The sequence below is a fragment of the Eudoraea sp. genome (assembly GCF_049669105.1).
GTDB lineage: Bacteria > Bacteroidota > Bacteroidia > Flavobacteriales > Flavobacteriaceae > Eudoraea.
In genome coordinates this window covers 57,672-105,915 of sequence record NZ_JBATKE010000089.1, presented here as the reverse complement: position 1 = coordinate 105,915, position 48,244 = coordinate 57,672, and the positions used below count along the sequence as shown (strand labels likewise).

The 48,244-nt window shown below is 38.9% G+C and carries 44 protein-coding genes and 2 pseudogenes (1 of these 46 running past the window's edge); 24 read left to right on the top strand and 22 right to left on the bottom strand.

Features of this window, described 5'->3' with window-relative positions; genetic code table 11:
- Positions 1-328: exonuclease domain-containing protein (locus WBM60_RS07755; RefSeq protein ID WP_424282937.1), on the bottom strand; the 328-nt coding region annotated here is incomplete at its 3' end.
- Between the two features lie 160 nt (positions 329-488).
- Between WBM60_RS07755 and WBM60_RS07750 the strand changes: the two genes are divergently transcribed.
- The 4 genes and pseudogenes from WBM60_RS07750 to WBM60_RS07735 all read left to right on the top strand — a co-directional run bounded on the left by WBM60_RS07750 (position 489) and on the right by WBM60_RS07735 (position 6,368).
- Entirely contained in the window at positions 489-1,913 is a 1,425-nt protein-coding gene (locus WBM60_RS07750; protein ID WP_424277359.1) for a sulfatase family protein, read from the top strand.
- Positions 1,914-2,034: 121 nt separating this feature from the next.
- A pseudogene (locus WBM60_RS07745) lies at positions 2,035-2,571 on the top strand (30S ribosomal protein S16); the annotation flags it as partial.
- Between the two features lie 226 nt (positions 2,572-2,797).
- Positions 2,798-3,325 (top strand): ribosome maturation factor RimM, encoded by a 528-nt coding sequence (gene rimM / locus WBM60_RS07740; protein WP_424277848.1) that lies wholly within the window; start codon positions 2,798-2,800, stop codon positions 3,323-3,325.
- A gap of 82 nt (positions 3,326-3,407) precedes the next feature.
- Positions 3,408-6,368 (top strand): PVC-type heme-binding CxxCH protein, encoded by a 2,961-nt coding sequence (locus WBM60_RS07735; RefSeq protein ID WP_424282936.1) that lies wholly within the window; start codon positions 3,408-3,410, stop codon positions 6,366-6,368.
- A gap of 124 nt (positions 6,369-6,492) precedes the next feature.
- Here the strand turns inward: WBM60_RS07735 and WBM60_RS07730 are convergent, their stop codons facing one another.
- On the bottom strand, positions 6,493-7,539 hold the full coding sequence (locus WBM60_RS07730; protein WP_424277118.1) for a sugar phosphate isomerase/epimerase family protein: 1,047 nt from the start codon (positions 7,537-7,539) through the stop codon (positions 6,493-6,495).
- A gap of 23 nt (positions 7,540-7,562) precedes the next feature.
- Positions 7,563-10,367 (bottom strand): DUF7133 domain-containing protein, encoded by a 2,805-nt coding sequence (locus tag WBM60_RS07725; RefSeq protein WP_424280248.1) that lies wholly within the window; start codon positions 10,365-10,367, stop codon positions 7,563-7,565.
- A 98-nt stretch (positions 10,368-10,465) separates the two neighbouring features.
- On the opposite strand from WBM60_RS07725, the gene WBM60_RS07720 reads away from it, so the two are divergent.
- The 3 genes from WBM60_RS07720 (at position 10,466) to WBM60_RS07710 (ending at position 12,982) form a co-directional block, all read left to right on the top strand.
- A complete protein-coding gene (locus tag WBM60_RS07720; protein ID WP_424259168.1) occupies positions 10,466-10,759 on the top strand; it encodes a Dabb family protein in 294 nt (97 codons plus the stop codon).
- Between the two features lie 79 nt (positions 10,760-10,838).
- Positions 10,839-12,272, top strand: a complete 1,434-nt coding sequence (locus WBM60_RS07715) for a sulfatase family protein (RefSeq protein ID WP_424259169.1) — start codon at positions 10,839-10,841, stop codon at positions 12,270-12,272.
- Complete coding sequence (locus WBM60_RS07710; protein ID WP_424282935.1) at positions 12,269-12,982, top strand: tRNA1(Val) (adenine(37)-N6)-methyltransferase; 714 nt, start codon at positions 12,269-12,271, stop codon at positions 12,980-12,982. The genes WBM60_RS07715 and WBM60_RS07710 overlap by 4 nt, the downstream gene beginning before the upstream one ends.
- A 3-nt stretch (positions 12,983-12,985) precedes the next feature.
- Here WBM60_RS07710 and WBM60_RS07705 read toward each other — a convergent pair whose 3' ends face one another.
- Both WBM60_RS07705 and WBM60_RS07700 read right to left on the bottom strand, forming a co-directional pair.
- On the bottom strand, positions 12,986-13,864 hold the full coding sequence (locus WBM60_RS07705) for a dimethylarginine dimethylaminohydrolase family protein (RefSeq protein ID WP_424259171.1): 879 nt from the start codon (positions 13,862-13,864) through the stop codon (positions 12,986-12,988).
- Positions 13,865-13,880: 16 nt separating this feature from the next.
- Positions 13,881-15,197, bottom strand: a complete 1,317-nt coding sequence (locus WBM60_RS07700) for an amino acid permease (RefSeq protein ID WP_424277122.1) — start codon at positions 15,195-15,197, stop codon at positions 13,881-13,883.
- Positions 15,198-15,256: 59 nt separating this feature from the next.
- On the opposite strand from WBM60_RS07700, the gene WBM60_RS07695 reads away from it, so the two are divergent.
- Positions 15,257-16,345 carry an SRPBCC family protein gene (locus WBM60_RS07695; RefSeq protein WP_424279776.1) on the top strand — a complete coding sequence of 363 codons (1,089 nt, stop codon included), beginning with the start codon at positions 15,257-15,259 and terminating at the stop codon, positions 16,343-16,345.
- Between the two features lie 94 nt (positions 16,346-16,439).
- A complete protein-coding gene (locus WBM60_RS07690; protein ID WP_424277124.1) occupies positions 16,440-17,618 on the top strand; it encodes an acyl-CoA dehydrogenase family protein in 1,179 nt (392 codons plus the stop codon).
- A 10-nt stretch (positions 17,619-17,628) separates the two neighbouring features.
- Here the strand turns inward: WBM60_RS07690 and WBM60_RS07685 are convergent, their stop codons facing one another.
- Positions 17,629-18,681: a phosphotransferase enzyme family protein gene (locus tag WBM60_RS07685; RefSeq protein WP_424261237.1), complete on the bottom strand. Its 1,053-nt coding sequence runs from the start codon at positions 18,679-18,681 to the stop codon at positions 17,629-17,631.
- 11 nt (positions 18,682-18,692) lie between these two features.
- Positions 18,693-19,589, bottom strand: a complete 897-nt coding sequence (locus tag WBM60_RS07680; protein WP_424261239.1) for a nucleotidyltransferase family protein — start codon at positions 19,587-19,589, stop codon at positions 18,693-18,695.
- 142 nt (positions 19,590-19,731) lie between these two features.
- Between WBM60_RS07680 and hemN the strand changes: the two genes are divergently transcribed.
- From hemN to WBM60_RS07660, 4 genes are all read left to right on the top strand, one after another.
- Entirely contained in the window at positions 19,732-21,093 is a 1,362-nt protein-coding gene (gene hemN / locus WBM60_RS07675; RefSeq protein ID WP_424282934.1) for an oxygen-independent coproporphyrinogen III oxidase, read from the top strand.
- A 31-nt stretch (positions 21,094-21,124) separates the two neighbouring features.
- Positions 21,125-21,949 carry a universal stress protein gene (locus WBM60_RS07670; RefSeq protein WP_424261243.1) on the top strand — a complete coding sequence of 275 codons (825 nt, stop codon included), beginning with the start codon at positions 21,125-21,127 and terminating at the stop codon, positions 21,947-21,949.
- A gap of 295 nt (positions 21,950-22,244) precedes the next feature.
- Positions 22,245-23,171, top strand: coding sequence for an RraA family protein (locus tag WBM60_RS07665; protein ID WP_424261245.1), 927 nt, complete (start codon positions 22,245-22,247; stop codon positions 23,169-23,171).
- 45 nt (positions 23,172-23,216) lie between these two features.
- Positions 23,217-24,647: a mandelate racemase/muconate lactonizing enzyme family protein gene (locus WBM60_RS07660; RefSeq protein WP_424261247.1), complete on the top strand. Its 1,431-nt coding sequence runs from the start codon at positions 23,217-23,219 to the stop codon at positions 24,645-24,647.
- An 8-nt stretch (positions 24,648-24,655) separates the two neighbouring features.
- Here the strand turns inward: WBM60_RS07660 and WBM60_RS07655 are convergent, their stop codons facing one another.
- The 3 genes from WBM60_RS07655 to WBM60_RS07645 form a co-directional block, all read right to left on the bottom strand.
- Positions 24,656-25,528 carry a PIG-L deacetylase family protein gene (locus WBM60_RS07655; protein WP_424261249.1) on the bottom strand — a complete coding sequence of 291 codons (873 nt, stop codon included), beginning with the start codon at positions 25,526-25,528 and terminating at the stop codon, positions 24,656-24,658.
- A 10-nt stretch (positions 25,529-25,538) separates the two neighbouring features.
- The gene (locus WBM60_RS07650; protein WP_424261251.1) at positions 25,539-26,930 is read right to left on the bottom strand and encodes a Gfo/Idh/MocA family protein; all 1,392 of its coding nucleotides are present in this window, start codon (positions 26,928-26,930) and stop codon (positions 25,539-25,541) included.
- Between the two features lie 78 nt (positions 26,931-27,008).
- Complete coding sequence (locus tag WBM60_RS07645) at positions 27,009-27,443, bottom strand: RrF2 family transcriptional regulator (protein WP_424261253.1); 435 nt, start codon at positions 27,441-27,443, stop codon at positions 27,009-27,011.
- A gap of 119 nt (positions 27,444-27,562) precedes the next feature.
- Between WBM60_RS07645 and WBM60_RS07640 the strand changes: the two genes are divergently transcribed.
- The 9 genes from WBM60_RS07640 to WBM60_RS07600 all read left to right on the top strand — a co-directional run bounded on the left by WBM60_RS07640 (position 27,563) and on the right by WBM60_RS07600 (position 34,887).
- Positions 27,563-28,069: a c-type cytochrome gene (locus tag WBM60_RS07640; protein WP_424261256.1), complete on the top strand. Its 507-nt coding sequence runs from the start codon at positions 27,563-27,565 to the stop codon at positions 28,067-28,069.
- An 11-nt stretch (positions 28,070-28,080) separates the two neighbouring features.
- Positions 28,081-28,662 (top strand): fasciclin domain-containing protein, encoded by a 582-nt coding sequence (locus WBM60_RS07635; RefSeq protein WP_424261258.1) that lies wholly within the window; start codon positions 28,081-28,083, stop codon positions 28,660-28,662.
- A gap of 33 nt (positions 28,663-28,695) precedes the next feature.
- Positions 28,696-30,651 (top strand): Sec-dependent nitrous-oxide reductase, encoded by a 1,956-nt coding sequence (gene nosZ, locus WBM60_RS07630; protein ID WP_424261260.1) that lies wholly within the window; start codon positions 28,696-28,698, stop codon positions 30,649-30,651.
- Positions 30,652-30,782: 131 nt separating this feature from the next.
- Entirely contained in the window at positions 30,783-31,442 is a 660-nt protein-coding gene (locus tag WBM60_RS07625) for a hypothetical protein (RefSeq protein WP_424261301.1), read from the top strand.
- A complete protein-coding gene (locus tag WBM60_RS07620) occupies positions 31,432-31,866 on the top strand; it encodes a nitrous oxide reductase accessory protein NosL (protein WP_424261261.1) in 435 nt (144 codons plus the stop codon). Before WBM60_RS07625 ends, WBM60_RS07620 begins: the two co-directional genes overlap by 11 nt.
- A 1-nt stretch (position 31,867) precedes the next feature.
- Complete coding sequence (locus WBM60_RS07615; protein ID WP_424277461.1) at positions 31,868-32,164, top strand: cupin domain-containing protein; 297 nt, start codon at positions 31,868-31,870, stop codon at positions 32,162-32,164.
- A gap of 8 nt (positions 32,165-32,172) precedes the next feature.
- Positions 32,173-33,405: a nitrous oxide reductase family maturation protein NosD gene (locus tag WBM60_RS07610; RefSeq protein WP_424282933.1), complete on the top strand. Its 1,233-nt coding sequence runs from the start codon at positions 32,173-32,175 to the stop codon at positions 33,403-33,405.
- The gene (locus tag WBM60_RS07605; protein WP_424261267.1) at positions 33,402-34,112 is read left to right on the top strand and encodes an ABC transporter ATP-binding protein; all 711 of its coding nucleotides are present in this window, start codon (positions 33,402-33,404) and stop codon (positions 34,110-34,112) included. Before WBM60_RS07610 ends, WBM60_RS07605 begins: the two co-directional genes overlap by 4 nt.
- On the top strand, positions 34,105-34,887 hold the full coding sequence (locus WBM60_RS07600) for an ABC transporter permease (RefSeq protein WP_424261270.1): 783 nt from the start codon (positions 34,105-34,107) through the stop codon (positions 34,885-34,887). Before WBM60_RS07605 ends, WBM60_RS07600 begins: the two co-directional genes overlap by 8 nt.
- Here the strand turns inward: WBM60_RS07600 and WBM60_RS07595 are convergent.
- The 12 genes and pseudogenes from WBM60_RS07595 to WBM60_RS07540 all read right to left on the bottom strand — a co-directional run bounded on the left by WBM60_RS07595 (position 34,884) and on the right by WBM60_RS07540 (position 46,738).
- A complete protein-coding gene (locus tag WBM60_RS07595; protein ID WP_424261272.1) occupies positions 34,884-35,387 on the bottom strand; it encodes a DUF1643 domain-containing protein in 504 nt (167 codons plus the stop codon). The genes WBM60_RS07600 and WBM60_RS07595 overlap by 4 nt on opposite strands.
- A gap of 18 nt (positions 35,388-35,405) precedes the next feature.
- Positions 35,406-36,110 carry a purine-nucleoside phosphorylase gene (gene deoD / locus WBM60_RS07590; RefSeq protein WP_424261274.1) on the bottom strand — a complete coding sequence of 235 codons (705 nt, stop codon included), beginning with the start codon at positions 36,108-36,110 and terminating at the stop codon, positions 35,406-35,408.
- 3 nt (positions 36,111-36,113) lie between these two features.
- A complete protein-coding gene (gene deoC, locus WBM60_RS07585; protein ID WP_424278962.1) occupies positions 36,114-36,764 on the bottom strand; it encodes a deoxyribose-phosphate aldolase in 651 nt (216 codons plus the stop codon).
- A gap of 9 nt (positions 36,765-36,773) precedes the next feature.
- Positions 36,774-38,045: an acetyl-CoA hydrolase/transferase family protein gene (locus WBM60_RS07580; RefSeq protein ID WP_424261278.1), complete on the bottom strand. Its 1,272-nt coding sequence runs from the start codon at positions 38,043-38,045 to the stop codon at positions 36,774-36,776.
- A 49-nt stretch (positions 38,046-38,094) separates the two neighbouring features.
- The gene (locus WBM60_RS07575) at positions 38,095-38,796 is read right to left on the bottom strand and encodes a sulfite exporter TauE/SafE family protein (protein ID WP_424261280.1); all 702 of its coding nucleotides are present in this window, start codon (positions 38,794-38,796) and stop codon (positions 38,095-38,097) included.
- An 8-nt stretch (positions 38,797-38,804) separates the two neighbouring features.
- The gene (locus WBM60_RS07570) at positions 38,805-39,251 is read right to left on the bottom strand and encodes a FixH family protein (protein ID WP_424261282.1); all 447 of its coding nucleotides are present in this window, start codon (positions 39,249-39,251) and stop codon (positions 38,805-38,807) included.
- Between the two features lie 28 nt (positions 39,252-39,279).
- Positions 39,280-40,689, bottom strand: a pseudogene (gene ccoG, locus WBM60_RS07565) (cytochrome c oxidase accessory protein CcoG).
- Between the two features lie 39 nt (positions 40,690-40,728).
- Positions 40,729-41,685, bottom strand: a complete 957-nt coding sequence (locus WBM60_RS07560; RefSeq protein ID WP_424261286.1) for a cbb3-type cytochrome c oxidase N-terminal domain-containing protein — start codon at positions 41,683-41,685, stop codon at positions 40,729-40,731.
- Between the two features lie 5 nt (positions 41,686-41,690).
- Positions 41,691-41,873 carry a CcoQ/FixQ family Cbb3-type cytochrome c oxidase assembly chaperone gene (locus WBM60_RS07555; RefSeq protein WP_348137596.1) on the bottom strand — a complete coding sequence of 61 codons (183 nt, stop codon included), beginning with the start codon at positions 41,871-41,873 and terminating at the stop codon, positions 41,691-41,693.
- Between the two features lie 3 nt (positions 41,874-41,876).
- Positions 41,877-44,078 (bottom strand): cytochrome-c oxidase, cbb3-type subunit I, encoded by a 2,202-nt coding sequence (gene ccoN, locus WBM60_RS07550; RefSeq protein WP_424261288.1) that lies wholly within the window; start codon positions 44,076-44,078, stop codon positions 41,877-41,879.
- Between the two features lie 2 nt (positions 44,079-44,080).
- Positions 44,081-44,296 carry a cbb3-type cytochrome oxidase assembly protein CcoS gene (gene ccoS / locus WBM60_RS07545; protein ID WP_424261290.1) on the bottom strand — a complete coding sequence of 72 codons (216 nt, stop codon included), beginning with the start codon at positions 44,294-44,296 and terminating at the stop codon, positions 44,081-44,083.
- Between the two features lie 72 nt (positions 44,297-44,368).
- The gene (locus tag WBM60_RS07540; RefSeq protein WP_424282932.1) at positions 44,369-46,738 is read right to left on the bottom strand and encodes a heavy metal translocating P-type ATPase; all 2,370 of its coding nucleotides are present in this window, start codon (positions 46,736-46,738) and stop codon (positions 44,369-44,371) included.
- Positions 46,739-46,913: 175 nt separating this feature from the next.
- On the opposite strand from WBM60_RS07540, the gene WBM60_RS07535 reads away from it, so the two are divergent.
- Together WBM60_RS07535 and WBM60_RS07530 are read left to right on the top strand one after the other, a co-directional pair.
- A complete protein-coding gene (locus WBM60_RS07535) occupies positions 46,914-47,549 on the top strand; it encodes a Crp/Fnr family transcriptional regulator (protein ID WP_424276675.1) in 636 nt (211 codons plus the stop codon).
- 157 nt (positions 47,550-47,706) lie between these two features.
- Positions 47,707-48,244 carry the 5' portion of a universal stress protein gene (locus WBM60_RS07530; protein ID WP_299164394.1) on the top strand. The gene runs 305 nt beyond the window's last position, so the window shows 538 of its 843 coding nt (coding positions 1-538); its start codon is at positions 47,707-47,709; its stop codon lies off the right edge, out of view.

Sequence of the window (48,244 nt, the reverse complement as noted above, 5' to 3'; positions counted from 1 at the left end):
CCATAATATTAAGGTCAAAACCAACATTCTGACCGACTACAAATTTGGTTTTAGTAAGGGCGACATTAAATTTTTCCAATACTTCGGCCAAAGGAATTCCATTCTCCTGGGCGAGTTCGGTGGAAATACCGTGAATTTTTTCAGCGTCATACGGAATATTGAAGCCTTCTGGCTGAATGAGGTAGTCCTGCCGGTCCAATAAATTTCCCAATGCATCGTGCAATTGCCAGGCAATTTGAATGCAACGGGGCCAATTATCCGTATCACTTACCGGAGCATCCCATCTTTTTGGCAGGCCAGTAGTTTCAGTATCAAAAATGAGGTACATATTAGTTTGGTTTCAGCTTAAAAAAAAGTAGCTAAAAATAATTAAAAACAAAATTGATAAATAGCAGAGTTGTCACGAGTTATCAACGCCAGTTCAAATATTAATTTTTAAGTTCTTTCCGGATATACATATCTTTAAAACTGCTAAAAGCCATATAAAAATGAATATTAAGATCAACGTATTAAGTTTAACAGTAATTTTTAGCGTATTGGTTTGCTTAACAGCGATACAAAAAACCCTGGGGCAAGATAAGAATAATAGGCCACCGAACTTTATCATAATTTTTGCCGACGATCTTGGTTATGGAGATCTTGGAGTTTACGGTCATCCCTCTATTCAAACCCCTAACCTGGACCAGATGGCATATGAGGGACAAAAATGGACCAATTTTTATGCGGCGGCCAGTGTTTGTACGCCCAGCAGGGCGGCATTACTTACAGGCAGATTAACCGTAAGAAGTGGCATGTCAAGTAATAAAAGAAGAGTGCTTTATCCGAATTCCAGCAAGGGGTTGCCTGCAACTGAAATCACCCTGGCTGAACAACTCAAAGAGGTGGGTTATAAAACGGCTTGCATAGGAAAATGGCATTTGGGTCATAAAGAGCAATACCTCCCTACCAACAATGGTTTTGATTATTATTATGGAATTCCATATTCCAATGACATGGATAAGGTTGTTGATATTCCCTATTGGGAGTATTGGAAGCAACCAGATGATGCGATTAAAACAAGTCATTTTAATGTTCCATTAATGCGGAATACAGAGATCATAGAACGTCCGGCAAATCAGAATACCATTACCGGCAGATATACCAATGAAACTATTTCATTTATAAAGAAAAACAAGGAAAGCCCATTCTTTATCTATTTGGCACACAACTTACCCCACATACCCTTATTTGTATCGAAAGAATTCAAAGGCAAAAGTAAGCGCGGATTATACGGAGATGTATTAGAAGAAATTGACCATGGGGTTGGTAAAATAATTGCCACCTTAAAGGAAGAAGGCCTCGAAAACAACACAATTGTTGTCTTTACTTCTGATAATGGTCCCTGGCTCAGCTTTAAGCTTAATGGGGGCAGTGCAGGTATTTTAAGAGCTGGAAAAGGAACAACATGGGAAGGCGGCATGAGGGAACCCGGAATTTTCTGGGGTCCTGGTTTAATTGAGCCCGGATTGGTAAACGGCCTTGGTTCTACGATGGATCTTTTTACTACTTTTAGTATTTTGGCAGGCGCTAAAATTCCCGAAGACAGAATAATTGATGGATACGATTTAAGTGAGACTTTGTTACATGGTGATCCAAGTCCCCGAAATAAACTTTTTTATTACAGGGGGATCGATCTTTATGCCGTACGTTTGGGAGATTATAAAGCACATTTTATTACCCAGGGAGAATATGGCGAATTTGGCAAAAAAGAGGTGCACAACCCTCCCATATTATATAATTTAAGCACTGATCCGGAAGAGCGATTTGATATAGCCCATGAAAATTCCAAGATCATAAAAGAGATAAATTTGCTTATTTCTGAGCACAAATCGAAATTGGTAATAGGCCAGGATCAGTTGGTAGAAATAGAATAAAAGGAAATAGTTTAAAAGTATTGTTGGTTTATAGAAAACACTTATATTTGCACCCCATTTTAAAGGGAAAAAATAAAGAATTAATAATCGAGGGTCGGGCACCCTACAAAATTAATGTGATATGCCAGTTAGAATTAGATTACAAAGACACGGAAAAAAAGGGAAACCATATTATTGGGTAGTTGCAGCAGATGCACGCTCAAAAAGAGATGGCAAGTTCCTTGAAAAGTTAGGGAGCTACGACCCAAATACCAATCCTGCTACCATTGAATTAAACATTGATAATTCTGTTCAATGGCTTGTAAACGGAGCTCAACCTTCGGATACTGCCAGAAGAATTTTATCTTATAAAGGTGTTTTATACAAGCATCACTTATTAGGGGGTGTTCGAAAAGGTGCTTTAACTGAAGAACAAGCAGAAGCAAAATTCAATGCCTGGGTTGAGGAAAAAGCAAAAGCTATTGCTAATAAAGAGGCCGGATTAGATAAAGAAAAGGCTGAAGCAAGAGCAAAAGCTTTGGAAGCTGAAAAAGAAGTAAACGAAAAACGAGCTTTAGCTGCTGCAGAAGCATTAAATGAAGATGCAGAAGCAGAAATAACTGAAGAAGCTATCGTTGTAACTGAAGAGGCCGCAGTTGAAGCGGAAGTAACTGAAGAAGCGAGTGCTGTTGCGAAAGAACCAGTAGCGGAAGAAGCTGTTGCCGAAGAAGTAGTAGAAGAAGCTGCTCCTGTTGTTAAGGAAGCAGTAGAAGAAGCTGCTCCTGTTGCTGAAGAAGAAGTTGCCAAAGAGGCTACTCCTGCTAAAGCAGAAGATACTGCTGCAGAAGGGGACACGGAAGAAAAGCCCGCTGCTTCCGATAAGAAAGAATAATTTTTAGAACGAGATGCAAAAGGAAGATTGTTTCTACCTGGGCAAAATCGTTTCAAAACATAGTTTTAAGGGTGAGGTACTTGTAAAACTCGATACCGATGAGCCCGGGATATACGAAAACATGGAATCAGTTTTTGTTTCAATAGGAAACAACCTGGTTCCATTTTTTATTGAAAAGTGTTACTTGCATAAATCCAATCTGCTCCGAATTCGATTGGAAGACATTTCCAGTGAGGCCGATGCAGATCGTATCATTGGATCTCATTTGTACCTCCCCTTAGAATTTCTACCCAAACTTTCCGGAAACAAATTCTATTATCACGAAATTATAGGGTTTGATGTCATCGATAGCCAACACGGAAATATTGGAGTTATTAAGGGAGTAAATGATTCTGTTTCCCAGGCTCTTTTTGAGGTAGAAAAGGATGATAAGCAATTGCTGATTCCGGTTGCCGATAATATAATTGACAAAGTAGACAGAGAAAGTAAAACGCTTTATGTAACTACCCCTGAAGGATTGGTAGACCTATATCTTTCCTGATTTTTGTGATCTAGTAAAAGGCTTATGCCTTTTCATTTTTTACTATCTTTCAATGAAACTTTGATTTAAAATAGAAATGCAAATGAAAATTGCTGCGTATCTTGGCATAGCTCTTTTGCTTGTCAGCTGTACCAAAAAGATGGAGATTAGTCCAGAAAGTTTTAAAATACATCCGGATTTTAAAATAGAGCTGGTGGCATCCGAACCTTTGGTCTTTGATCCTGTTGATTTTCAGTTTTCTCCTTCCGGAAGTGCGTATGTTTTAGAAATGCCAGGTTATCCATTAAGTGATGCTGAAAGCAGGATTGTTCTTTTAAAGGATAATAATGAGGATGGAATATTTGATGAGCGGAAGGTTTATGCGGAAAACCTTGGAGTAGCCTCTTCGTTTATGTTTTATAAAGGAGGCCTGCTGGTAGCTTCGCCACCTAATCTTATTTGGATTAATGATAAAGACCAAAATGATGAAGCCGAAGAACGTATTGTTCTTATGGATGGATTTAGTAATGAGAATTTGCAACATAATTTTAACGGTTTAACCTATGGGTTGGATAACTGGATTTATGCAGCAAATGGAGGCAACTCAGGAAGTCCTTACTTTTTATCAAAGCCTCAAACGGTTCTCAACTTAAGAGGGGGAGACCTTCGTCTGGACATGGATAATGAAATCGCTCAAAGAGTAGGTGAATCTTCAGGAGGCTTTAAACTTACCTTTGATTCTTGGGGGAGATTATATGAAACACACAACCTGGAACATGTGTCCCAATTGGTTTTTGAGGATCGATATTTTCAAGACATTCCTATTTATCCCTCTCACACTCTTACGAATATTTCTGATCATGACGAGAATGGACTGTCCAGAATATATCCAATTGGAGAACAGGACACACGCGTAAATCATCCTGAACAATCTGGATATTTTTCCGGGGCCTGTGGAATAACTTATTATGGTGGAGGAATTTTTCCGGAAAATCTGGAATCTACACTTTTAGTAGCCGATTGTGTACTTAACCTCGTACATATGGACTTACTCACCCAGAACGAATCTGTTTCTAAAGCAGTTAGGAATAGGGAGAAAGTTGAGTTTTTAGCTTCTTCAGATAGGGCTTTCAGACCGGTAAACATGTCTGTAGGTCCCGATGGGGCTCTATATGTTGTAGATATGCACAGGGTGGTTATAGAACACCCCGAATGGATCCCTGATGAGATGGAGGCAGCATTGGATATTGATGCCGGAAAAGACCAAGGTAGGATCTACCGGGTTGTTCCAATCTCCTATCATTATAATAAATCAAAGAATCTGGAAGAGGCAACAGAACAGGAACTGGTAATAGCTTTAGGAAGTAAAAATCAATGGACAAGAAAAACGGCACAGCAAATTTTGGTTACCAATAATATCATAAATGCAGTTCCTATGCTCATAGAACAATTGAAAGCTTCTGAAAATTCATTGGCCAAATTACATAGTTTGTGGACTTTGGAAGGATTGAATAGTTTGGATAATGATCATTTAAAAGATGTATTAAATGACCCTGATGATCCGGTTGTTGAGAATGCCATTAAAATCGCCGAGACAAGACTCCAGGAATCTCCGAAATTTATTGCGCAAATCCTGGACTTGACCGGCAAAGGAAATTCCAGGATTAGGATGCAGGCTGCCCTTACTTTAAGTACCATATCCGATGCTTTGTATATTTCTCATAAAGATGAAATTGCATCAGTAATTAGAACGAGTTTGCAAGAAATTAAATCAGACCAATGGAGCAAAATAGCTATGGTATTTGCTCTGAGCAGACAAGCATATGCCTTTGCAATAGAAGAATTGTTAGGTGGCAGAGTTACCTCAAAAGATCAGAAAGAGGTTATAACGGATTTAGTTAGGGTGATTGGAAAAGAAAGGGATTACCAACATATTGCCGTTTTACTTTCTACACTGCAAAAAAACGACACACCCAGGGCTTTAAAAGCTTCGTTAATTACTTCTCTTTCTGAAGGGTATGCTCAAGGACAAGGTAAGACTCTGGATAATGCACGAAAAAAAATTATCCTAAAAGAACTCATTGCCCTCGAGAATACTGATCTCGTCGAGATCATAAGAGCAACGGGCGAGTTGCGTTTGGTGATGGAAATAGAAACCTCAAAAAAAATTAATGATTTTATAGCTCAGGCACAAATAGATATCTTAAACAACCATGGTAGTATTGAAGATCAATTAGTACAACTTCAATTGATAGGTCTATCTGATTATAAACAAAGAGCCTCTTTGCTTTACAAACTATTAGATAGTAAAAGACCACTGGTTTTGCAAAGGGAATCTCTTAAACAGTTATGGGATTCCAATGAAAAGGAAGTGGCCCCCAGACTTATAGCTATGTGGCCTTCTTTAGGTCCGGAGGCCAGAAAACATGCAACAGATATTCTGTTGTACAAGTCCTTCAATCATGATGCACTTCTCACTGCCATGGAGGATGGTACGGTAAACCTCGGTGAATTTAATCTGGATCTGGAACGTAGAAGGGTAATGTTGTTTTCAGATGATGAAGACATACGAAATCGTGCCGAAGCATTATTTTCTGATAGCGGAGTTTTTCAAAGGAAGCAGGTCATAGAAGAGATGAAACCTGCTTTGGCTTTGAACGGCGATTCGTTAAAGGGCAGTAGTGTATTTGAGAATTTATGCTCAAGTTGTCATATTTATGGAAATTCGGGGAATGAAGTTGGTCCTGTTTTAACTGAAATAAGTAGAAAAAGCAAGGAGGTCTTAATCCATGAAATACTAGATCCGAATGCCACGGTAGATACAAGATATTTGAACTACAAAGTAGTCACGACTGATGGAAGTATCTATTTCGGACTTATCAGCAATGAAACAGATACAGAACTGGCTATAAAAATAGCCGGTGGGGAAGAAATTATTATTCCAAAAAATACAATTGAAGTCTTTTTGTCTACTGGTAAATCTTTAATGCCTGAAGGGCTGGAAGCTGGAATTAATAAACAACAAATGGCCGATTTGCTGGCGTTTCTTCAACAAGTGCAATAAGAACTTCAATGGACTAAAACTTAAAGTTTCGTAGTTTCCTATATAGAGTTTGTCAAATTGTTTAAATAGGATTAGATATAGAGGATTTTTAAGTAGACTTATCTCTTCTAAATCAAATGACTTTCTAAGCCAGAGACTTTTTACAATACTTCAGACACTTTCTGACTTCCTCTATAGCATTTGAACCTTCAGGGATCTCGTATTCCAACTCTATGGTAACGGGAAATTTATAATTGTTATCCCGCATTAGTTGAAGTGCCTGGGTAATTGGAGTATCGCCAGTACCCCATGGAACATTCCCTTTTCCATGCCCGGGTGTTTGACGGTCTTTAGTATGCATACTCATTATGCGGTCGTGTTTACTTTTTATAATTTCAAGCGGATCCGTATTTCCAGCTGCTACATAATGTCCTAAATCAAGATTCAATGCGTTGTACTTCGATTGTTTCAATGCCGTATCCCAAAAAGTGGGTGTTTGCTGTTCGTGACCATGGTAGGCTACAAAAATACCGTGTTTTTTAGCCATATCTCCCAGTTTTTGGGTATGGGCATCATCTCCCGGGTGTTCCAGCGTAACATGACTAGCCCCCAAGGTTTTAGCTGCCCGCATGCCCCAATCTATTTCAGCATCAGTATTGTCCTTGCCAAAGGCCCTGGGTTTAAAAGCATATATGGTAACCCCTGCATCATTGTACATCTTTCTTAGTTCGGCAAATTTATCCATGGATACTGTTGAACGCCATTGGGCAACTGTTTTGTTATATGCCGCCATTTTTTGCTGCATTTCTGTCATTTCTTTTTGTTGCTCATCACTCAAAACGTCCCCATTCCTTTTAGAACTCATAAGTGTATAATAACGACGCCGGTCTACAGTATTTTCCGGTTTCCCTGCATAAGATTCGGCCGGATCTCCCATAAGTTCAATGGCACTTATTCCGCAATCCAAAATATATTTTAAAGTGGCCTCGGCACTTTGATCGGGCATACTCCTAAAAGAATAAGTGATTACACCAATCTGTACGCCGTTTATTATTGAATTTGGCTTGTTGTTGTTTTTTAGTATTGAAGGAGCCGCAAAAAGTGAAGGACCCGCAATGGCCGTTGCGGCGGCAAAACTTGCCGAAGTACCAATAAACCTTCTCCTGCTAAAATTACTTTTGTTATTTTCCATAATGTTGTTTGTTAGGTGTTCCTTTAGTTTAGCAACTTCTCATTTTGAAGCAAACCGAATATTTTCATTTGTCGCATAGACCACGGAATTTCTCCTTCTTCCTCAATATCATCAGTTAAGATAATACGTAAGAATTTGGTTTTATTTGGTTCAAAAGATAGTATTGTATCCGCACTATCGGATTTTCCTGTTTTGATGGTATTCCAATTGGACCCATCCGAGGAAACTTGTAATTCATAGGATCTGGGATAGCTCTGGAACGGAGGTATACGGTCACGATAATTTCCCCGACGTTTAGGAGGCGAATTAAAATGGATTTCCGTGATAGTCTGGGCTTCCGGAAATTCGATTTGAAACCACATTCCCTTTTTCTGTGTTTCCCCTGTGGTCCATCCTTCAAAATTAAACCCACTGGAAGGGGAGTCTGTTCCGCCTATTCTTGTTGGGGCTGTGTGACTTGCAGTTACTTTCCAGCGGTCAGATGGGACAATATTTTGGGGTACGGATGACAATAGTTCGTGATATTGGTAAGGCCCTATTTTTGCTTTGCTTTTTAAGCGCACCTCAGAAACCTGTTCGGGTGAGATTATTGAAGCTTCATTGGTCAAATTCAAGCGAATGTAGCTTGCAATATCAGCGATCCAGCCATCGGACTGATCGCCCATTCCCACCATGATACTTCCGGGATAAGTCTGACCATCTAAAGGTCCTTCCAATCCATGCAGGAGTGTTTTTATAACATATTCAGGATGCGACTGAACTCTCGGAGACCCGGTCAGAGGCGGTGCCATAACTGTTCCGTTCCCTAAAGGGGTGCCCGTGCCATCGAGACCATGGCACTGCACGCATAGTTCATTAAAAATGATGGAACCCCTTTCCATAGCCTCCTGTTGAGAGGCTGTTAATTCCGGACCCTTATCAATCATCCAACCCCTAATTTCTGCTGGATTCAGGATTTGTTCTCCTAATACCTGTATCCCTTTGGCACTGTTCGATGCCATCAATTTGGTAACGTCATCGCGTAAAGATGGTATTTTTAGCAGGTTAGCAGTGAGCATGGCCTGCATGGCAACATCTGTATTTGTGTCTTTCATCAACAGGCTATAGTTTTTTGCCAATTGCTTGTCACCGTCTTTATATAATGATTCACTTACGCGAATTGCCTGTATTCTCATGCGAGGATTTTGGTCTTTTAGCAATTGACCGACCAACACTTTATCCAGTGCACCTAAACCTTCCAAACTCCACAGTGCATGAAAACGTGCTAAAAGGTTTTTGCTTTCTCTTACCATTTTTTCAAGCTCAGGCACCACACTTCTATCTTTGGACAAAACAATCAATTGCTGGGCCTTATCTCTCCACCAACCATTAGGGTGTTCCAGATGCCTGACCAAATCTGCCGGACTTTCATCAAACATTCGGGGCTGTGTTTTGTCGCGTTCATTTCCCTCATGGGTAATGCGCCAAATCCGCCCTAAACCTACTACTTTATCTAATTGGTACTGTTCTATTTTAGTTCTGAGATAGGTGCCTTTTTGTGCCCATTGACCTTCCTGAATGATACCATGGTACATGTCCGCAACATATAGGGTTCCATCTGGGGCGGTTACCATATCCACAGGTCTAAAAAGAGGATCTGTGCTGCGCAGGAATTCTGACTTATCTTGCTGATAAACATTATGCAGTGTTGTTAGTCCCTCGCTAACTACCGGTTTAATCTGTCGGACTATCCGGGCCACAGGCTCCCCATAAAACAGTTGACCGTATAACTCCCTGGGCAAACGGTCTCCTCGGTAAATGTCATTACCTGCAGACCCGGTCACCCTGTTCAAAGAGCCATCGGGTTGGCGAACCTCATCCATACCACCCTGCATATCGGCAATTTTTACCGGGGCACCCCAAGGTACCTCGAAGCCTTCTGCAAATTGATTTTCCACATTGAAAGTTCCATAGTGAATAGGGAATTGAAAATAGGAAGGTACACCGCTGGCGCCCCCTTGAAACCATAGCTTACCATCGTCATCATGGGTAATGCCCCATTGGGCACGGTTGTACCCCGTTTTCTCACGAATTACCCCACCTGGAGTTTCTTTTACCCTGAATGCATTCACCGTGCTGTAAAGCCAATTGTCCATACCCCAATACATAAAAGCCTGCTGATGTTCCACATTTCCGGAGCGGCCATATTTATTGGTAAAAAATTCCTTTTTGTCTGCTACACCATCCCCATCGGTATCGGAATATTTATAAACATTATCAGCATCAGACTCCATTGTTAAGATACAATCTTTCCCATAGGGCAACACAAATCTTGGGAAGATAAGGCTGTCCAGAAAAGTGGTTCCGGTTTCATAGACTCCATCGTTATTTTTATCTTCCCAGCGCGATATTCTGCTAACTGGCTCCAGGGTTCCGTCAGAATCAGCGGTCAGCATATAGGTTCGCAATTCCAATACGTACATCCGTCCGTTTCCATCGAAGGAAATGGCTCCTGGCTGTTCTATCTGAGGTTCTGTGAGTACATAGTCGATATGATACCCTTCCGGTAACAGAAACTGTTTAGCCTCCTCAGCCGGGTATGAAGGTTTTACAGGCGACTTGGGATCCAAATCTACCCCTTTCCAATCCGGTGCTTCGGGATCAGCATCTTCCGGCAAAGAAATTATAGGCAGACTATCTGTCATAGACCCTATTACTTTCGCAACATTATCGGGCCCCTCTTCTTTTGGGGCACATCCGGAGATAAAGCAAATATTTAAGGTAAGAAAGAATAGCAATACACCAAAGAAGTTGGCATTTACATTAAAATCCAAACGGTGATGAGGCATATTTTCAGATTTAAAGATTGAAAATATGAAAAATTAATTAAATTGACTCTCAGGAACTTTTTATTCATTAAAGACGAATATACAACGCAGGAAGCATTATGATCCAACATTCCGTTATTTTTAAATTGAAACACGCCAAGGGTTCCAAAGCAGAAAAACGCTTTATGGAAGCGGTCATGCGCTTGGCCTCAATTCCAGGGGTATTAAACTTTAAACGATTTCGACAAACCAGTAAAAAAAACACTTTTGACTATGGTCTGGTCATGGAGTTTGAATCGACTATGGAATATGAGGCCTATAACCAACATTCGGAGCACCAGGGATTCATTAGGGATTATTGGATGGATGGCGTTGACGATTTTCTTGAAATTGATTATGAGCCATTATCTTGATTATCTAAATGGTCTTTACCATCGGTTCAACATAAACCTATTGATACCCACATTATAATTGTTAATTTTATGGCAAGTTATGTTCAGAAATAGGCTAACCCTACTTTGTATTGTCTGCGTGCTTTCTTGTAAGAATAATAACGTAGAACCCACTTCAAAGAGGGCCGCCCCACCTAATATTGTGCTTATTTTCACGGACGATCAGGGGTATCAGGATGTTGGCGCTTTCGGAGCTGATGACATTTTAACACCCAACCTGGATCATATGGCAGGTGAAGGCATTATGTTAAGTAGTTTTTATGCTGCCCAGGCAGTTTGCTCGGCCTCAAGGGCGGGGCTGTTAACCGGTTGTTATCCAAATCGCATAGGAATCCATAATGCCTTTATGCCCGATAGCAAAATCGGGCTTAATGCTTCTGAAACCACCATAGCAGAAATGCTTAAAGCAAAGGGATATTCCACCGGTATTTTTGGGAAATGGCATTTAGGGGATCATCCGGATTTTTTACCAACCAAGCACGGTTTTGATGAGTATTTTGGTATTCCCTATTCCAACGATATGTGGCCTCTGCATCCCCAACAGGGTCCGGTTTTTAATTTTGGACCTTTACCATTATATGAGAACGAAACTATAATAGACACCTTAACTAATCAGTCTCAATTAACCACACAAATCACGGAGAGAAGCGTAAATTTTATAAACAGGAATAAAGATCATCCCTTCTTCCTGTATGTGCCCCATCCGCAACCCCACGTGCCCTTGTTTGTCTCCGAAAAGTTTAAAGGCAAGTCGGGAAGAGGATTATATGGCGATGTTATAATGGAGATTGATTGGTCTGTAGGACAGATTTTAAATGCTTTAAAAGTGAATGATCTGGATGAGAATACGGTAGTTATCTTCACTTCAGATAATGGTCCCTGGTTATCATACGGGAATCATGCGGGAAGTGCTTTGCCATTTCGAGAAGGAAAAGGTACGGCCTGGGAAGGGGGTCATAGAGAACCATTTATAATAAGATACCCCAATGGGTTAAAAGGAGGCCGGAATATTGATACCCCAGTTATGGCTATAGATATTTTACCTACGCTGGCCGAAATAACAGGTTCTGCATTACCTGATGGTATTATCGACGGTAAAAGTGTCTGGAAATTGCTTAATGGGGATAGTAAAGAAAGCCCCCAGGAGGCTTATTATTTTTATTACAGAGTGAATGAACTTCACGGGGTCAGGTATGATAAATGGAAACTTTATTTCCCTCATAATTATAGAACAATGGAAGGTCAACAGCCAGGCAAGGATGGTCTGCCCGGTGATTATGTGTATTTAGATTTAAAAGAAATTGAACTCTATGATCTTTCGGTTGACTTAGGTGAAACCACAAACGTAGCAGGCAAATATCCTGAAGTAGTCGAAAAAATTAAACAACTGGCAGATACGATGCGAAATAAATTAGGAGATTCGTTGAGCGAAATGGAAGGAACGGAAAATAGACTGGCGGGCACAATTGAATGAATAAACCTTTTAAATTTAAGCAATTCACTGTAAATCAGGATCTCTGTGCCATGAAGATTGGTACAGATGGTGTTTTGTTAGGTGCCTGGGCCAATATTTCTAATTTCCCGGAATCAATTTTGGATATTGGTGCAGGTACGGGCGTCATCGCGTTAATGCTGGCTCAAAGAAGCAAAGCAGATATAATAGACGCCATTGAAATAGATGCGGATGCTTTTGAACAATGCGTTGAGAATTTCGAGGCTTCTCCCTGGGCAGATAGGCTGTTTTGTTACCACGCCTCTCTGGGCGAATTTCTTGATGAGGTTGATGATAAATATGATCTGATTATTTCTAACCCCCCTTTTTATTCTGAAGATGTATCCAGTGGTGATGGTGCCCGCGATTTGGCAAGGCAGAATAGCTCTCTTCCTTTTAATTTTCTCCTCAAAGGAGTAGTAAAATTACTATCAAAAAATGGCATATTCACGATAATTATCCCTTTTAAGGAGGAAAAGGAAATATTGAAAGAAGCGGCAAATATTGGGCTTTATCCGGGACGTTTGTTACGAGTAAAAGGCCATCTTGAATCTGAGGTTAAAAGAAGTCTATTGGAATTCCATTTGAAAAAAACCCCGGTATTGAAAAGTGAGCTTACCCTCGAAAAAGCACGACATCAGTATACTGAAGAGTATATAAATCTAACAAAAGATTTCTACCTGAAGATGTAAAAATTAGTCTCTACGGTAGATTGGCCTGGTTAGGCAGGTAGGTCCACCCCCGCCTTTATAACTGATTTCTTCTCCCTTATAAGTATAAACGGTACATCCTGCCTTTTTTAAGGCATTTTCAGTAAGCGGATTTCCGGCTACCATTATGCATTCCCGTGCGTCGGTAGCCAGCACATTGCATCCCATGGATTCGAATTCTTGTTCCGGCACCTCTACAAGGGTAAAGCCACGATGAAGTAGTTCATTTCTGAATGAAATGGGCATTAAGGGGGAATAAACAACTGCGAGATCTTTATCAACCGGACTTAAAATAGACATTAAATGAAATACATCGGTAGCGCCTTTGTAATGAGGAAGTTCCGCCACCAATACTTCAATTTTATGAGGAGCCAGTAGTTCTTTTAGCTGTGCAATGCCTGATGAATTAGTGCGATATGTATGCCCAACGGCCAAAGTGTTTTTATCTAACCAGGCCACGTCACCTCCCTCAAGAGTACCGGGAGCTTTTATGGTTCCCAGAATTGGAATATTATTAGCTTCAAAGTATTTCATTTGTGCTGCAGGTTCCATAGCCCTTGCCTGCTTGCCCATATTGCAAATAATCATTCCGTAATCTGTGGCTATGCTGGCATCCCGGCAATAGATGGAATCTATAGTAGCAGAATCAGATTTGGGGAAGCAACTTATATGGGGTGCTTTTTCGGTAAGTAAATTTTTGAAGGCCTTATATTCCTCTTTTGCCCTGGTCAGATCCGGTTTGGAAAGGTAATTAAGGGCAGTCCATTCATTTTTTAGCTTCTCCTCATTAATAAATGCTTCCTCCACGGTTTTGATGACAACGAATTCCAATTTTTTGTACTCAGATTGACAGGTATATTGCATCGAATTATTACTATTATTATGTGGAATCTTTATTTCTCCATTTCACGAATACATAAAAGGGTATTCCGACCATCAACAAAATAAATCCCCAAAACACCGCCTTTTCACCTGCCCCGAAAATGGCCCAAAGAGAGTAAGAAAAAGCCAAACTACCCATACCATATATTCCCAACCATGGTTGTGAGGGTAGCTTTTTCTCTAAAAGGATACTTACATAGGCCGCGGCGGTAAAGAGATAAGGAACCAAAGCAGTCAAGGTGCCCAGTAAAATTAGAAACCTGAATTGCTCTACCAGGCCTTCGGTATAATTCATTAGCATTACCCCAGAGGCCAAGGCACTGCCGATCAGCATTCCATAAACAGGGACACCCCGTTTGTTTTCCTTTTTAAAAATTCCTGGAAAGAGTTTATCCTTTGCGGTCGCCCTTGGTAATTGACCAACAATTAAGATCCATCCGTTAAGGGCTCCAAAGGCAGCAATTGCTGCTCCACCAGCAACCAGTTCACGTCCTAATTTCCCGGTCATAATCCCCATGGCATCGGCGAATGGTGCTGGCGACACCGCAAGTTCCTTAAGTGGAACCATCCCCATGACCGACATTGTTCCCAATATATAAACCAAAGTGGTTATAATTGTTCCCAACATGGTAGCCCTTGGAATGGTTTTTCCGGGGTCTTTTACGTTATCTGCAGGAATAGTTGCACTCTCAAATCCCAGAAAAGCATAGAGGGTCATAGTTGAAGTTATAGCTATGGCTTCAAAACTTGATGAATCACTTACATTGAAAGGTATAAAGTTGTCAATATTAAAAAAGAAAAAGCCCCCAACAATAATCATTAGTAAAGGGGTTAGTTTAAGTAAGGTCGTTACAACCTGTATTTTTCCGGATTCCCTGACTCCTCTCGAGTTTACCCAGGTTAGCAACCAAATAGCACCTAGGCCGGTCAAGACCGAAGCGATCGAATTTTCCTCTAACATCGGTAACAACACTGTTAAAGCACTTACAAAGGCAATGGCCATTACTGCCATACCAACCCAAATGGAAATCCAATATCCCCAGGCCACCAAAAATCCGGCAAAGTCCCCGAACCCGGCTCTTGTATAAGCATAGGGTCCCCCACTTTTATTGAGGAACAATTTACTGAGCTTACTGAAAACCAACGCCAATACAAGAGTACCTGCTGAAGAAGCCAGCCATCCAACAATACTGATTCCTCCATAGGCTGCAAGAGCGGCAGGCATTAGAAAAACACCTGCACCAATCATATTTCCAATTACCAGGGACGTACTCATCCATAGCCCAAGTTTTTTTTTATTCTTGCTTTGGTTCATTGGTTTTGGCTGGTTCTGAAAAGAATTATATATTTTTAAATGTACAAATTAAATTAATCGTGAAGGAAAAATTTAAAATAGACCCTGATATAACTAAGGCAGAAACTTTACCCGCTTCTTTTTATCGCAATCCTGAATTTTTTGCAGCTGTGAAGGAACGTATTTTTTACAGGTCCTGGCAATGGATTGGCCATGAGGGTTTAGTGGATAGTGTGGAAAACGTATATCCATTTATTTTACTTGATGACTTCTTAACAGAACCCATGCTTTTAACCCGGGATAAGGAAGACAGGATTTCCTGTCTTACAAATGTGTGCACACATCGCGGGAATTTGGTTGTTGAAAGTGCCAAGACTGCTAAAAAACTGATTTGTGGTTACCATGGACGGAGCTTTAATCTACATGGTAAAATGGAGCATATGCCGGAATTTGAAGATGTTGCGAATTTTCCCAGGCCATGTGACAACCTCCATGAATTTCAAATACGCAATTGGGGTCCATTTTTATTTGTAGGACTCAAACCTGCTTTTGAGCTACAAAAAGTATTGGACGACATGAATGAAAGGGTAGGATTTATGCCTTTGCAGGAGTTCATTCTGGATGAAAAGCGCGGAAAGGACTATTTTATTGATGCAAATTGGGCGCTTTACTGCGATAATTATTTAGAGGGTTTTCATATTCCTTTTGTACATGAGGACCTGAATGCAGTTTTAGATTACGGAAATTATGATACTGTTCTATATGACCATATGAATTTACAGATAGGCTATGCTGAAGGTACGGAGGAAGTCTTTGATCTTCCGGAAGGCCATCCAGACTTTGGGAAGAAGATAGCGGCTTATTATTATTGGGTATTTCCGAATATGATGTTCAATTTTTATCCCTGGGGTGTTTCAGTGAATTTGGTCCAACCCCTTGAAATGAACAAAACCAAAGTGTCTTTTTACAGTTACGTCTACGACCCGTCCAAACTCGAAAAAGGAGCAGGTTCGCAATTAGACAAGGTAGAAATGGAAGATGAAGCCGTGGTTGAAGGAGTACAAAAAGGCATACGTTCGCATTTTTACAAAGCCGGCAGATTTTCGCCAACACGCGAAAAAGGAGTACATCATTTTCATCGCCTTTTAGCAGAATTTATCAATTCATAAATCTTCATTTCGGAGCTATTTATTGTTATAAAATGTCCTATCAGGGCATTGGTTTGTTATATTCCTTTAACTACCTTTGACAAAAATTTTACGCATGAGGCCAGACTTATTTGAAGCACCGGACTACTATAACCTTGATGAGCTTTTAAGTGAAGAACACAAGCTAGTGCGGGATGCCGCCCGTCAGTGGGTAAAACGTGATATCACTCCTATAATTGAGGAATTTGCACAAAAAGCGGAATTCCCTAAGCAAATTATAGGCGGACTTGCAGAAATTGGAGCCTTTGGGCCCTACATTCCTGTAGAGTATGGTGGAGCCGGGCTGGATCAGATAAGTTACGGACTTATTATGCAGGAAATTGAACGCGGAGACAGCGGGGTTCGTTCTACTGCTTCAGTTCAATCTTCTTTGGTAATGTACCCCATATTTGCGTATGGGACAGAAGAACAAAGGAAAAAATACTTACCTAAACTGGCTACCGGAGAATATATGGGTTGCTTTGGTTTGACCGAACCCGACCACGGATCTAACCCTAGTGGAATGGTTACCAATTTTAAAGATAAAGGAGACCATTTTTTATTGAATGGAGCCAAGCTTTGGATCTCAAATTCCCCATTTGCAGATATTGCGGTTGTTTGGGCTAAAAATGAAGAGGGAAGAATTCACGGATTAATTGTGGAAAGGGGAATGGAAGGTTTTTCAACTCCGGAAACCCATAATAAATGGTCACTGAGGGCTTCTGCAACCGGCGAATTAATATTTGATAATGTTAGAGTTCCTAAAGAAAACCTGTTACCCGGCAAAAATGGGTTGGGAGCTCCTTTAGGTTGTTTGGACTCCGCCCGATACGGCATTGCCTGGGGTGCTATTGGAGCCGCAATGGATTGTTATGATACTGCGCTTCGTTATGCCAAGGAAAGAATCCAATTTGGAAAACCCATCGCGGCAACTCAATTGCAGCAAAAGAAATTAGCGGAGATGATAACCGAAATAACCAAGGCTCAGCTTCTGGCATTCCGTCTGGGGCAATTAAAAAATGAAGGGAGAGCCACCACAGCACAAATTTCTATGGCTAAGCGCAACAATGTTGAAATGGCTATTAAAATAGCCCGAGAAGCGAGGCAGGTTCTGGGGGGTATGGGAATAACAGGAGAATATAGTATCATGCGCCATATGATGAACCTGGAAAGTGTAATCACCTATGAAGGGACGCACGATATTCACTTGCTAATTACAGGTGCGGATATTACAGGCCATAATGCCTTTAAATAAACCCCGGGCTTTAAAATTTCTTAGTTATTACTTCCTGCATGTAATCCATATGCTCTGTGGCTTTTTTAGTAAAGGCAAACAGGCTAAGGCACCGATCCAGATTCTGGGTTTCATAAGTCACTTTATAGTAGATATTTCCTAGTAAATAATCCGTTAACGCCCTGATTCCATGTATAAAAGGCATTAATTTAACACCAAAAGACAAATACTGAATTTCTGCTTTAGTCAGGAAATCAGAATTCTGGCTCAGGCCATCAATAAAAGCTTCGAAGAGCCCTTTGTTAAATGTTATTTTACTGAGATCTTTTTCGTCTTCGTCCACAGTATTGACTATAGTACGCACAGCATCACCAAAATCGAAAAGAAAATATCCTTTCATTAAAGTATCAAGATCTATAAGGCATAAAGCTCTTTTATCCTTTTTATCAAAAAGAATATTATTTAGTTTGGTATCATTATGACAAATTCTAAGAGGTAAGTTCCCGGGATCATAAAAAGCGAGTTCATCAAGGGTCATTTTTGCAAAAAGAATCGCTTTCTCTGCATCCTTTAATTTGTCAGGTGTTGCAGTTTCCGCGGCTTCTTCAAACTGTTGCGCACGAAATGAAAGATCATGAAAACCGGGGATGGTGTCCTGGAAGATATCGAGAGGAGCCTCCTGCAGAAGGGAATGGAATTTACCAATAATTTTGCCTGCTTCTAAGGCGATGCCCTCATCTTGTGTAGTATCAAAAGCAATACTACCGGGAACCATTGTAAACATTCGCCAGCAGTCACTTTTATTTATTTTCAAATAAGGCTTGTCATCAATGGTCCTTATCAGGGATATTTGGTGGTAGTTTTTATCCTTTAAATAAGGCAGTGCATGATGGATGTTCTGCATTAATAAGTCAATATTGCTAAAGACCTGTGCGTTAAGCCGTTGTAAAATATAAAAAGGTTCACCATCCTGGAGGAGAGCGAAAGTGTCATTGATATACCCTTGACTTATGGGCTGTATTTTATAGTCTTTTCTCTCAATGGAAAAATAAGGCAAAACAGCGTTGGGGCCATTGCTATCCATTGATATATGGTCTATGCAGGTTCAACAGGCCATAGTGGCGTTCTGTATTCTCCATTATCTGTCATGTCCTGTAATTCTTTCATAGCTTTTTCCTTATCATCGGCATAGGTTATTCCAAACCATTTGCTGTCTGAAGGTATTACTGCAACGCTTACTTCGTTTTGTTCTAGCATTTTCTGAATAACAAAAGGAATATATACTTCACCTCCGACAATGTTTTCATCATTCTCCAGAAATATTCGCAGATCATGTTCGATATGGTCGAAAATAGTAGGATTACAAACCCAAAAATTCATGCTCACCAATTCATCCCCACTAAAGTGAAGTCCGGAATCCATATCTGTGAGCCCGCCGTTCATTTTTTGAATTTTAGTGCGTTCCACTACCGAATGCAATTTGTTACCATCTCTTTTGCAAACTCCTCTGGAAACGGAACCATATTCGGAAAGGGTATCCTCAAGGGTATAAGCTACCAAGGCATATGCATCTTTGTTCTCTCTTGTTTTGATGAAATTGGATGCATTTTTATATGCTCCCTTTCCATAGTAGTCGTCTGCATTTATAATTGCAAAGGGATTTTTAATGACATGTCTGGCAGTCCAAACAGCATGCGCAGTTCCCCAGGGTTTACCTCTTTCTCCATTAAAACCAGTTCCGTCAGGCAGGTCTGTAAGTTCCTGTGATAGGACATCGAGTTTTATATGTTTGGGTAATTTTGGAGACAAGTAATTCTTTAAAAAATCAACATTGTCCTTTTGAGTAATTACAACTATATGATTAAATCCATTATCTAAAGCATCGTATATACTGAATTCCATAAGAAACTCATCTTTGGGCCCCAAGCCGTCAAACTGCTTAAGTTTTCCATATCGGCTGCCTCTTCCGGCTGCCATAAGTAAAAGTGTCATAATTCTATTGTTATGGCGGCAAAAATAAGTTTTTATAACGGGAATCGTAAACTGGATTAAGATTTTACCTAAAATTAAAACTGATTTATGTCATATTATATTGAACTTAAAACAAATAGATTTGTTGAAAACACTTTTTCTGATGGGCAACTTAGTACGCAAATACAATATCCCGGGTCCTCGTTATACCAGTTATCCTACAGTTCCCTATTGGAATATGGATACATTTTCGGGAAAAGCCTGGAAAGCTACGATAAAGAGAAGTTTTGATGAAAGCAATGCCACCGAGGGTATCAGTCTTTATATTCATTTGCCATTTTGTGAACAAATGTGCACGTTTTGCGGGTGTCATAAGCGTATTACTAAAAGACATGAGGTTGAAAAACCTTATATAAGCACCTTATTAAAGGAGTGGAGTTTATATTGCGAACTTTTTGATACAAAGCCCAAAATTAAGGAATTACATTTGGGAGGAGGTACCCCGACTTTTTTTTCTCCCGATCACCTTAAAGTATTAATTAACGGAATATTTAGGTTTGCGGAAAAAGCAGAAAATTATGAATTTAGTTTTGAAGGGCACCCCAATAATACGACCAAGACTCATTTACAAATGTTATTTGATCTGGGGTTTAGAAGGGTGAGTTTTGGTGTGCAAGATTATAACGATACCGTGCAAAAAGCAATTCACCGTATTCAGTCTTTTGAAAAGGTAAGAGATGTTACGGAATGGTCTCGTGAAATTGGATTTACCTCTGTGGGCCACGATTTAATTTTTGGACTCCCACATCAAACGCTGGAACATGTTAAGGATACTATTTTAAAAACCAAATTGTTAATGCCTGATCGTTTGGCATTTTATAGTTATGCCCATGTGCCCTGGCTTAAAGGGAACGGTCAAAGAGGATACAATGATAAAGATCTGCCTACCGCAGAAGAAAAGCGTAATCAGTATGAGAGTGGAAAAGCTTTATTAGCTGAGGTGGGTTACCACGAAATAGGAATGGATCATTTTGCTCTGGAAAGTGATTCCCTGTACATTGCTATGGTCTCTGGAAAACTTCATAGAAATTTTATGGGTTATACTGCCTCCAAAACGCAACTGATGATTGGCCTTGGAGTTTCTAGTATTGGCGACAGCTGGTATAGCTTTGCACAGAATGTTAAAAGCCTGGAGGAATATGAACACCTGGTAGGAAATAATATCATCCCTATTTACAGAGGCCATATTTTGACAGATGAAGATCAATTTATAAGAAGGCATATATTGAATTTAATGTGTAGATTTGAGTCAAGTTGGGATCAGGAAAGTGAAAATTCCGAACTTTTAGAGCAGATCTTGACAAGGCTAAGGGAAATGGAAAAAGACGAATTAGTTGAAATTAGCGTTAATAAAGTTAGAGTTACTGAAAAGGGAAGACCCTTTATAAGAAACATATGTATGGCATTTGATGTGTTATTACATAGGAAAGCCCCTGAAACCAGGCTGTTTTCCATGACTATTTAATAGTGTTTAATTTACCTTAAAATCTAAGACAATGAAAACAATCATAGTACCTGTTGACTTCTCCGAGCAGTCGGAAAACGCTTTAAAAGTTGCGGCCTCCCTATCTAAAAAACACGGGGCTGAAATTATTGCACTTCATATGCTGGAATTAAATGAAGCAATGATTTCATCTTCGGAAGGATTTCATCCTGAACAAACCGTGTTTCTCATTAAAATGGCTGAAAAACGAATTAAAGAGTTTTTAGACAAACCTTACCTGAAGGATGTAAAAAAAGTAACTCCTATTATAAAGCATTTCAAAGTATTTAGTGAAGTAAATGATATTGCCGAAAAACATGGGGCCGATATGATTATCATGGGATCTCATGGCAGTGATGGGCTTAAAGAAATATTTGTAGGTTCCAATGCCGAAAAAGTAGTGAGAAATTCTGAAATTCCGGTTCTGGTGATTAAAGATGAATTGGAAGATTTCAAGGCTGAAAACTTTGTATTTGCCTGTGCATTTAAAGACGAAAGTCTTCTTGCATTTCGAAAAGCCAAGGATTTTGCAGATAAATTATCAGCAAAACTGCATTTGGTCTATATAAATACTCCGGGAGACAATTTTTTAAGTACTCAGGATGCTTATGAAAAAGTAAACAAGTATTTGCAAAAGGCTGGTGCTGGTAAGGAAGTGAATATATATAATGATTATAGCGTAGAGAAGGGTGTTTTAAATTTTAGCGAAAGTATCCATGCCGATGTAATTGGAATCCCTACTCATGGCAGAAAAGGGCTATCACATTTCTTTATGGGTAGTATTGGAGAGGATATTACCAATCATTCCAAAATTCCTGTAATCACATTCAAAATATAGTTTTAGGTTGATTAATTAATTGATATGATAAAGGGGAATCCAAAAAGATTCCCCTTTATTTATTTATAAATACATCAAACCAACGAGACTTCTTAGTGCACCCTAAAATTGTCTGAGAAGCAGAACTAATGGATCAAATTCTTTCATAGTTTTCCGGAAATCGTAAACTTGTCTGTCCCTATCCATGGATAAATAGTTATTCTTTAAAAGGCCGTCATGGTCTTTGTTTACTAATTTTTTTTGGTTATCTTAATTTCCTTAAATTTCCATATAACCTTTTAAGTACTAACCAATTATGAAAGCCTGTTTTTTATATTTCTCGCTGGTGTTTTATTTATTTATAAACTCAACTTTGATTGCCCAGACCATGACCAGGGAACAAATGATTGAATATACTTCTGACTGGACGGGGGGTCGATTTGAGGATGGTAGGCCAAAAATACCGGATAGTTACCTGGAACGCGCAAAGAATATCTCCATTGAAGAAGCCTGGGGCGCAATGAGAGGTCAGGGCTATTACAATCAATTTGAAGGTGATTGGATAATGATACATGAAGATATGCCAATGACCGGCCGAGCATTAACAGCTCAATACATGCCGACCAGGCCGGATATCAATGACATAATAACAAAAAAAGGTGCAGCAGAAGGGAGAATAGGGGCATCCAATTCCTGGCCAATTGATGCATTACAGCAGGGAGATATTTACGTTGCTGATGGATTCGGAAAGATAATTGATGGCACCCTTATTGGCGATAATCTCGGTAATGCCATTTATGCAAATTCTGGGAATGGGGTGGTCTTTGACGGTTCTTTAAGGGATCTGGAAGGCTTAGAACGCATTGAAGGGTTTAATGCATTTGTAAGGGGCTGGGATCCATCTTATATAAAGGATATGATGCTTACAGGTTTAAATACTCCAATAAGAATAGGCAGGGCTACGGTAATGCCGGGCGATTTGGTTCTGGCTAAACGGGAGGGTGTTATTTTTATTCCTGCCCACTTGGTGGAGCAGGTCATTACACAAGCAGAATTTGTTGCATTAAAAGATGAATTTGGTCATCTGAGACTCAAACAAGCAAAGTATACACCAGGTGAAATTGATACAAAATGGACAGAAGCGATCAAAACTGATTTTCTGAACTGGATTGAAGAAAATCAGGATAAACTACCAATGAGTAAAGAAGAGCTTGCTAATTACTTAAAAACCAGGACATGGTAAGTCTTTTAAATTTTTATTTTAATAACCTTTCAAACCCCTCTAAATATGTACACCAATAAAAAAGAAAACCCCGGGGATAAGGAAATGCAAAATGATACTAAAGGCAGGCGTTCTTTTATAAAGAAAGTAGGTTTGGGCGGATTAAGTCTGGCAGGATTAACGGCAGCTTCAGCCAATGAGCAGCTTTCCTATGTATCCCAAAATGTAAATAGGAACTCAAGTCCGTCTACCCTGAAAATTACAGATATGCGTATTGCCGAAATTGGAGGAGATGTTGCATTCAGGACTCCAATAGTAAGGATTTATACAAACCAGGGTATTGTGGGGCATGGAGATGTTCGAGATGGCGCAGCAAAAGAATATGCTTTGTTTTTAAAAAGTAGGATTTTAGGGGAAAACCCTTGCAATGTGGAACGCTTGTTTGGAATTATAAAACAATTTGGGTTTCACGGGCGTCAGGGAGGTGGAGTATCAGCTGTGGAAATGGCGCTTTGGGATCTTGCCGGGAAAGCCTATAATGTCCCGGTTTACCAAATGCTGGGAGGGAAGTACAGGGATAAAGTTAGGCTATATTGTGATACAACAGTTTCCAAAGATGCCAATGAATATGCCAATAGAATGCAGGCCAGAATTGATCAGGGGTATACGGCACTTAAGATGGATATTGGCGTTAACCTAATTAAAGACATCCCCGGAGCAATTATCAATTCTCCGGATGCGGACTATAATCCTTATCGCTATGAATACCGGTCCTATAATTTAACCAAACATCCATTCACCCGGGTTCAGATCACTGATAAGGGTATAGATTTATTAATGGAGTACCTTGATGTAATGCGTTCTAAAATAGGTTATGACATTCCAATGGGCACGGATCATTGGGGTCATTTTGGGGTGAACGAGGCTATCAAAATTGCCAGGGCAACAGAACCTTATAATTTGGCTTATATAGAAGATATTATCCCATGGCAATACACAGAACAATGGAAAGAAATTACGCAATCTTCCACCACGCCTACCCAAACCGGGGAAGATATTTACCGCCTCGAGGGAGGCTTTGAAGAACTTATCAAAACCAGATCTGTAGATATTGTCCATCCCGACCCAAATACTGCAGGGGGCATATTAGAAACCAAAAAAATAGGTGATTTTGCTTCAAGACATGGAATTGGTTTTATGCATCATCATGCAGCGGGCCCCGTATCTTTTATTGGATGTGTACACAGTGCTGCAGCCACGGAAAATTTTATGTGGCTGGAACACCATGCAGTGGATAAAAACGACTGGGAGAACTTGGTTACTGGATTCGAAGGACCCATTGTAAAGGATGGTTATGTGACAGTTCCTGAAAAACCGGGTATAGGTGTGGAATTGAACGAAGAAGTAGTTAAAAAACACCTGATCAAAGGGGAAAAATTATTTGCACCTACCCCTGAATGGGACAAGATCCGGGCGTGGGACAGACTATGGAGTTAATTGCTTTGCTAATTATTTTTGAGCATAGGAAACAACTTTCTTAATTCCTCATCTGTAGGTTGTTTTCCGTATTCACAAATTTCAAAACTCTCTATATGCTTTACATTGGAAGCATTATCGCCATACCATTTTTTAAGAGCCGCCATCTCCGTTTTATTGGGTGTAGAGGAGCGCCAGTCAGCCAGCATTTCCAAACGTTCTTTTTCTTCTTTCGGAACCTTATCTAAATTGCCGGAAGTCCAGGGAAGCCATTCGAAGAATTGTGATTCATGCGCGGCCATGGCATAAATTTTCTGATCAAAAACACTGTCAATATTTATGACTACGTCAGGATTAAAAGGATTAGGTCGCTGAAAGCCATCTTCAGAATATAAAAAAACAGGATTCTTTTTTAGAGGAGCAGTATCTGCAGCAACATTGGGCACGATAACCATATAGGCTGCATCCTGAACCAAAATTCCTGTATACCGGTGATCGGGGTGGTAATCATTTGGCCTGGGAGCTATTACCACATCTGCATTCCATTTTCTGATCTCACGGATAACTTTCAATCTGTTTTCCAGCGTAGGCATTAGTTCTCCGTCGTGATTATCCAAAACTGTATATTCAACCCCAAATCGCTTCCCTGCTTCTTTTGCTTCGGCAATCCTGATTTTGGCCAAAGCGCCTCCCCCCTTGGCATAATGACCAGCATCGCCATTGGTAAGAGAAACAAATTTTACCCTATGACCCAGCCTGGCTAATAGTATAGCCGTACCTCCTGTATCTATATCGCAATCATCGGGGTGTGCGCCAAAAACAATTACATTTACAGGGTCAGTTTGGGCATTACTAAAATGCACACTGAAAACAATAAAAAAGCAGAGTATCAGATTTTTCATAATTCGCTAATTAGGTTAATTTCATACTGATAGGATCCCAGTTGACCGGTTTATTCTTATAATAACTTTCATTTGCCAGTAGGGCCGCTCCTGCTGCCCTAAGGCCAAAATTAGGATCTTGAATTATTGTGTTCTTGCCACGGATTGCCTGGAAGAAATTATAAAAATGGTCATAGTGACCTCCTTTGTAGTCGTCTGGCGCTTCCCAAAGTGTTTCCCCAATATTCAATTCAGATTCTCTATTTTCCAGGTTTTTAGAGGCATATTCTGCTCTGATTTTCTTTTGAGTTTCTTCCGTATAAGCAATCATGGAATAATTACCAGGGGTCCTTCCCAATTTGGTGCGTACGAGTTTTACAGAATTTGAACCTACCTCCATAACGCCCTCTGTTCCGACCAGCTTGAAACCTCCTCCGCCACCAGATCCTGCAATAAAATTCACCCTGAATGAGGCGTTAAAAGCGGCATGCGTTTCAGTTTTAGGATAATCGTAAAAGGTTAATGTAACATCAGGAACATCGCGCCCGTCATTCCAGTAGCGCAAGCCACCTGTAGAAAGTGCCCGGGATGGGCCTTTTGAACTGATGATATAATTTAATGTTGAAAATGCATGAACAAACAGATCTCCGGCCACCCCGGTTCCATAATCCCGGTAATTCCGCCATCTAAAAAAACGTGTAGTATCAAATGGGACTTGTGGAGCTGTTCCCAGGAAGGTATCAAAATCTACTGTATTTGGATCGGCATCAGGAGGAATAGGATATTGCCAGGCCCCTTCAGCAGAATATCTGTCGTTATACATATCCAGAAGCACGAGGTCACCAATTGCACCATCTTCATAAAGAAGCCTTGCTTTTTCGTTTCCTAAAGAGGACATCCCCTGGCTTCCTATCTGGCAAAGCGCACCGGTATCTTTTTGAACTTTTATAATTTCATGGCCATCTACGAAATTTTGTACCATTGGTTTTTCACAGTAGACGGCTTTTCCTGCTTTCATGGCCTCAATTGTGATTTTTTTATGCCAGTGATCAGGGACCGCTACAATAACGGCATCAACATCACTTCGGTTAAGGATCTCTCTGTAATCTCTGGTAACAGCTATATCCTCTCCCCAAAGTTCTTTGGCCCTGTCTAATCTGCCTAAATAAAGATCACAAGCGGCTACAAGTTTAACACCTTGAACTTTTAATGCGGCAGTGGTGTCGTATATTCCTTGGATACCGGATCCTATTAGCGCCAGATTTATCTGATCATTTATAGCAAAGGTATTTTCTTCATAGGTTCTGTTGAGTACTAGTTTTTGGTGATAAGAGGAAGCTAAAATTTGTGGTGCTGTGGAAATTGCAGCTGCGCCAAAACCGGCTCGTCTTAAGAATGACCTTCTTGATTGATTCTTTTTCATGTTGGTGTACTAAAGTTGATACTTTCTTTTTAAAGAAGTTGAAATTACACTTTTTTAAGAAGTACTCCAAGAAGTTAATCAGACAGGTAAAAAAGCTTTGTTTAATTCTAAATCCGTGGCCAGGTCATTTATTGTTTTACTTTCCAGTAGCGCAATCATTTTTGATCTTGAAGGACTTATTAATCTATGGATCGGACATGGTTTTTCCTCATTGCAGTCTTCTAAACCCAGCAAGCAGGATTCCATTTTTTTCTTACCATCAATAACCTCAATAATTTGTATTATGGTTTCATTTCTATTGGATGGATTAAGATAAAAACCGCCTTTAGGACCTTTGGTGGAGGAGATGATTTTACGTTTGGAAAGTTCTTGTAATAATTTGGCTATATAAGCTTTTGGTACGTTTATTCTTTCACTAATATCTTTTACCATCATTTTATTGTACTCATCCGTATGAAGCGCGAGATACAATACGGCTTTTAGGGCATATTTCGAAGAATTTGAAAGCATCATACGTATTAAAAATTCAGTTACAAGGATAAAAAGATATTTTTATCTTAAATATGATTAATATCATGTTTTTTCTTTCTTTCTCCTTTTATTTTTGAAAATTAATTGACAACTATCATAGAATGAAAAAACTTAATAAAATTACCGTATTCCTTTTTGCACTTTTAATGATAAGCTGTGGGGGAAAAGAAGAAAAGAAAAAAGAGGGTTTTAGTGTTACCAGGCAAAAAACAGACACTGAACAGCCCGTCACACCTCCCGAAGCTTCTGCTACAAAAGCATCAGAGCGTATAGATCTAACTAACAAAGGTTTAGGGCCTGTGACTTCAGTCACCTTAAATCCGGAAATTGATCAGGCAATGGCTGCAACAGGGAAAGAAGTGTATGACCAAATGTGCCTGGCGTGCCATAGAATAGGTAAAAAATTTATTGGCCCGGCCCCTAACGGCATCCTTGAGAGACGTACACCGGAATGGGTTATGAACATGATTCTTAATCCGGAACAGATGGTGAAAGAAGACCCACTTGCCAAAGATTTGTTGGTAGAGTTCAATGGTTCCCCAATGGCGAATCAAGGTCTTACTGAAGAACAAGCAAGGGCTGTGCTGGAGTATTTTAGAACTTTATAACAAACAATCATATGAAAACAATAACTAAATTAAGACTACTTGTTGGTTCATTTTTTATGCTGATTTTATTTGTCGGTTGTAAAAATGAAGCTAAAACAGAAGGAACAACTTCTTCAACAACACCAACAACTGAAGAAGATAAAGAACGTGGCCAGGCCTTTATTGAAGATGACGGATCAACGCCCAATGTACTACAGATTGCTATTGGTTCTCCGGATCATACAACGCTGGTTGCGGCAGTACAAGCTGCTGACCTTGAAAATGTTTTGGTAAATGCTGGTCCGTTAATGGTATTTGCACCAACTAATGAAGCCTTTGCTGCACTACCTGAAGGAACGGTTGACAACTTGTTAAAGCCGGAAAATAAAGATGCGTTGGCCAATATCTTAAAATATCATGTTACGCCGGGAAATTATTCTAAAGATTTTCTAAAGAAGTTTAAAAAATTAGGTCAGGCCAATGATCAAAATGTAATGATTGTTGTTGAAGGGGATGATGTTTTTGTTGGAGGCGCTAAAATTATAGGCAGTGTTAAGGCAGGTAACGGAATTATTCATGTGGTAGACAAGGTAATGTTACCTCCGGAAGAATAAAAACATTAATCAATTAAAACTAAAAATAAAACAATGAAAAATTTAAACTATTTAATTTGTATCCTCTTTGGGTTAGGAATTACCTTAAGCAGCTGCAACAATCAATCTCAGAAATCAAATGGGGCTTTGTCTTCAAGCGCTGCTGAAAAAGTGTATGTAGCTCCTGGTGAACAAGACGACTTCTACGCTTTCCTTTCCGGAGGTTATAGCGGTAACCTTACGGTATATGGACTTCCTTCAGGGCGATTGTTCAAGGAAATCCCGGTATTCTCACAATTCCCGACCTCCGGATATGGTTATTCGGAAGAAACCAAACCAATGTTGAATACTTCCTTTGGATTTATTCCCTGGGATGATTTACACCACCCTGATATTTCACAAACTAATGGTGAATTGGATGGTCGATGGATTTTTGTAAACGGTAACAATACTCCCCGTATAGCAAGGGTAAGTTTGAGTACTTTTGAGACTGAAGAGATTATTGAGGTTCCGAACAGTGCCGGTAACCACAGTTCGTCATTCATTACGGAAAACACTGAGTATGTGGTCGCTGGAACACGCTTCTCAGTACCTGTGCCACAGCGCGATATGCCTATTAATGAATACAAAGGAAATTTTAAAGGCGCTCTGTCTTTTATTAGTGTAGCACCTGATAACGGGCGAATGAATCTGGAATTTCAGGTGTTGATGCCAGGGTTCAATTATGATCTTTCACATCCGGGTCGTGGAAAATCTCATGGGTGGTTCTTCTTTACAACGTATAATACCGAAGAGGCCAGTTCTTTATTGGAAGTCAATGCCTCTCAAAATGACAAGGATTTTATCGCCGCTGTAAACTGGAAGAAAATTGAAGAGTATGTTAAAAATGGAGGAGGAACTAAGATGCCCGCGGATTATGCCCACAATGTATATGACGAGGAAACTCATACCGGAACCTCTACCATGAAAAAAGAGGTAATTACAGTAGATCCAACTCAAGTACCGGGATCTTTGTACTTTTTACCTACTCCTAAATCACCACACGGTTGTGACGTAGATCCAACAGGAGAATATATTATCGGTAATGGAAAACTATCCGCAGACCTTACTGTACATTCGTTTGATAAAATGTTGGCCGCGATCGAAGGCGAAAAATTCGATGGTGATGCTTATGGCATTCCTATTTTGAAATTTGAAGATGTCTTGGCCGGTACTGTTAAAAGTGGAGGATTGGGCCCACTTCATACCGAATTCGATGACAAGGGCAATGCGTATACTACCTTCTTTATTTCTTCGGAAGTGGTAAAATGGAAAGTTGGCACATGGGAGGTTATCGATAGAAAACCAACCTATTATTCCGTAGGACATTTAATGATTCCGGGTGGAAATTCAAGGAAGCCTTTCGGGAAATATGTGGTAGCTATGAACAAGATTACCAAAGACCGGTATCTTCCTACAGGTCCTGAAATGGAGCACTCTGCTCAGCTTTACGATATTTCGGGAGAAAAAATGGAATTGTTATTAGATTTCCCAACCCACGGGGAACCACATTATGCCGCTGGCTGTCCTGCCGAATTGTTAGCATCAAATTCGAAAAAGATCTATCGATTGGATGAAAATAAGCATAAATATGCCACTATTGGTGTTGATGATGCACGTGTTGAACGCAATGGGAATGAAGTCCATGTTTATATGTCTACCATCCGAAGTCATTTCACACCTGACAATATTGAGGGTGTCAAAGTAGGGGATAAGGTTTATTTCCATATCACCAACCATGAGCAAGATTTTGATGTGCCACATGGTTTCTCCATTATTGGTCAGGGGACTTCCGAAATTTTAGTAATGCCAGGGCAAACCAAGACCTCGTTATGGGAACCTAAAAAGGTTGGGGTATGGCCATTCTACTGTACCGATTTTTGTTCTGCCCTTCACCAGGAAATGCAGGGTTATGTTAGAGTATCTCCTGCTAATTCAAATATTGACCTTTCATGGTCTTTAGGCGAATGAAAGTACTCTGTTAAATAATTTTATTTCACCTATAAAAGCGGGCTGTGTCTAAGACCTGCCCGCTTTTTTCACAAATTAAAGTATCCTACCAAAGCCACGTTTGATTTGTAAACAATCAAAAAGCAGAAATGATGAAAAAAGCAAGTATCCTGATGATCATTGGTCCTTTGTTTCTTTTGGGATTGTACGTTTTCCCGCTCTGGAACATAATGCTGGGAGCGCCTCAATATCCGGAACCTTTGGGAATGAATATTTATATTGATGGTATTAAGGGAGTTGATGAATTTGATATTCAGAACATTGACGGTCTTAATCACTACATTGGCATGCGTACACTACCAAAACCTGAGGATATGTGGGAGTTTAGTACCTTTCCATGGGTCATTGGAGGAATGGTGGCCTTAGGTGTATTGATAGGCCTGCTGGGATTTTTTGAAAAAATTAGCTATAAATGGTTTATGGGATGGTTCGTACTGATGAGTATCTTAGGAGTACTGGGCATGTATGATTTTAATGCGTGGATGGTAGATTACGGTACCAACCTGGATCCTAATGCTATAATGAAACTCACCAACGCAGATGGCACTCCTGTTAGTTACAAACCTCCACTTTTTGGCCATGTAAAAATGCTAAATTTTGACGTAACCTCCTTGCCTTCGACCGGTGCATGGTTGATGTTTTTTGGTATGACGCTGACTGTAATGGCATTTTTTGTGGGCAAAAAAGCATGGAAACCCGAAAGAAGTGCCAATTCGGTAAGACCGATTAAAGTAAAAACAAATGATAAATAAATTCATTTTTTTAAGTTTAGTCCTATTCATATTCGCTTCATGTGAGGTAAGTCCAAAACCAATTAATTATGGTTCTGATGGATGTCATTTTTGTTCAATGACCATTGTAGATAAGCAACATGCAGCTCAAATAGTAACTAAAAAAGGGAAGGCATTTAAATTTGACGCGGTGGAATGTATGCTTAATCATATGAAGGACATAGATACCGTTGAAGTTGCACTTTATTTCTGTAATTACTATGAGCAACCAGGAGAACTGATAGCCGCACAGGAGGCAACTTATCTGATAAGTGAAAATATACCGAGTCCCATGGGGGAATTCTTAACCGCATTTGACAATATGGAAGCTGCAACCGTGGCAAAAGAAGAAAATGGAGGAGAGCTCTATTCCTGGAATGAACTTTTGAAACACATGAATAATTAAAATGATGTATACGGTTAATAATGGAATTAATTCACAGGAGTATAATAAGCTTCAGATTCATAAGCTGGTAAATACTGAAAACTTAAAAATATTAAGTATTAGCCTTGAAAAAAACGCTATCTTTCCTGAACATGTGTCACCAAAAAATGTACAATTAATTGTATTGGAGGGCGCTATTATTTTATATATCAATCAGAAAGAGTACCATCTTTCCAAACATCAATATTTTTCCTTTCCTAAAGATGAAAAACATTGGGTAAAAGCACTCGAGAATTCAAAATTCCTTATAATAAGGTAATGCTGAGTATGGGTAGATTTTTTCTATTAGGAATATTGTTTCTAAGTATCTTTAGTTTAAAAGCAAAGACCTTGGTAGTATGCTCAGACTGTGAGTATAGGTCTATTAAAGATGCTGTTTCAAAGTCTTCAAAATTTGATACTGTTCTTATCAAAAAAGGCACCTACAAAGAGTTCAATATCCTTGTAGACAAACCATTAACCTTGAAGGGTGAAAACTACCCCGTAGTAGACGGCGAAGACCGTGGCGAAATCATACGCATTGTTTCCGATAATGTGACTATTGATGGACTATACATTATCAACGTCGGAACCAGTTACACTTCAGATTACGCCGCCATCCGGGTAGTTAAAAGTGAAAACTTCCTGATACAGAACGTAGTATTGGAAAAGCTCTTTTTCGGTATATATCTTGAAAAATCGAATAACGGTAAAGTGTATAACAACAAGATTAATGGCGATGCAGTGGATGAGTATAATTCTGGTAATGGTATTCAATTATGGTATTGTCACAATGTTCAGGTAGACCAAAATATTGTACAAGGTGTACGCGATGGTATATACCTGGAGTTTTCTGATAATGTTACCATCAATAACAACCTGAGCACAAATAATCTGAGGTATGGCCTTCATTTTATGTTTTCAAACGATGATGTGTACACAAATAATACCTTCGAGAACAATGGCGCTGGTGTGGCCGTAATGTTTTCAAAGAAAATTACAATGCGCAACAATACTTTTTCAAAAAACTGGGGTACAGCTTCTTTTGGTTTGTTATTAAAAGAGATCAATGATGCAGAAATTACAGGCAATATTTTCACCAATAATACTATCGGTATCAATGTAGAAGGATCCAATAGAATAAATTATTACAACAATGAATTTATTAGTAATGGATGGGCTTTGAAAGTAAAAGGGGCATGTTATGCGAATTCATTTGTAAATAACAACTTTCTAAATAATTCCTTTGATCTATCTTATAACAGTAAAATTAACGACAATGTCTTCAAGGAGAATTATTGGAGCAATTACTCTGGTTATGATTTAAATAAGGATGGGGTAGGAGACGTACCTTACAGACCTGTTAAACTATTTTCATATATCGTGAACAGAACCCCTGAAACTATTGTACTACTTCGCAGTTTATTTATGGATATCATAGATTTTTCAGAAAAAGTATCGCCCATTTTTACACCAGATAATCTAATGGATAATAGCCCCCTCATGAAAAGAATAAAATGATAAGAATTGAAGACCTCCACAAAAAATTTGGCAGGAATCACGTGCTAAGCGGAACAAACCTTTCTATTAAAAGCCCGGGCATTTATGCTGTGCTTGGCCCTAACGGTTCAGGGAAAACCACTCTAATAAAATGTATTTTAGGAATGGTAATTCCTACTTCAGGTGAAATTGAAGTAGAAGGTAAGGCTGTCAAAAAAAACTGGAAATACAGACAGGAAATCAACTACCTGCCCCAGATAGCCAATTTTCCGGGGAATTTAAGGGTATTTGAACTAATAGCAATGATCAAGGATTTAAGGCAAAAGCCAAGTCAGGATGATGTTCTTATTTCAAGCTTTGGATTAGCTCCATATTTAAATAGTAAACTGGCTTCCTTGTCTGGCGGCACCAGGCAAAAAGTAAACATACTTTTGGCTTTTATGTTTAACAGTCCGCTAATTATTTTGGATGAACCTACCACTGGTTTGGATCCGGCTGCCTTAATTAGTTTAAAAAAGCTTATTCAAAAGGAAAAGAACCAGGGCAAAACTATTTTGATTACTACTCATATCATGCAGTTTGTTGAAGAAATGGCGGATACAATAGTGTATCTGCTGGAAGGTAAAATCTATTTTAAGGGAACCATCAAAGAGCTCAAAGAAAGGACAGGCGAAAATAATTTTGACCATGCTATAGCTACAATAGCAACAAATTTTGAGAATGTTTAAAATACTGAAATACAGCTTTTACGACCTAATGCGAAGCAGATGGAGCTATGTGTATTTTCTGTTTTATCTTGCCCTTGGTTTTGTTCTTTTATTTCTAAACAATGATGTTTCCAAAGCAGTTATTACGCTTATGAATGTGATCATTGTCCTGGTTCCATTAATAGGCACAATTTTTGGCGTAATGTACTTCTATAATTCCAAAGAATTCACTGAACTTTTATTGGCGCTGCCCATTAAGCGTTCTTCTATTTTTACAGGGCAGTATTTAGGCGTAGCGGGTTCTTTGACCTTAAGTTTGGTAATGGGACTTGGGATTCCCTTTATTGTATACGGACTTTTTAGGAGTAATGCCATTTGGGATTTTACACTATTACTGGTGGTGGGAGCATTTCTGACTTTAATTTTCACCGCTTTGTCATTTAACATTGCATTGTCCAATGAAAATAAGATTAAAGGATTTGGTTATGCCGTATTATTATGGCTGTTTTTCGCGGTAATTTATGATGGGTTGTTTCTATTATCGCTTATAATATTTGAGGACTATCCTTTAGACAAATATTCTTTGGTGGCCACAATGCTTAACCCTGTAGATCTTTCCAGAACACTAATACTTTTGAAATTAGATATATCTGCCCTTATGGGTTATACGGGCGCTGTTTTCAAATCTTTTTTCGGAACGAGATCAGGGTTCTTTATTTCAATCTTTATGTTGATTTTATGGACACTTATTCCATTGTATAATCTCATTAGAAAGGCAAACAAAAAGGATTTTTAGAAAGAATAAGGTTCGATAAAATCTTTATAAGTTCCTCTTGATGGATGTACCCTGGTTTTAAGTAGTCTTTTTTTGGGATAATTCTTTAATATGGCATGTATTACATTCCGGCGTTCCGAATAAGAATTGGTTTTTCCCCAAGCGATGAGGACCATATCGGAAATTTTTATGGCGTGCCTAATAAGACTATCATTCTCTTTCCCGATTTTATCAGGAGAACCGAGAAAACTATTAGTTTGAATATAGGCAAACAGATTAACTACTAGAATAGTTTTTACGTTTCTAAATGGCTCAACTTCTTTTTCAAAAATGAGTTTTTCCAGAAATTGAACAGATTTGTCCGCAAATTTTGCATTGGCAACGCTGGGATTTTGCATGATAACACAAAGGGTGTTGCCGCTTGTTTTTACTGTATTTTCAATAGTAAGCTGATATCGAAATTTTTTACAATCAGAAAATTTGGCTTTTACCAGTACGTCAGGGATGTGTTTATAAATCATCGTTCAACAAATGCTTATTCAGTCTTGGCAAATGTTAAGTGCAATTTTAACCATTTCTTCAAAAGTTCGTTCCCGTTCTTCGAAACTGCATTTTTCCCCGGTCACTAAAGAATCGGAAATTGTAAGAATAGCCAGTGCCTCAATATTATATTTTGCAGCTATAGTATAAAGCCCAGCGGCTTCCATTTCAACACATAACACTCCATATTTAGCCCATTTTTTGAAGTCCAATGGATCTTCATCGTAGTACTGATCTGAAGAAAGTACGTTACCGGCTTTGATAGGAATGTTGTTTTCCTGTGCGTATAAAGCAGCCTTCATGATTAAATTGAAGTTGGCGGTAGGGGCGTAACTGGCATCATTGAAAATACCATTATTAAGCCCCGAATTTGTAGAAGCGGATAGGGCCAAAATGATATCCCTGATCTTAATATCCTCCTGATAAGACCCTGCGGTGCCTACCCGGATTATTCGTTTCACATTGTATTCTTTAATAAGTTCATGATAGTAAATCATGGCCGAAGGGATGCCCATGCCACTGCCCTGTATGGAAATGCGTTGCCCTTTAAATTCCCCGGTATAACCCAGCATACCACGAATATTTGAGTAACAAACCGCTTTGTCCAAAAATGTCTCTGCCATCCATTTGGCACGTAGAGGATCACCCGGCATTAAAACTGTATCGGCAATCTCATTCTTTTTTGCATCAATGTGAGCACTCATAGATTATGGATTAGTCTCTTTAACTATTTCAATTCCTGAGGAAGTGCCGAGACGAGAAACACCCATATCTATGTAGCGTATAGCGATTTTTTTGTCTTTAATCCCTCCTGAGGCTTTGATTTGTATTTTGTTTTGAATTATGCCCTGGATTAATTCAATATCTTCAAATGTAGCTCCTCCTGAGCCAAATCCGGTTGAAGTCTTCACAAAATCAGCTTTACCCTCAACAACCAGCATGCTGGCTATTTTTTTTTCTTCAGCAGTTAAGTAACAGGTTTCAATAATTACTTTCAAATTCCTGGAGCCAATGACCTGTTTTATTTTAGCTATTTCATCTTTTACCAGACCGTATTCTTCGAATTTTAACCAACCAAGATTTATAACCATATCTATTTCATCTGCCCCATGTTCAATGCAGTATTTAGCTTCACACAGTTTGGCGTCGGTAGACATGGCACCTAACGGAAAACCAACTACAGCGGCTATTTTGATACCGGAATCCTTTAATTCTTCCTTTGCCAGCGAAACATAACAACTGTTAACACAAACAGCGTAAAAATTAAATTCCCGGGCTTCAGTGCATAACTGTTTTATGGCCCTGGGCGTTGCCGTAGGCTTTAATAAGGTATGGTCAATATATCGCTCTATTTGCATTAATGCGTTTTAAGATCGTTCAAATCGTTCATATGCGGCTTTTATCAACATTTCACGATGGTCCGGATGTGAAATAGATATCAGGGCTTTTGCCCTTTCATACAAATTTTTACCAAAAAGATTTACCACACCAAACTCAGTAACCACGTAGTGAACGTGAGCTCGGGTGGTCGTAACTCCCGCACCCTCTTTAAGGGTAGGGGTAATCTTGCTTACTCCTTTTGCCGTTGTAGAGGAAATGGCAAAAATTGGTTTCCCTCCTTTAGAAATAGTGGCACCTCTTATAAAATCCATTTGACCGCCTACACCGGAAAAGTGTCGTTGTCCAATACTGTCGGCACATACCTGCCCGGTCAGATCTATTTCAATTGCGCTGTTTATCGCTGTTACTTTAGGATTTCTTGCAATTATACTGGTATCATTGGTATATCCCGCTTCTTTGAAATGCACCAGTGGATTATCATCTACAAAATCGTACAAATTTTTGGTTCCTGTGGCGAAACAAGTAACAATTTTACCGGTTTTAATCTCCTTTTCCTCCCCTGTAATAATGCCTTTCTCAACCAAAGGTAAGAGACCATCGGAAAACATTTCTGTATGTACTCCTAATCTTTTATGGTTGTGTAAATTGCTTAAAACGGCATTGGGAATATTTCCGATGCCCAATTGCAAAGTGGCGCCATCTTCAATAAGTTCGGCAACATTTTTTCCAATTGCGTGTTCTAAATCTGTTATTTGTGTAATTGGTGCAACATGGATAGGCTGATCAACCTCTATAGCCATATCAATACTGTTTTTATGAATAATACCATCTCCGTGAGTCCTTGGTACCTGAGGATTAATCTGAGCGATTACTTTTTTTGCTGTTTGTATTGCCGGCAACGCAATATCTACAGAAACTCCTAAAGAACAATACCCATGCCGGTCCGGGGGAGATACCTGAACTACTGCCACATCAAGGGGTAATATATTTCGTCTGAAAAGAAAGTGTATTTCGCTAAGAAAGATGGGTATATAATCACCTTTATTTGTATTCACGGCTTTTCTAACATTGCCTCCAACAAAACAACTGTTTATATTAAATGCCTGATTATAGGGAGGTATGGTATATTTCACCTCCCCTTCAGTATGAATTGAAATAATCTCTACTTGTTCTAGTTCCTCATATCTTTCACAAATACTATTAATTAAAGTATTGGGAGTCATAGCAGCTCCTTGCAGAAATATTCGATCTCCGGATTTTACAATGGCGGCAGCTTCTGCTGCGGTAACAATTTTCATGTTAGTATTATATTGGATTTATAAAGCGCCTCATTTAAATAATTTAAGGCTAATGACATTCTAATTCTGTAGAAACCATTTCAACCATTGGTTTTGGTGATACATATGGTATTCCTAAACCCATTCCTCTTAGAATAAAAAGTAATCCTATGATAACTACAAAAACGGGTATTAATTTACGTATTCGCCGCTTAGAAGAATCCTTTAATATTCCACTCAGATAAACGGCTGTTGTCATTAATGGAACAGTACCTAAACCAAACAAAATCATATATAAGGAACCTTCTACAGCTGTACCCATGGCAATTGCTCCCAACAGGGCCATATAAACCAGGCCGCAAGGCAGGAACCCATTTAGAAAGCCAATAGTGAGAAAAGTATCTGCCGTTTTCTTCTTCAACGCTTTACCTAAACTACTTTTAATTTTTCCAATAACCTGATATACAGGTCTTGAAAAGCTAAGCCTGCTCATATAGTTAAAGGGTATGATTACAATTAATATCATGAGTACGCCAATAAGAATCGATAGCTTTTGCTGTATACCAAAGATGTATAGTCCCTTTCCCAATAGTCCAAATAATAAACCAATAATGCCATATGCCATTAGTCTTCCAAAATGGTACATGAAAACCTGACCTGCTTTTTTATACTTATTATTCCGACTTACAGGCAGCATAAAGGCAATGGGTCCACACATGCCTATACAGTGTAAACTTCCCAAAAGGCCTAAGACTAAAGCAGACAATAACATATTACTAATTAATAAGTGATACTTTCTTTTACCAAGTACTTTTTGCCTTGATAATTCCAGTAAATTTTTATGTCCCAGCGACCATCCAACAAACGTTTGTCAGGTATGAGCAAATGTTTATTGGATAAACTTAAAGGAAAGTCAAAATCCAAGTGCTTATTGGATGGTCTATATAGGGACACTTTACCTTCTATTTCTTTATAATTCATTTTTGGTGGGAAAGTAATGGCTATTCCATTTTCCTGGTTAACAAAACTGAATTGGGAAGCATAATCTTTGGCATTATTAAGTGCGTCAATCTCCTTCTGATAAGCCAGTTCTTCTTTGTAATACTCCTCTGTGACTAAATCATGATTGGCACGGTTATCTGTACTTGCAAGAATTACAAAATACATTATAAATGCAATAAATGCGATAAATGCCAAAACTATTCCTGTTCCCCAGTTAAACTTCATATTTTTTATTTCATATTAATGAATACTCCTAATTATAGCTTCTAGGTGCCAGGAACCTGGCCGTTGTTGTTTCAATTAATTGATCTCCACTATATACCCCAATCTTCAGTTTGTCTTTATCACCATTCAATGCAGCATTATTAATTTCTATAAATAAGGTGCCTTCTGCCAACTGCTGTGCGGGGACCTTAAAACTGCGATGTGATACCAAATCAATTTTTCCTTTATGAGAGAGAAGTTTAAAACTAACATCACTAAAATCTTTGGATGTTTTATTTATCAGCTTTTAGGTGTACACATTACTGATTATGTTACCTTCTTTATGTTCATATAGTTGTCCGGGTAATCTTAAAATATTGGCTTCCAAATCATTTCTTAAGAAAAGCATACCAATGAGCACTCCAATTAATATGACAAGTACCGCAGAGTATCCTTTTAATCTGGGATTAAAAGTAAATTTCGCCTTTTTTTCAATATTGTCTTCACTGGCATAACGAATAAGACCTTTCGGAAGGTCTATTTTTTCCATAATCGTGTCACATTCATCTATACAAGCCGTACAATTCACACATTCTAATTGAGTTCCATTTCGGATATCAATACCAGTTGGGCATACATTAACACATTGAAAGCAGTCTATACAATCTCCATAACCCAGTGCTTTCCTGTCTTCATTTTTTCGAAATTTCTTCCGACCATTTTCAGCTTCACCGCGTTTATGGTCATAGGCAACTACAATGGATTTATTGTCTAATAATACCCCTTGCATTCTCCCATAGGGACAGGCAATAATGCAGACCTGTTCTCTGAACCATGCAAAAACAAAATAGAATACTGCCGTAAAAACAAGAAGAGACACCAATGTGTTTATATGGGTGAGGGGACCATCTGTGATGTATTGCATTAATTTGTCGCTCCCAATAAGATAGGCCAGGAAGACATTTGCAATTAAAAAGGATATTACAAAGAAGACAAACCATTTTAGTAATCGTTTCCGTATTTTATCTGCATTCCATGATTGCTTTGCCAATCGCATCTGAGCACCTCTGTCTCCATCTATCCAATACTCAATTCGCCTGAAGACCATTTCCATAAATATAGTTTGAGGACACATCCATCCACAAAAAATACGTCCAAATGCCACGGTAAAAAGAGCAATAAAAATTACCCCTATGATCATAGAAATAACAAAAAGGTGGAAATCCTGAGGCCAAAACGGAAATCCAAAAATATTAAACCGACGCTCCAAAACATTAAACATCAGGAACTGGTTGCCATTAATTTTAATAAATGGTGAAGCAAAGAGGAAGATCAGCAAACCATAACTAACCCATTTTCGATACTTGTAATACCTGCCACTAGGTTTTTTAGGGAATATCCAGGCCCGCTTTCCTTCTTCGTCAATGGTCCCAATGGTATCCCTAAAATTCTCTTCCATAGCTCTATCTTCTATCCCCTACTCATACCTAGGTATGAATTATTCATTAATAACCACCGAGGTAGAGTCCGTCTCCTGATCCGGAGTAGCCTCATTAGGCGTGCTTTCCTCTATTGGAGCATTTTCGTCTACCCATAGGTCCCCTTCAGCTGCCTTGGGATTAGCCGGTATAGTGCCTTGAAAACTAAGCAGATAACTGGCTACCTGTGCCATTTCTAAAGGTTTAAGCGTTTGCTTCCATGAAACCATTCCTTTACCGGCCCGACCACCTTCAGAAATGGTATTAAACACATTTTTAATTCCACCTCCCAGGATCCAATATTCATCTGTAAGATTTGGACCAATCCCTCCGCCACCATCTGCCATATGACATACAACGCAATTGGTTTCAAATATGGATTTTCCTGCACTAATATCTGAGGCCTCAGTTAATAATGCCACAGTATTCACATCTACCAGATCCTTAGCAGTTTTTTTATACGCTTCAATTTGGGCCTGTGCTTCTGCTACCTCCATTTCATATTCTAAATCCTGATCATAATCGCCATAAATTTCGAATCTTATCAGGTATATGACCCCAAAAATAATGGTGGCATAAAAAAGGTAAACCCACCATGGCGGTAATTTATTGTCAAGCTCTTTTATGCCATCATAGTTGTGATCCAAAATGATTTCACCTTCAGCTTCTATGGGTTTGGAGCCTAGGAGTTTTTGGTACATTTTCTTACCCCAACTCCATTCCAATTGTTTAGATTTAGATTCCAAATACCTTTCTTTACCTTCTGCCGAAAGGGTTTGAAACATAACATTTTCAATAGACTTTAAGATAAGCTCAATTGCAATTAAAATCAATAACACCATCAATAGAAAGAACTGTGTTATAGGATATTCAATAAATGCGGGTTTTTCTCCGGAGTCAATAAAGTACTCCATCAGTCCGAAGATGATGAAGAATATTAATGGGATTCTGATCCACCAGGGTGACATATTTTTCATGGCTCTTATTGTTTTGGTTGATTATCTTCTAAGGGTATTTCACTTACTTCTTTTATATGCTCTTTGGAGGCGGTAAATACCCACCAAAAAAGAATGGCAAAAAATACAAAGAAGATAAGTAGTGATATCATGGGATACGTGGCAATGCCTTCCATACTTTCCATGTGATTTTTTATAAATTTTAGCATGATCTACTTGTTTTCTGACAATAATTCGTCGGTTTCCTTAACTTTTATATCTGTACCTAGCCGCTGTAAGTAAGCGATTAGCGAAACTATTTCACGATCACGCATTTCTACAAAGTCTAATCCGTTTTCCGCAGCGTATTTTTTATCTGCTTCATAGGATTTTACAAAATCGGGATCAGCATAAAGGTTTTCTTCTATTTGTATGGACTGTTCTTCCATAGAAGCCTCTGCATTCGCAATTTCCTCTTCGGTATAAGGGACACCAAGACTTACCATTGCTTCCATTTTCCCCTGTATATTACTTCTATTGTGCTCATTGCGGACCAACCATTGATATGCCGGCATGATAGAACCAGACGAGGTGCTTTGGGGGTCATACATATGGTTAAGATGCCAACTATCGGAATATTTACCCCCAATTCGCAATAAATCGGGCCCTGTACGTTTACTCCCCCAAAGGAATGGGTGATCATAAACAAACTCTCCTGCTTTGGCGTATTCCCCATATCGTTCTACTTCGCTTCTGAAAGGACGAATCATCTGAGAATGACAACCTACACAACCTTCACGTATATAAAGATCTCTTCCCTCCAATTCCAAAGGAGTATATGGTTTTACGCTTGTAATAGTTGGTATATTTGATTTTACCAGAATAGTTGGGACTATCTGAACAATCCCTCCAATAAGAATGGCTATTGTAGCAAATATTGTCAATTTAATAGGTTTGCGTTCCAGCCAGGTATGATACGTTTCTCCTGCGGTTCTTTTTTTAGATACCCTTGTTAGTGCCGCTGCTTCTGCAAGTTCATCTTCCACCTTGCTACCCGAGCGAACTGTAACCACAATGTTGTACAACATAACAATAAACCCAACAATGTAGAGACTACCACCAATTGCCCGCATCCAGTACATTGGCATAATTTCATTTACTGTCTCTAAGAAGTTCCCGTAAACAAGGGAGCCGTCCGGATTAAAATCTTTCCACATTAAGGCTTGTGTAAAGCCTGCGACGTACATGGGCAACGCATATAATATGATTCCTAAAGTACCAATCCAAAAGTGGAAATTAGCCATAGGGATAGAATGCAGTCTGGTTTTAAACATTTTAGGCACCATCCAGTATATCATTCCAAAGGCCAGAAAGCCATTCCAGGCAAGGGCACCTACATGGACATGTGCAATAATCCAATCACTAAAATGGGCTATGGCATTTACATTTTTCAGGGATAACATGGGACCTTCAAAAGTCGCCATCCCATAACCTGTAATTGCAACCACCATAAATTTAAGGGTTGGGTCTGTACGTACCTTATCCCAGGCTCCTCTAAGGGTTAGTAACCCATTTATCATACCACCCCAGGAAGGTGCAATAAGCATAACTGAAAATGCTACACCTAAATTTTGTGCCCAATCGGGTAAGGCCGAATAGAGTAAATGGTGAGGTCCGGCCCAGATGTAAATAAAAATCAATGACCAGAAATGGACTATAGAAAGTCTATAGGAGTATACAGGCCTGTTGGCCGCTTTAGGAACAAAATAATACATTAGTCCTAAAAAAGGTGTGGTGAGGAAGAAAGCCACAGCGTTATGTCCGTACCACCATTGAACCAAAGCATCCTGAACTCCTGCATATACCGAATAACTTTTTAAAGCGCTGACCGGTAATTCCAAACTATTGAAGATATGAAGAACAGCTACTGTTACGAATGTGGCCAAATAGAACCAAATAGCCACATAAAGGTGACGTTGTCTTCTTTTAACCATTGTTCCAATCAGGTTCCATCCAAATGCGACCCATACAAGCGCAATTGCAATATCAATTGGCCACTCCAACTCAGCATATTCTTTAGAAGTACTATATCCAAGAGGAAGCGTGATTGCTGCCGCTACTATTATGGCTTGCCACCCCCAGAAGTTAAACTTACTTAGGAAGTCACTAAACATACGGGCTTTGAGTAAACGCTGGGTAGAGTAATAAACCCCGGCAAAGATAGCGTTCCCTACGAATGCAAAGATAACAGCATTGGTGTGCAATGGGCGAAGTCGTCCAAAACTTAGAAATGATATTCCATCTGTGATATTTGGGAATAGAAACATTAATGCAAGTAGTAATCCTACGAGCATACCAATGATTCCCCAAAACAAGGTGGCATAGAGGAAATTTTTTACGATCTTGTTATCGTAATAGAACTGTTGTACTTCCATAATTACAAATTTTGCTTTTTATTTAGTTGGTTTGATTTTTTGATTTTAGTATTAGGATCTATAGTTGTGTTTTTTACAACTTCATCTTCAAATAACATTCTGACTGAGGGAGTATACGAGTCATCATACTGCCCGCTCCGAACGGAAATGATAAAAGCAGCAAAGAAAACCAGTGCTACTACAATACTAATTGTAAGCAATAAATAAATGACACTCATACCTACCTGAATTCTGGTGCAAAACTACATTTGTGGATAATTTCAAAAAATGACATATGTCAGGTTTATTAATTATTTTAATTTCTTTCCTATTACATTGGTGGCAAGTGTAGCAAAAGCTACAATGCTAATTGAACTCAAAGGCATTAAAATAGCTGCAATTACGGGTTCTAACTGTCCTGTCACAGCAAAATAAAGCCCAACCACATTATACATCAATGAGAGAACAAAACACAATTTAATAATTTTCATGGCTTTTTTAGAGGCCAGAATATAATTATTTAGGTATTTAAATTTTGTGGAATCAAGAATTCCATCACAGGCCGGAGAGAAAACATTTATGTTTTCAGAAATTGCAAGACCGACATTACTCTGTGCCAGAGCACCTGCATCATTTAGACCATCACCCACCATTAGGACCTTTTTGTCATTAGCCTGTAACTCGCTTATAAACTCCAACTTATCCGTTGGCTTTTGATTAAAATATAAAGGAGTCAATTTTGGTAAAAGCTTTTCCAGCCTGGTCTTTTCTCCTGAATTATCGCCCGAGATTACGGCTAAATCCATATAGCGCCCCATTTCTTTAAAAACTTCCGAAACTCCTTCCCTGTAATTATTATTGAAAACAAAACACCCCTTATAGGCATCATTTGCACTTACATGAACGGAGGTGCTGTTATAATCACTTTGTTGTTGATGCCCTACAAAATCTGCGGAACCAACTTTAACGTCGCTCTTGTCCTTAACACCTTGTACTCCTTTGCCTGTATATTCCCTATACTCATCAAGGGTTTCTATATCGTGTTCACTTAGCAATGCATATAGTGATCTGCTCAGCGGATGGTTGGATGCCCTCAGGGTATTTTTTAGCAAGGATTCCTCCTCAACAGATAGTTCCATGCCTTCATAGGAAATTGAACTAGATTGCGTTGTTGTTATTGTGCCTGTTTTATCAAATATTGCGGTATCTATTTGAGCCAACTGCTCTATGACACTACTGTCCTTCAGATAGAATTTTTTACGTCCGAAAATCCGTAACATATTGCCCAGGGTAAACGGAGCTGCAAGGGCAATAGCGCACGGACAGGCAATGATAAGTACAGCTGTAAAAACATTTAATACCTTACTGCTGTCCTGATACATCCAAAAAGATGCTGCAATTATGGCAATAGCCAATACAGCTATTGTAAAGCGTTTTCCTATGCTGTCTGTTAAAGTTTGAAAAGCAGTTGTCTTGTCTTTTTGGAAAACCGAATTACCCCATAATTGCGTGAGATAGCTCTGAGAAACACTTTTTAAAGTTTCTATTTCAATTGCGCCATAACACTGTCTGCCTCCGGCAAAAACTTTATCACCGGAAATTTTTTGGACAGGCTCTGATTCTCCGGTTACAAAGCTATAGTCTATTTGGGCCTTCCCGCTTATAAGGATTCCATCTACCGGAATTAGTTCCTTATTTCTTATTAGTAACCTGTCGCCTCTTTTAATATCATATACCTGAACTGTTTCCTCTTTCTTTTTTTTGCTTAATCTGGTAACTGCAATAGGGAAATACGACTTGTAGTCGCGTTCAAAAGAAAGGAATGAATATGTTTTTTGTTGAAAGAACCTCCCAACCAATAGGAAGAAAATTAAACCCGTAAGACTGTCAAAGAAGCCCGAGCCCAAGTCAAAGAATATTTCGAAACTACTGCGGGTAAAAAGCACCAAAATACCCAGGGCAATTGGCACATCAATATTTAAAAGTCCGGAACGCAATCCTTTGTAAGCAGAGATGAGATAATCACTGCCTGCATAAAATACAACAGGGAGTGAAAAAGCAAACATCAACCATCTGAATAAACCTTTGTACTGATCAAGCCAAAATTCCCCCACCTCAAAATACTCCGGAAAAGATAAAAACATAATATTCCCAAAAGCAAAACCGGCAACACCAAGTTTATATAATATACTTCTGTCTGTTTTACTCTTCTCCTTGTCATAATCATCAAGGGAGATATAGGGTTCATAACCAATTTTTGCTAATAGTATAACTAGTTCTTTTAATGTAACCAGTTCCGCTTTAAAAGTAACTCTAACAGTTTTTTTTGGGAAGTCTACCTGTGAATTCGTAATTCCGGGATGTAATTTTTTTAAATTCTCCAACACCCATATACACGAACTGCAATGTATACCTGGAATAAACAGATTAACAATTTGAATAGTTCCATCATCAAATTCAATTAATCGTTGCGCAATGGTATTAGAAGTGAGAAAATCGTATTTTCCTTCAATAGCTAATGGAGTAGTACCCGCGCCTGATTGAAGATCATAGTAATAGGTTAGATCATTAGACTGAAAAATCTCATAGACTGTTTTACATCCGTTACAACAGAAATTCTTATCGTCAAATACTATCGCCGTGATGTTGCAGTTATCACCACAGTGGTAACATTTACTCATATTAATAACATTTGCTTACTACCTGAATGCGAAATTGTAGTAATTTACTTAAAATATATATGATATTTGTCACCTTTTCGATAATTTTGAAGTTCAATAGCGTAAACAAAAATCCATGGGCTCTGAAAACAGGTGCGAGAATTGTATAATACGTCAATTTAATTCCTTACGGGCTATGAGTAAGGATGAATTAAAACAGGTTTCTGATTCAAAGATTTCCAAAAGCGTTAGAAAAGGCGAAGCTATTTTCGAAGAAGGAGAAAAACTAAACGGGGTGTTTTGTGTTCGGGATGGGGTTTCAAAGCTTTCTAAATTAAGCTCTAACGGAAAAGATCAAATAGTGAAATTAGCCACAAAAGGTGAAGTTATGGGCCAACGTTCTGTGATTGCAGAGGAGACTTCAAATTTAAGTGCAGTCGCTGTTAACGATATGGAACTTTGCTTTATTCCCAAAGAAGTAATTGTGAATACCTTACACAAGAATCCTGGTTTTACATTTGAAGTCCTTCGTCTTATGGCACACGACTTAAGAGAAGCAGATGATGTAATTGTAAATATTTCTCAAAAAACTGTAAAGCAACGTATCGCAGAAGCATTCCTTTATCTTAAATCTAACTATGGTGAGGATGCAGACGGATATTTAGTTCTTACCCTTTCAAGGGAGGATATTGCTAATGTTGTAGGCACTGCCACGGAATCCTGCATTCGAATTATTTCGGAATTTAAAAAGAAGGGCTTGCTAAAGAGTTCCGGGAAGAAACTTGGAATTTTGGATGAAAAGAAATTAAGCGAACTTGCTGAAGGATTTTAGTTCAGCACTTCAGCACTAATTCAGCCCCAATATAGTTCCTGCCTAAAGTAAATAAGTACTTGTCAATAATTATTCAGGATTTAAAAACCTGACATATATCATTGTTTCCATGTAATCCCAGAGGTATTTTTACACCGTTGTTTCTTTAATCGGGTGTATGAAAAACATATTATTACCAACAGATTTTTCCAAAAATTCTTTAAATGCTGCAAAGTTTGCAATTGAATTTTTTAAAGAAGAAGAATGTGCTTTTCATCTTTTAAATACATATACCCCTGCTATAGTACACAGCCGTTTTATGGCTGCTACTATTCATGGAGGGTTACTTGAAGATAATGTTCGATCCGAGTCTGAGAGTGGATTGGAAGAATTTTTGAATCAAATCAATACGTATTATAAATACCCTCAACACAGTTTTAATTGCGTTTCTTCGTTTAATCTGCTAACCGAAGAAATCAAAGAGCTTGTGGAAGCAAAGGATATTGATTTTATAGTAACAGGCACAAAAGGATCATCTGGCTTTGAGGAGGTATTTTTGGGAAGCAATACCGTAAGAATAATTAAGGCCGTAAGAACATGCCCAATTCTGGCGGTACCGGAAGATTTTGAGTATATAAAACCTGTTAGAATTGGTTTCCCTACCGATTTTAAAAGAAATTTTAGTGTAGAAGTAATTAAGCCTTTGATTCAGCTGA

What these genes read in the sequence shown, in the direction of transcription:
- WBM60_RS07635 (WP_424261258.1), top strand. Translation starts at nt 28,081, where the DNA reads ATGAAAACAATAACTAAATTAAGACTACTTGTTGGTTCATTTTTTATG.
- WBM60_RS07615 (WP_424277461.1), top strand. Translation starts at nt 31,868, where the DNA reads ATGATGTATACGGTTAATAATGGAATTAATTCACAGGAGTATAATAAG.
- WBM60_RS07750 (WP_424277359.1), top strand. Translation starts at nt 489, where the DNA reads ATGAATATTAAGATCAACGTATTAAGTTTAACAGTAATTTTTAGCGTA.
- rimM (WP_424277848.1), top strand. Translation starts at nt 2,798, where the DNA reads ATGCAAAAGGAAGATTGTTTCTACCTGGGCAAAATCGTTTCAAAACAT.
- deoC (WP_424278962.1), bottom strand. Translation starts at nt 36,764, where the DNA reads ATGCAAATAGAGCGATATATTGACCATACCTTATTAAAGCCTACGGCA.
- WBM60_RS07580 (WP_424261278.1), bottom strand. Translation starts at nt 38,045, where the DNA reads ATGAAAATTGTTACCGCAGCAGAAGCTGCCGCCATTGTAAAATCCGGA.
- WBM60_RS07720 (WP_424259168.1), top strand. Translation starts at nt 10,466, where the DNA reads ATGATCCAACATTCCGTTATTTTTAAATTGAAACACGCCAAGGGTTCC.
- WBM60_RS07575 (WP_424261280.1), bottom strand. Translation starts at nt 38,796, where the DNA reads ATGTTATTGTCTGCTTTAGTCTTAGGCCTTTTGGGAAGTTTACACTGT.
- WBM60_RS07560 (WP_424261286.1), bottom strand. Translation starts at nt 41,685, where the DNA reads ATGAAAAATATGTCACCCTGGTGGATCAGAATCCCATTAATATTCTTC.
- WBM60_RS07540 (WP_424282932.1), bottom strand. Translation starts at nt 46,738, where the DNA reads ATGAGTAAATGTTACCACTGTGGTGATAACTGCAACATCACGGCGATA.
- WBM60_RS07650 (WP_424261251.1), bottom strand. Translation starts at nt 26,930, where the DNA reads ATGAAAAAGAATCAATCAAGAAGGTCATTCTTAAGACGAGCCGGTTTT.
- nosZ (WP_424261260.1), top strand. Translation starts at nt 28,696, where the DNA reads ATGAAAAATTTAAACTATTTAATTTGTATCCTCTTTGGGTTAGGAATT.
- WBM60_RS07725 (WP_424280248.1), bottom strand. Translation starts at nt 10,367, where the DNA reads ATGCCTCATCACCGTTTGGATTTTAATGTAAATGCCAACTTCTTTGGT.
- WBM60_RS07620 (WP_424261261.1), top strand. Translation starts at nt 31,432, where the DNA reads ATGATAAATAAATTCATTTTTTTAAGTTTAGTCCTATTCATATTCGCT.
- WBM60_RS07645 (WP_424261253.1), bottom strand. Translation starts at nt 27,443, where the DNA reads ATGATGCTTTCAAATTCTTCGAAATATGCCCTAAAAGCCGTATTGTAT.
- ccoN (WP_424261288.1), bottom strand. Translation starts at nt 44,078, where the DNA reads ATGGAAGTACAACAGTTCTATTACGATAACAAGATCGTAAAAAATTTC.
- WBM60_RS07670 (WP_424261243.1), top strand. Translation starts at nt 21,125, where the DNA reads ATGAAAACAATCATAGTACCTGTTGACTTCTCCGAGCAGTCGGAAAAC.
- deoD (WP_424261274.1), bottom strand. Translation starts at nt 36,110, where the DNA reads ATGAGTGCTCACATTGATGCAAAAAAGAATGAGATTGCCGATACAGTT.
- WBM60_RS07610 (WP_424282933.1), top strand. Translation starts at nt 32,173, where the DNA reads ATGGGTAGATTTTTTCTATTAGGAATATTGTTTCTAAGTATCTTTAGT.
- WBM60_RS07665 (WP_424261245.1), top strand. Translation starts at nt 22,245, where the DNA reads ATGAAAGCCTGTTTTTTATATTTCTCGCTGGTGTTTTATTTATTTATA.
- WBM60_RS07555 (WP_348137596.1), bottom strand. Translation starts at nt 41,873, where the DNA reads ATGCTAAAATTTATAAAAAATCACATGGAAAGTATGGAAGGCATTGCC.
- WBM60_RS07690 (WP_424277124.1), top strand. Translation starts at nt 16,440, where the DNA reads ATGAGGCCAGACTTATTTGAAGCACCGGACTACTATAACCTTGATGAG.
- WBM60_RS07685 (WP_424261237.1), bottom strand. Translation starts at nt 18,681, where the DNA reads ATGGATAGCAATGGCCCCAACGCTGTTTTGCCTTATTTTTCCATTGAG.
- WBM60_RS07655 (WP_424261249.1), bottom strand. Translation starts at nt 25,528, where the DNA reads ATGAAAAATCTGATACTCTGCTTTTTTATTGTTTTCAGTGTGCATTTT.
- WBM60_RS07735 (WP_424282936.1), top strand. Translation starts at nt 3,408, where the DNA reads ATGAAAATTGCTGCGTATCTTGGCATAGCTCTTTTGCTTGTCAGCTGT.
- WBM60_RS07605 (WP_424261267.1), top strand. Translation starts at nt 33,402, where the DNA reads ATGATAAGAATTGAAGACCTCCACAAAAAATTTGGCAGGAATCACGTG.
- WBM60_RS07595 (WP_424261272.1), bottom strand. Translation starts at nt 35,387, where the DNA reads ATGATTTATAAACACATCCCTGACGTACTGGTAAAAGCCAAATTTTCT.
- WBM60_RS07710 (WP_424282935.1), top strand. Translation starts at nt 12,269, where the DNA reads ATGAATAAACCTTTTAAATTTAAGCAATTCACTGTAAATCAGGATCTC.
- WBM60_RS07535 (WP_424276675.1), top strand. Translation starts at nt 46,914, where the DNA reads ATGAGTAAGGATGAATTAAAACAGGTTTCTGATTCAAAGATTTCCAAA.
- WBM60_RS07705 (WP_424259171.1), bottom strand. Translation starts at nt 13,864, where the DNA reads ATGCAATATACCTGTCAATCTGAGTACAAAAAATTGGAATTCGTTGTC.
- ccoS (WP_424261290.1), bottom strand. Translation starts at nt 44,296, where the DNA reads ATGAGTGTCATTTATTTATTGCTTACAATTAGTATTGTAGTAGCACTG.
- WBM60_RS07680 (WP_424261239.1), bottom strand. Translation starts at nt 19,589, where the DNA reads ATGACACTTTTACTTATGGCAGCCGGAAGAGGCAGCCGATATGGAAAA.
- WBM60_RS07640 (WP_424261256.1), top strand. Translation starts at nt 27,563, where the DNA reads ATGAAAAAACTTAATAAAATTACCGTATTCCTTTTTGCACTTTTAATG.
- WBM60_RS07730 (WP_424277118.1), bottom strand. Translation starts at nt 7,539, where the DNA reads ATGGAAAATAACAAAAGTAATTTTAGCAGGAGAAGGTTTATTGGTACT.
- WBM60_RS07700 (WP_424277122.1), bottom strand. Translation starts at nt 15,197, where the DNA reads ATGAACCAAAGCAAGAATAAAAAAAAACTTGGGCTATGGATGAGTACG.
- WBM60_RS07660 (WP_424261247.1), top strand. Translation starts at nt 23,217, where the DNA reads ATGTACACCAATAAAAAAGAAAACCCCGGGGATAAGGAAATGCAAAAT.
- WBM60_RS07625 (WP_424261301.1), top strand. Translation starts at nt 30,783, where the DNA reads ATGAAAAAAGCAAGTATCCTGATGATCATTGGTCCTTTGTTTCTTTTG.
- WBM60_RS07715 (WP_424259169.1), top strand. Translation starts at nt 10,839, where the DNA reads ATGTTCAGAAATAGGCTAACCCTACTTTGTATTGTCTGCGTGCTTTCT.
- WBM60_RS07570 (WP_424261282.1), bottom strand. Translation starts at nt 39,251, where the DNA reads ATGAAGTTTAACTGGGGAACAGGAATAGTTTTGGCATTTATCGCATTT.
- hemN (WP_424282934.1), top strand. Translation starts at nt 19,732, where the DNA reads ATGGGCAACTTAGTACGCAAATACAATATCCCGGGTCCTCGTTATACC.
- WBM60_RS07600 (WP_424261270.1), top strand. Translation starts at nt 34,105, where the DNA reads ATGTTTAAAATACTGAAATACAGCTTTTACGACCTAATGCGAAGCAGA.